This is a genomic window from Bradyrhizobium arachidis (assembly GCF_015291705.1).
GTDB classification, from domain to species: Bacteria; Pseudomonadota; Alphaproteobacteria; order Rhizobiales; family Xanthobacteraceae; genus Bradyrhizobium; species Bradyrhizobium arachidis.
The window spans coordinates 7,146,300-7,202,656 of the sequence record NZ_CP030050.1 but is presented as its reverse complement, the minus strand read 5'-3'; the positions used below and the strand labels follow the sequence as shown (position 1 = coordinate 7,202,656).

General features: G+C 64.6%; 55 protein-coding genes (2 of these 55 cut by a window edge). 27 read left to right on the top strand and 28 right to left on the bottom strand.

Annotated elements, in window-relative coordinates; all coding sequences use genetic code 11:
• Positions 1-474, bottom strand: partial view of a helix-turn-helix transcriptional regulator gene (locus WN72_RS33880; RefSeq protein ID WP_092216056.1) — the start only. Its footprint begins 486 nt before the window's first position; only the first 474 of its 960 coding nucleotides appear in the window; the start codon lies at positions 472-474; its stop codon lies off the left edge, out of view.
• A gap of 404 nt (positions 475-878) precedes the next feature.
• Between WN72_RS33880 and WN72_RS33875 the strand changes: the two genes are divergently transcribed.
• From WN72_RS33875 to WN72_RS33865, 3 genes are all read left to right on the top strand, one after another.
• A complete protein-coding gene (locus tag WN72_RS33875; RefSeq protein ID WP_231164093.1) occupies positions 879-1,136 on the top strand; it encodes a hypothetical protein in 258 nt (85 codons plus the stop codon).
• Between the two features lie 143 nt (positions 1,137-1,279).
• The gene (locus WN72_RS33870) at positions 1,280-1,924 is read left to right on the top strand and encodes a LemA family protein (RefSeq protein ID WP_092216055.1); all 645 of its coding nucleotides are present in this window, start codon (positions 1,280-1,282) and stop codon (positions 1,922-1,924) included.
• A gap of 33 nt (positions 1,925-1,957) precedes the next feature.
• Positions 1,958-3,688, top strand: coding sequence for a M48 family metalloprotease (locus tag WN72_RS33865; RefSeq protein WP_092216054.1), 1,731 nt, complete (start codon positions 1,958-1,960; stop codon positions 3,686-3,688).
• 39 nt (positions 3,689-3,727) lie between these two features.
• On the opposite strand, the gene WN72_RS33860 is transcribed toward WN72_RS33865, so the two are convergent.
• Entirely contained in the window at positions 3,728-4,603 is an 876-nt protein-coding gene (locus tag WN72_RS33860; protein WP_027562399.1) for a LysR family transcriptional regulator, read from the bottom strand.
• A 103-nt stretch (positions 4,604-4,706) separates the two neighbouring features.
• On the opposite strand from WN72_RS33860, the gene WN72_RS33855 reads away from it, so the two are divergent.
• Positions 4,707-5,780, top strand: a complete 1,074-nt coding sequence (locus WN72_RS33855; RefSeq protein WP_092216053.1) for an alkene reductase — start codon at positions 4,707-4,709, stop codon at positions 5,778-5,780.
• Positions 5,781-5,874: 94 nt separating this feature from the next.
• On the opposite strand, the gene WN72_RS33850 is transcribed toward WN72_RS33855, so the two are convergent.
• Positions 5,875-6,573, bottom strand: coding sequence for a GntR family transcriptional regulator (locus WN72_RS33850; RefSeq protein WP_027562401.1), 699 nt, complete (start codon positions 6,571-6,573; stop codon positions 5,875-5,877).
• A gap of 133 nt (positions 6,574-6,706) precedes the next feature.
• Between WN72_RS33850 and WN72_RS33845 the strand changes: the two genes are divergently transcribed.
• From WN72_RS33845 to WN72_RS33810, 8 genes are all read left to right on the top strand, one after another.
• A complete protein-coding gene (locus WN72_RS33845) occupies positions 6,707-7,606 on the top strand; it encodes a VOC family protein (RefSeq protein WP_092216052.1) in 900 nt (299 codons plus the stop codon).
• Positions 7,603-9,228: a bifunctional 3-(3-hydroxy-phenyl)propionate/3-hydroxycinnamic acid hydroxylase gene (locus WN72_RS33840; RefSeq protein ID WP_092216051.1), complete on the top strand. Its 1,626-nt coding sequence runs from the start codon at positions 7,603-7,605 to the stop codon at positions 9,226-9,228. Before WN72_RS33845 ends, WN72_RS33840 begins: the two co-directional genes overlap by 4 nt.
• Positions 9,225-10,070 (top strand): fumarylacetoacetate hydrolase family protein, encoded by an 846-nt coding sequence (locus WN72_RS33835; protein ID WP_092216049.1) that lies wholly within the window; start codon positions 9,225-9,227, stop codon positions 10,068-10,070. The genes WN72_RS33840 and WN72_RS33835 overlap by 4 nt, the downstream gene beginning before the upstream one ends.
• Before the next feature lie 77 nt (positions 10,071-10,147).
• Positions 10,148-11,125: a Bug family tripartite tricarboxylate transporter substrate binding protein gene (locus tag WN72_RS33830; RefSeq protein ID WP_092216047.1), complete on the top strand. Its 978-nt coding sequence runs from the start codon at positions 10,148-10,150 to the stop codon at positions 11,123-11,125.
• Between the two features lie 150 nt (positions 11,126-11,275).
• On the top strand, positions 11,276-11,683 hold the full coding sequence (locus WN72_RS33825; RefSeq protein ID WP_027562406.1) for a hypothetical protein: 408 nt from the start codon (positions 11,276-11,278) through the stop codon (positions 11,681-11,683).
• Positions 11,684-11,843: 160 nt separating this feature from the next.
• Complete coding sequence (locus WN72_RS33820) at positions 11,844-13,307, top strand: GH1 family beta-glucosidase (protein ID WP_092216043.1); 1,464 nt, start codon at positions 11,844-11,846, stop codon at positions 13,305-13,307.
• Between the two features lie 309 nt (positions 13,308-13,616).
• Positions 13,617-14,849, top strand: a complete 1,233-nt coding sequence (locus tag WN72_RS33815) for an acetyl-CoA C-acetyltransferase (RefSeq protein ID WP_092216041.1) — start codon at positions 13,617-13,619, stop codon at positions 14,847-14,849.
• 334 nt (positions 14,850-15,183) lie between these two features.
• Positions 15,184-15,486 (top strand): HU family DNA-binding protein, encoded by a 303-nt coding sequence (locus WN72_RS33810; RefSeq protein ID WP_027528369.1) that lies wholly within the window; start codon positions 15,184-15,186, stop codon positions 15,484-15,486.
• 72 nt (positions 15,487-15,558) lie between these two features.
• Here WN72_RS33810 and WN72_RS33805 read toward each other — a convergent pair whose 3' ends face one another.
• The 4 genes from WN72_RS33805 to WN72_RS33790 all read right to left on the bottom strand — a co-directional run bounded on the left by WN72_RS33805 (position 15,559) and on the right by WN72_RS33790 (position 19,271).
• Positions 15,559-15,714: a hypothetical protein gene (locus tag WN72_RS33805; RefSeq protein WP_167380805.1), complete on the bottom strand. Its 156-nt coding sequence runs from the start codon at positions 15,712-15,714 to the stop codon at positions 15,559-15,561.
• A gap of 4 nt (positions 15,715-15,718) precedes the next feature.
• The gene (gene lon / locus WN72_RS33800; protein WP_092216039.1) at positions 15,719-18,124 is read right to left on the bottom strand and encodes an endopeptidase La; all 2,406 of its coding nucleotides are present in this window, start codon (positions 18,122-18,124) and stop codon (positions 15,719-15,721) included.
• Between the two features lie 8 nt (positions 18,125-18,132).
• Positions 18,133-18,516 (bottom strand): Hsp20/alpha crystallin family protein, encoded by a 384-nt coding sequence (locus WN72_RS33795; protein WP_027562410.1) that lies wholly within the window; start codon positions 18,514-18,516, stop codon positions 18,133-18,135.
• 185 nt (positions 18,517-18,701) lie between these two features.
• Positions 18,702-19,271: a YciE/YciF ferroxidase family protein gene (locus WN72_RS33790; protein WP_092216037.1), complete on the bottom strand. Its 570-nt coding sequence runs from the start codon at positions 19,269-19,271 to the stop codon at positions 18,702-18,704.
• Positions 19,272-19,411: 140 nt separating this feature from the next.
• Here WN72_RS33790 and WN72_RS33785 point away from each other — a divergent pair, with 140 nt between their 5' ends.
• From WN72_RS33785 to WN72_RS33770, 4 genes are all read left to right on the top strand, one after another.
• A complete protein-coding gene (locus WN72_RS33785) occupies positions 19,412-20,038 on the top strand; it encodes a MarC family protein (RefSeq protein WP_092216035.1) in 627 nt (208 codons plus the stop codon).
• Between the two features lie 181 nt (positions 20,039-20,219).
• Positions 20,220-20,873, top strand: coding sequence for an L-fuculose-phosphate aldolase (locus WN72_RS33780; protein ID WP_181411713.1), 654 nt, complete (start codon positions 20,220-20,222; stop codon positions 20,871-20,873).
• Between the two features lie 12 nt (positions 20,874-20,885).
• Positions 20,886-22,673, top strand: coding sequence for a chloride channel protein (locus WN72_RS33775; protein WP_092216033.1), 1,788 nt, complete (start codon positions 20,886-20,888; stop codon positions 22,671-22,673).
• 30 nt (positions 22,674-22,703) lie between these two features.
• On the top strand, positions 22,704-23,708 hold the full coding sequence (locus tag WN72_RS33770; RefSeq protein WP_244553738.1) for a hypothetical protein: 1,005 nt from the start codon (positions 22,704-22,706) through the stop codon (positions 23,706-23,708).
• A gap of 249 nt (positions 23,709-23,957) precedes the next feature.
• On the opposite strand, the gene WN72_RS33765 is transcribed toward WN72_RS33770, so the two are convergent.
• Positions 23,958-24,215, bottom strand: a complete 258-nt coding sequence (locus WN72_RS33765) for a DUF2798 domain-containing protein (protein WP_027562415.1) — start codon at positions 24,213-24,215, stop codon at positions 23,958-23,960.
• Between the two features lie 288 nt (positions 24,216-24,503).
• Between WN72_RS33765 and WN72_RS33760 the strand changes: the two genes are divergently transcribed.
• Positions 24,504-24,893 (top strand): hypothetical protein, encoded by a 390-nt coding sequence (locus WN72_RS33760; protein ID WP_092216031.1) that lies wholly within the window; start codon positions 24,504-24,506, stop codon positions 24,891-24,893.
• A 224-nt stretch (positions 24,894-25,117) separates the two neighbouring features.
• Here the strand turns inward: WN72_RS33760 and WN72_RS33755 are convergent, their stop codons facing one another.
• Complete coding sequence (locus WN72_RS33755) at positions 25,118-25,336, bottom strand: hypothetical protein (protein ID WP_092216029.1); 219 nt, start codon at positions 25,334-25,336, stop codon at positions 25,118-25,120.
• A gap of 223 nt (positions 25,337-25,559) precedes the next feature.
• On the opposite strand from WN72_RS33755, the gene WN72_RS33750 reads away from it, so the two are divergent.
• The 4 genes from WN72_RS33750 to uraD all read left to right on the top strand — a co-directional run bounded on the left by WN72_RS33750 (position 25,560) and on the right by uraD (position 28,168).
• The gene (locus WN72_RS33750; RefSeq protein ID WP_027562418.1) at positions 25,560-25,838 is read left to right on the top strand and encodes a hypothetical protein; all 279 of its coding nucleotides are present in this window, start codon (positions 25,560-25,562) and stop codon (positions 25,836-25,838) included.
• Positions 25,839-25,926: 88 nt separating this feature from the next.
• Positions 25,927-26,340 carry a DUF3830 family protein gene (locus tag WN72_RS33745; RefSeq protein ID WP_027562419.1) on the top strand — a complete coding sequence of 138 codons (414 nt, stop codon included), beginning with the start codon at positions 25,927-25,929 and terminating at the stop codon, positions 26,338-26,340.
• Complete coding sequence (gene puuE / locus WN72_RS33740) at positions 26,341-27,276, top strand: allantoinase PuuE (RefSeq protein WP_092216027.1); 936 nt, start codon at positions 26,341-26,343, stop codon at positions 27,274-27,276.
• Positions 27,277-27,280: 4 nt separating this feature from the next.
• Positions 27,281-28,168, top strand: coding sequence for a 2-oxo-4-hydroxy-4-carboxy-5-ureidoimidazoline decarboxylase (gene uraD, locus WN72_RS33735; protein ID WP_092216025.1), 888 nt, complete (start codon positions 27,281-27,283; stop codon positions 28,166-28,168).
• Here the strand turns inward: uraD and WN72_RS33730 are convergent.
• Positions 28,165-30,888 carry a molybdopterin-dependent oxidoreductase gene (locus WN72_RS33730; RefSeq protein ID WP_092216023.1) on the bottom strand — a complete coding sequence of 908 codons (2,724 nt, stop codon included), beginning with the start codon at positions 30,886-30,888 and terminating at the stop codon, positions 28,165-28,167. The two genes, uraD and WN72_RS33730, sit on opposite strands and share 4 nt — an antisense overlap.
• The gene (locus WN72_RS33725; RefSeq protein ID WP_092216021.1) at positions 30,885-31,712 is read right to left on the bottom strand and encodes an FAD binding domain-containing protein; all 828 of its coding nucleotides are present in this window, start codon (positions 31,710-31,712) and stop codon (positions 30,885-30,887) included. The genes WN72_RS33730 and WN72_RS33725 overlap by 4 nt, the downstream gene beginning before the upstream one ends.
• Before the next feature lie 149 nt (positions 31,713-31,861).
• On the opposite strand from WN72_RS33725, the gene WN72_RS33720 reads away from it, so the two are divergent.
• Positions 31,862-33,211, top strand: coding sequence for an 8-oxoguanine deaminase (locus WN72_RS33720; RefSeq protein ID WP_167380804.1), 1,350 nt, complete (start codon positions 31,862-31,864; stop codon positions 33,209-33,211).
• Positions 33,212-33,320: 109 nt separating this feature from the next.
• Here WN72_RS33720 and WN72_RS33715 read toward each other — a convergent pair whose 3' ends face one another.
• From WN72_RS33715 to WN72_RS33700, 4 genes are all read right to left on the bottom strand, one after another.
• Positions 33,321-34,397: a BMP family ABC transporter substrate-binding protein gene (locus WN72_RS33715; RefSeq protein ID WP_027562425.1), complete on the bottom strand. Its 1,077-nt coding sequence runs from the start codon at positions 34,395-34,397 to the stop codon at positions 33,321-33,323.
• A 76-nt stretch (positions 34,398-34,473) separates the two neighbouring features.
• Complete coding sequence (locus WN72_RS33710) at positions 34,474-35,391, bottom strand: ABC transporter permease (protein WP_092216015.1); 918 nt, start codon at positions 35,389-35,391, stop codon at positions 34,474-34,476.
• Positions 35,378-36,469, bottom strand: coding sequence for an ABC transporter permease (locus WN72_RS33705; protein WP_027562427.1), 1,092 nt, complete (start codon positions 36,467-36,469; stop codon positions 35,378-35,380). Before WN72_RS33705 ends, WN72_RS33710 begins: the two co-directional genes overlap by 14 nt.
• Positions 36,453-38,024: an ABC transporter ATP-binding protein gene (locus WN72_RS33700; RefSeq protein WP_092216013.1), complete on the bottom strand. Its 1,572-nt coding sequence runs from the start codon at positions 38,022-38,024 to the stop codon at positions 36,453-36,455. Before WN72_RS33700 ends, WN72_RS33705 begins: the two co-directional genes overlap by 17 nt.
• 571 nt (positions 38,025-38,595) lie before the next feature.
• On the opposite strand from WN72_RS33700, the gene WN72_RS33695 reads away from it, so the two are divergent.
• Positions 38,596-39,705, top strand: coding sequence for a hypothetical protein (locus WN72_RS33695; protein ID WP_027562429.1), 1,110 nt, complete (start codon positions 38,596-38,598; stop codon positions 39,703-39,705).
• A 193-nt stretch (positions 39,706-39,898) separates the two neighbouring features.
• Here WN72_RS33695 and WN72_RS33690 read toward each other — a convergent pair whose 3' ends face one another.
• From WN72_RS33690 to WN72_RS33665, 6 genes are read right to left on the bottom strand one after another with little or no spacing between them, the layout of a single operon-like run.
• The gene (locus WN72_RS33690) at positions 39,899-40,384 is read right to left on the bottom strand and encodes a nucleoside deaminase (RefSeq protein ID WP_092216011.1); all 486 of its coding nucleotides are present in this window, start codon (positions 40,382-40,384) and stop codon (positions 39,899-39,901) included.
• Between the two features lie 13 nt (positions 40,385-40,397).
• On the bottom strand, positions 40,398-41,930 hold the full coding sequence (locus WN72_RS33685) for an ABC transporter ATP-binding protein (RefSeq protein ID WP_092216009.1): 1,533 nt from the start codon (positions 41,928-41,930) through the stop codon (positions 40,398-40,400).
• Positions 41,927-42,610, bottom strand: a complete 684-nt coding sequence (biuH, locus tag WN72_RS33680; protein WP_092216007.1) for a biuret amidohydrolase — start codon at positions 42,608-42,610, stop codon at positions 41,927-41,929. The genes WN72_RS33685 and biuH overlap by 4 nt, the downstream gene beginning before the upstream one ends.
• A gap of 11 nt (positions 42,611-42,621) precedes the next feature.
• A complete protein-coding gene (locus WN72_RS33675) occupies positions 42,622-43,548 on the bottom strand; it encodes an ABC transporter permease (RefSeq protein WP_027562433.1) in 927 nt (308 codons plus the stop codon).
• Positions 43,548-44,660: an ABC transporter permease gene (locus tag WN72_RS33670; RefSeq protein WP_092216005.1), complete on the bottom strand. Its 1,113-nt coding sequence runs from the start codon at positions 44,658-44,660 to the stop codon at positions 43,548-43,550. The genes WN72_RS33675 and WN72_RS33670 overlap by 1 nt, the downstream gene beginning before the upstream one ends.
• Complete coding sequence (locus tag WN72_RS33665; protein ID WP_092216003.1) at positions 44,657-45,769, bottom strand: BMP family ABC transporter substrate-binding protein; 1,113 nt, start codon at positions 45,767-45,769, stop codon at positions 44,657-44,659. The genes WN72_RS33670 and WN72_RS33665 overlap by 4 nt, the downstream gene beginning before the upstream one ends.
• A 391-nt stretch (positions 45,770-46,160) precedes the next feature.
• Here WN72_RS33665 and WN72_RS33660 point away from each other — a divergent pair, with 391 nt between their 5' ends.
• Together WN72_RS33660 and WN72_RS33655 are read left to right on the top strand one after the other, a co-directional pair.
• Positions 46,161-47,435 carry an allantoate amidohydrolase gene (locus tag WN72_RS33660; protein WP_035730949.1) on the top strand — a complete coding sequence of 425 codons (1,275 nt, stop codon included), beginning with the start codon at positions 46,161-46,163 and terminating at the stop codon, positions 47,433-47,435.
• A 103-nt stretch (positions 47,436-47,538) separates the two neighbouring features.
• Positions 47,539-48,912, top strand: coding sequence for a hypothetical protein (locus WN72_RS33655; RefSeq protein ID WP_092216001.1), 1,374 nt, complete (start codon positions 47,539-47,541; stop codon positions 48,910-48,912).
• A gap of 12 nt (positions 48,913-48,924) precedes the next feature.
• On the opposite strand, the gene WN72_RS33650 is transcribed toward WN72_RS33655, so the two are convergent.
• The 3 genes from WN72_RS33650 to WN72_RS33640 all read right to left on the bottom strand — a co-directional run bounded on the left by WN72_RS33650 (position 48,925) and on the right by WN72_RS33640 (position 51,716).
• On the bottom strand, positions 48,925-50,244 hold the full coding sequence (locus WN72_RS33650; protein WP_092215999.1) for a dicarboxylate/amino acid:cation symporter: 1,320 nt from the start codon (positions 50,242-50,244) through the stop codon (positions 48,925-48,927).
• An 88-nt stretch (positions 50,245-50,332) separates the two neighbouring features.
• Positions 50,333-51,346, bottom strand: a complete 1,014-nt coding sequence (locus WN72_RS33645; RefSeq protein WP_092216154.1) for a formamidase — start codon at positions 51,344-51,346, stop codon at positions 50,333-50,335.
• A gap of 148 nt (positions 51,347-51,494) precedes the next feature.
• The gene (locus WN72_RS33640; protein ID WP_092215997.1) at positions 51,495-51,716 is read right to left on the bottom strand and encodes a hypothetical protein; all 222 of its coding nucleotides are present in this window, start codon (positions 51,714-51,716) and stop codon (positions 51,495-51,497) included.
• 357 nt (positions 51,717-52,073) lie between these two features.
• Here WN72_RS33640 and WN72_RS47670 point away from each other — a divergent pair, with 357 nt between their 5' ends.
• Positions 52,074-52,256, top strand: coding sequence for a hypothetical protein (locus WN72_RS47670; RefSeq protein ID WP_027562441.1), 183 nt, complete (start codon positions 52,074-52,076; stop codon positions 52,254-52,256).
• 21 nt (positions 52,257-52,277) lie between these two features.
• Here the strand turns inward: WN72_RS47670 and WN72_RS33635 are convergent, their stop codons facing one another.
• From WN72_RS33635 to WN72_RS33625, 3 genes are all read right to left on the bottom strand, one after another.
• Complete coding sequence (locus WN72_RS33635) at positions 52,278-53,657, bottom strand: vWA domain-containing protein (RefSeq protein WP_092216153.1); 1,380 nt, start codon at positions 53,655-53,657, stop codon at positions 52,278-52,280.
• Positions 53,658-53,662: 5 nt separating this feature from the next.
• Entirely contained in the window at positions 53,663-54,610 is a 948-nt protein-coding gene (locus WN72_RS33630) for an AAA family ATPase (RefSeq protein ID WP_027562443.1), read from the bottom strand.
• A gap of 149 nt (positions 54,611-54,759) precedes the next feature.
• On the bottom strand, positions 54,760-54,945 hold the full coding sequence (locus tag WN72_RS33625) for a hypothetical protein (RefSeq protein WP_027562444.1): 186 nt from the start codon (positions 54,943-54,945) through the stop codon (positions 54,760-54,762).
• A gap of 224 nt (positions 54,946-55,169) precedes the next feature.
• Here WN72_RS33625 and WN72_RS33620 point away from each other — a divergent pair, with 224 nt between their 5' ends.
• The gene (locus tag WN72_RS33620) at positions 55,170-56,144 is read left to right on the top strand and encodes a quinone oxidoreductase family protein (RefSeq protein ID WP_027562445.1); all 975 of its coding nucleotides are present in this window, start codon (positions 55,170-55,172) and stop codon (positions 56,142-56,144) included.
• 39 nt (positions 56,145-56,183) lie between these two features.
• On the opposite strand, the gene WN72_RS33615 is transcribed toward WN72_RS33620, so the two are convergent.
• Positions 56,184-56,357: the 3' portion of a hypothetical protein gene (locus WN72_RS33615; RefSeq protein ID WP_092215995.1), read on the bottom strand. It continues 102 nt past the right edge of the window; the window shows 174 of its 276 coding nt (coding positions 103-276); the start codon falls outside the window, past its right edge; its stop codon occupies positions 56,184-56,186.

Below are 56,357 nucleotides of genomic sequence, written 5' to 3'. Positions count from 1 at the left end.
AGGATGCCCGGTTCGCTCCAGCAGATCGCCGGGGTTCGTCGTGTTGGCCTCGTCGGCGATCCGCAGCAGCGTCCTCTGCGGAAGATAGAGCTGGACGACATGCATGGGGCGGTGGATGTCCCATCGCGATGTCGAGCCGGCCGGAATGATCGTCACGACGCCGGGACGCGCCGTCGAAATCGCGGCCGTCCTTCCCGTGCGTCGTTCCAGCGCCTGCGAGCCGGCGGGATAGGCCATGACGACATGATCGGCCATGGGCTCGACGGTGTCGTGCAGCGGTTCGTGCCTCCAAAAGGCGATGGCGCCGCTGCTGGAATCGGAGGCCATGCGAAGCGGCTTCGTCTTGAGCACGCGTGCCATCTCGGCATCGGCGGCGCGACGCTCGGACGTCGCGTGATCGTCCGGCCTTGCGCCAGGTATGGGTGGCAAACCCTTGGGGGAGGGATTGCGCATGAGTGTGGTGCTCCCGGTCATTGCGTGGCTCCTCCCGATCGCTTCGAGCTCAGATCAGGTGTCCGTGTTTCTACGGGTCGGGGGCGTTCTAGGCGCTGCCCGGGCCGAGCGTCTTGCCTGAAGCGCCCATGCTTTGCCCGATCCTGCTCCGAGCCGGCGCGCGCTTTCGCAAACGCCCGACGCGCAGCGCCGCGTCGTCGCAGTGCCGATTTCGCGAGAGGAATAAATTCGCTGAAAAGGCCCGGTGCCGGCGGCCGAGGCGGGGCCCTGGCCGGCGCCGCCGCGGGCGGATGGCTTGCACAGAATATCCCGCCTCCGGCATGATAGGCCCGGAGGTTCGCTTCGCCGTGTCATTGAAGAATCCGGACGCAGTCGCAGCCATCGTTGCAGCGCTTCGGCACGTTTACGGTGACGAGGTCGCGCGAATGATGCTCGTCGGCGGCATGAGCCTCGCCACCCTGATCGATGCGATGTTTTCCGCGCCCTTGACGCATCGGCAGGCCGTCCGGGCGATTACCGACGGATTGGACGATTTTGTCGTCTCTCCGGACCTCGGTCTCATGTGGCACCTCAAGTACATCTATGGAGACCAGCCCGGTTCGCTGGATGTCGTGGACATGGAGATCGCCACGATGAACGGCACGCTGGCGAGCAAGGACGTCTGGCTTCGCCTGGCCTCCTAGAGCAGAACTCGGCCCGGTCCCGGATTGAAGCGGAATCGGCAAACCTGAAGTATTGATTAAAATTCTAATCGTGCGCGGTTCATAATCTTAGCGTCGCGCCTGTATGACCTCTCGCAAAAATTTGTTTTTGCAGGAGACGTATTATGGCTGCTGCCGATCAGACTTTCTCTCAGGCCATCGACATTTCAGGCCGCCTCGTGCGCGCCGCCAATTTCGCGCTGGACAATTGGTGGATATGGCTGCTGGCCGCCGCCGCACTCTGGCTGATGCTGAAGATCCGCGCGCAGCATGCGCTGATCGCGCAGCTCGACGAGCGCGCGGATGCGGCCTTCGGCGACGTCGACGCGCTGCTGGTCGAGCGGCACACGCTGATCGGCAATCTCGTCGAGATCGTCCGCGCCTTTGCCGCGAGGGAGCATCAGTTGATCCGCGACGTGCTCGATGCGCGCATCGACGCGCTGGAAGCGATCAGCGGCAGCGGCGGCGTGATCCAGAGCGAGACCCAGATCGCCAGCGTCCTGCAAAATCTCTTCACGGTCAGCGAAAACTATCCCGCGCTTGCCAGCGCCGCCCATTACAGCACGCTGCGCTCCGACCTGATCCGGATCGAGGACCGCATCACCGCGGCGCGCAAGTTCTACAATCTCGCGGTCGAGGAATTGAACTCGGTCCGCCGTGCCTTCCCCGGCAATTTCATCGCGATGATCGGGCACAATCCTCCGCGCGAAAAGTTCGTGCTCGGCGACCGCCGTGCCGAGCTGGCGGAGCCGGTCAAGATCGCGCTTTAGGCCGAAAGGGCTGGCGCCAACAGGGGCTAGGTCATGGCGGTTCACGGCTACGTCACCCACGCCGCGCACAACAGGCGGTTCACGGCGTTGCTGGTGCTGGGCTATGTGCTGGCCTTCGAGATCATCGGGGCCTTCGCCCTGACGATGATCCTGCTCTCCGCCGACCATGAGCATACCATCCTGACCGATCCGGCCGGCTATGCGCTGCGCTACGCACTGCCGATCGCGATCGTGGCCGGATTCGTGTTCTGGTGGATCTACAGCAGTCACGCCAAGGCGGTGACGAAAGTGCTCGGCGTCCGCATTGTCACCCGCGAGGACGAGCCGCGTTTCGTCGCGATCGCCGAGGAGCAGTGCACCGCGCTCGGCGTGCGCCTGCCGCGTTTCGGGATCATCGAGGCGAGCGAGCCCAATGCCGTGACCGCAGGCGAGGGGCCGACCCAAGGTCTGATCGCGGTCACGCGCGGCCTGCTGGACCTGCTCGACGACGACGAGCTTGCCGCGGTCCTTGCCCATGAGGCCTCCCATATTCGCCACGGCGATACGCGGCTGCTCGCCGCCAACCACGCCTTGATGCGCACCGCCATCATCATGCAGATGAACAATCCGCTGCGCTTCGAAGACTGGCGGCAGATGGTCATCGCGGTGCTGATCCCGCCGATGCTGCTGCTGATGCTCGCGAGCAGCGCGATGACGTCGCTCTCCATGCGGCTGTCGCGCGCGGCGCGGCGCGGGTTGAAGCTGAGCCGCGACCACGTCGCCGACGGCGAGGCCATCCGCGTCACGCATTTTCCCGAGGCGCTGCTCAGCGCGATCGCCAAGGTCAGCGACCGGGGCTGCTTCGTCGGCAGCGACCGTGTCGAGGGTCTGCTGTTCGACGGGCGCGCCGATCACGAAGGCGGAAGCCATCCGTCTGCCACGGATCGGATCGAGGCCATCGGCCACCTTGGCGGAGAGCTGATGAATCCGGCGCGGCAGCGCCGCGACACCCGCGTTCCGGCGCGGCCCGTGTTCGGCAGGCGCCCGCGAATAGAAGCTGCAACAGCCTATCCGCTCGATGCGTCGGGACGTCCGCTGGAGCGGCCGCGCCCGCCGTCCCGGCATCCTTTGCTGCTCTACTTCACCGACCACGAGCTCTACATGCAGTGGCACAATGCCTGCGTGGCTTGGACGGAATGGCAGCTGAACGAGCGTCGCAATGTCCTCGGCGTGATGCCGAAACTGATGATCCCGCTCGGCCTTGCGTTTGCAGCGGTGCTCTATCTCTACTGGCCGAAGGACGGAAACCTGTCGAAGCTGGCGAGCCTGATGAACCCGGCGGGGATGGTCGATATCGCCCGGATGACGAATTCGGGACCGTTCTGCAGCGGCCCATCCTATCCCGACGGCAAATGCGCTACCAAAGGCGCGCCGGCGCCGAAGCCGAACAACCAGGTCGCGCAAAGCGCGCCTGCTGCCGCGCCGGCAGGCAAGCCGGGAGCGAACGGCGGAGTCTGGGCTGAAGGCAGCGATCGTCCAACAGCGCCTTCAGCCTTCATGCCGCTCTTGCTGTTCGGCCTCGTGGTGGTCGGGATATTCAAGCCGAAACTGCTCCGCGCGCTGTTCGGCCATCTCGAGCCGCTCGAGATCGATCGTCGCAAGTCGCGTCCGGACATCGTCGAAATCGACGAAGAGATCGTCAGGAACGACCAGCCAAAGTGGAACGCACCGCCGCCGCCGAGTGCCCCGCTTTCGGCGCCGGTGTTTGGCCGGAGGAGGGTGTAAAGTCGCTTCCCGGTCTGTTCGCCAAATGGCGCGGACGATCTAAGCCCGGCTCAGCCGATCGCGCAGGAATTCGATGAAGCGCTGCGTCTTGGCAGGAAGCAGTCTGGTCTCGGTGACGGCATAGATGGTCATGGGCAAGCCCTGCCATTGCGGCATGATGCGGCGTAGCCGGCCGGCTGCGACTTCGTCGGCGACGATTTCCTGCGGCACGAAGGTGATGCCCATGTCGAGGGTCGCGAGACGGCGGAGCATGCCGATGCTGTTGAGGTGGAAACGGCCGCCGACCTCGGCGTCTAACATTTGCATTCCGTTGTGCAGCTTCCAGCTGCTTACCCTCGTCTGGCAGAGGCATTGATGGTGCGCGAGGTCCGCGGGTTCGCGCGGCTCGCCGTTGAGTTCGAGATAGCGCGGCGAGGCGTAGAGATAGCCGTGCAGGCGGGCGAGCGGCCGCGCGATCATGTGGGACGCCTCGGATTCTCCGATGCGGATCGCGAGATCATACGGCTCGGAGACGAGGTCGACGCGCCGCGGCGTCAGGTCGAATTCGAAATCGATACCGGGATAAAGCTGCGCGAATTCGGTGATCAACGGCGCCAGATAGGTGTTCGCGAAATCCACCGGCAGCGAGACGCGCAACAATCCGCTCGGCCGCGCCAGCATTTCGCCGAGCTGCTCGTGCGCGAGGCGTGCTTCGTCGACGATGCGCTTGCAACGCTCGAAATAGAGCTGGCCGGCTTCGGTCAATTCGATCCTGCGCGTCGTGCGGTTCAGGAGGCGAAGCCCGATCTCCTTCTCCAGCAGGCTGATCCGTCGCGACAGGGTGGAGTTCGGCATGTCCAGCGTCGCCGCAGCGCCGCGGAAGCTCCTGGCTTTCACGACCTCGACGAAGAGCGCCATGTCGTTCAACAGCTCCATAAGATTATTCCATATGTGGACCAATCTATTCCATTATACGCCATTTATTCCATGAGATGGAGGGTCCATCTGCCTTCTCGACAGCAACGAGAAGGAACTCGCCATGAAATCGCTATTCAGTCCCGTCCGCGTCGGTGGACTTGAGCTCCCGAACCGCCTCGTCATGGCGCCCATGACGCGGTCGCGCGCCGCCGCCAATGGCACGCCCGGCAGCCTCGCCGCCGACTATTACGCGCAGCGCGCCGGCGTCGGTCTGATCGTCACCGAGGGCACGCAGCCATCTGACGACGGGCAGGGCTACATGACGACGCCAGGTATCTACACGCCGGCGCATGTCGCTGGCTGGCGCAAGGTCACCGATGCCGTGCACGGCAAGGGCGGCCATATCTTCATCCAGCTCATGCATGCCGGGCGCATGTCGCATCCCGACAACACGCCGCATCACCGGCAGGGCGTGGCCCCCTCGGCCATTGCGCCGGATACCCCGATGTTCACGGCGACCGGCATGCAGGATATCCCGCAGCCACGCTCGCTCACCACCGACGAGGTGCGCCGGACCGTCGCCGACTTTCGCGACGCTGCGCGCTGCGCCATCGCGGCGGGAGCGGACGGCGTCGAGATCCACGGCGCCAACGGATATCTGGTCCAGCAATTCATTGCGCCGAGCGCGAACACCCGAACCGATGCCTATGGTGGCTCGATCGAAAATCGTGCGCGTTTCGCCATCGAGGTGGCGGCCGCCATCGCTGGCGAGATCGGCGCGGACAAGACGGCGATCCGTCTGTCGCCCGGCATCACGATGTGGGGCATCGACGAAGGTGTCGAAGGACCTGACCTCTATCGTCATCTGGTCACTGAGCTCGACAAGCTCTCGCTCGCCTATCTGCACATCATGCATCAGGGCGACGACCGCCTTCTTGCCGATCTCCGCAAGCTGTGGCGCGGCAGGCTGATCGTGAACAGACCGGGGCGTCCGCGCGACCTCATCGGCGCCGACGTCGCGGCCGGACTGGCCGACATGGAGGCGTACGGCCAGATGGTCCTGGCCAATCCCGACGTCATGGCGCGCCTGAAATCCGGCGCCCCGCTGAACGAGGCGGATCGCACCACCTTCTTCGGCGGCGACGCCCGCGGCTACACCGACTATCCTGCGTTGGGTGCGACTGCTGCGGTCTGAGCACTCCCGGTCATCGCAATCATCGGCTCTGCACCGCGCCCGCGGTGCGAGCGTGCTCTTCCCGAAGCCGAATCGCCGCTGGCTCGCGGCGACGCTAAGCCAGCATTCCGTCGAGATCGGAATAGATGACGTCGGCCGTGCGTTGATAGTGCTGCTGAAGCAGACGCACGGCCTTTTCGGTGTGCTTGGCGAGAACCGCCTGAAGGATATCGCTGTGCTCGGCACCGACCTTGCGCGCCGGATAGGCCTTTGCGATCGACATCATGCGATAGCGATAGAGACGGTCGGCGAGCTGCTCGCAGAAGCCGAGCAGCGGACGTGAACCGCAAAGGCCGATCAGCGTCGCGTGGAAGGCGCGGTGCACCTTCTCCCAGTCCGGATTGTCCTCGAACGTGTCGGGCTTGAGCGAGCGAGGGGTGCGGTCGAGCCGGTGATGCGCCACCAGCAGAGCCTCTTCCCAGCTCTGCGTCGCATTCTGCATGGACTCGCGGAGCGCCAGGCCTTCGACCCAGCACCGCGTCTTGGTCAGCTCCTGCAGCTCCCCCTTGCTGACCTCCTTCACATAGAAGCCGCGCTGCTCCATCCCGACGACGAACTCCTCGGTCGTCAGCCGGTTGAGCGCCTCGCGCAGCGGGGTCTGCCCGACATTGTACTGCTCCATCAGGAAGCGCGACTGCAGCTTGCGACCGGGCGCGAGCCGGGTGGTCAGGATGTCGGCCTTGAGGCGTGCGTAGATCGTGGTCGCCAGCGTTGCCGGTTGGTCGTCCTTCTGGCTTGGCAGGTCAGGGCTCATGGGCATCCCATTGGAATCTCTGCGTCTGTGTACATTAGCAGGGTTTGGACCTGTTATTTATAAATTTTTGCTTTACTGACGATTTTGTACATATTAATGGACTGACATTCGCGTTTCCTGACAAGGAAGTCCAATGTCCGACTTTCCGGTGACGGCCCTGCGCAGCGTCGAGGTCACGACGCCGCACCTCGCCGGTTCGGTCGAGTTCTACAGCAAGGTCTGGGGCCTCGACGTCGTGGCGGAAGCGGACGGCACCGTGTACCTCGCCGCGACGGGCAGTGACTTCCACGTTCTCGAGCTCACACCCGGTGAGGCGACGTCACTCCGAAAGATCAGCTTCCGTACCCGCTCGCTTGAAGATCTGCACCGCCTGTTCGCGCGTGCGCGGCAAGCCGTCTGTGAGGTGATCAACTCACCCGCGCCGTCGCCTGCGCCCTCGGGCGGGACAAGCTTCGTGGTTCGCGAGCCACAGGGCTGCGCCATGGAGTTCGTCCATGGCGATCATGTAAGGCCGCCGCGCGTGATCGCGGATCGCCCCGAACGGCTGGCGCATGTCAACATCAACAGCGCCGACATCGAAACGCTTTCGACATTCTATCAGGACACCCTGGGGTTTCGGCTGACGGATCGCTCGAAGCTGATGGCGTTCCTGTGCTGCAACAGCGATCACCACGCGATCGTGCTTGCCGAGGCCCCTCGCAACGGCCTCAATCACATTGCCTTCCTGATGCCTGATCTGGAGTCCGTCATGCGCGGCTCCGGTCGCATGGTCGACCATGGCCACCCGATCGGATGGGGCGTCGGTCGTCACGGACCGGGCGACAACGTGTTCGCCTATTTCGTCGATCCGGCCGGCACCGTGATCGAATACACCGCCGAGGTCTTGCAGATCGACGACAGCTACGTCGCGAAAGGCCCGACCGATTGGGTCTGGCCTCCGGGACGAACCGACCAGTGGGGTATCGCCCCGCCCAAGTCCGACACCTGCAAGACGGCGCAGCTCGCCATTCCCTTCACGGCGGCGCGCGCATGACGGATATGGCTGGCGCTACCGACTATGACGTGCTCGTCGTCGGCTTCGGGCCGACCGGCGCCGTTGCCGCGGGCCAGCTCGGCCGGCTCGGTCATCGCACGCTCGTCATCGACCGGCTCACCGATGTCTACGACAAGCCGCGTGCGATCGCGCTCGATCACGAGATATTCCGTCAATTCGACAATATGGGCCTCGCGGATGCAATCTCGCCCTTCATCGAGCCCTTCACCGCATCGGAGCATTTCGGTGTCGACGGCCAGTTGATCCGGCGCATCGACATGGTCGCAAAGCCCTATCCACTCGGCTACACGCCGAGCATGGTGTTCAGCCAGCCCGCGGTCGAGACCGAGCTGCGCCGCCACGCGATGAGTTTTTCCAATGTGCGGGCCGAGCTCGGCGTCGAGCTGCTCGATCTCGTCCAGACCTCCGATCGCGTCGAGGCGCGCCTGAAGGACAGCGACGGACGGCATCGTTCCGTGACGGCGCGCTACGTGCTTGGCTGCGACGGCGCCTCGAGCACCGTGCGGCAGATCGCGGGGCTCGGCCTCGAGGATCTCGTCTTCGACGAACCCTGGCTCGTGGTCGACATGCGCGTGAACGAGAGCGCGCTGGCCCGCCTGCCGCAATGCTCCGCGCAGTTCTGCAATCCGGCGCGCCCCGTGAGCTTCCTGATCGGCCCGAAGAACCACCGCCGCTGGGAGATCATGCTGCTGCCGGGCGAAGACGTGCGGCAGATGGAGCGGCCCGACAATGTCTGGAAGCTGCTCTCGCCCTGGCTCACGCCGCATGACGGGGACTTGTGGCGGGCTGCCTCCTATCGCTTCCACGCGCTCGTTGCCGCCGACTGGCGGAGCGGCAGGATCCTGATCGCCGGCGATGCCGCGCATCAGCAGCCGCCCTTCATCGGCCAGGGCATGTGCCAGGGCCTGCGTGACGCTACCAACCTCGTCTGGAAACTGGATCAGGTGCTCAAGGGCGTGTCCTCCGACAGTCTGCTCGACAGCTACACGGTCGAGAGAAAGCAGCACGTCATCGAGCTAACCGGCAAGATCAAGGCGATCGGCCAGTCGATCTGCGAGCGCGATCCGGCCGCGGCCCGCAAGCGCGATGCGCAAATCCTTAGCGATGGCGGCGGCAAGCCGCTGCTCTTGACGCGGCAGGAAATCATCCCGCCGCTCCGCGCAGGATGCCTGTCGCATCAAGAGACGCCGGCGCGCGGCAGCCTGTTTCCGCAGCCGCGCATCGCAAGCGGCGGTACGGCTCGCCTGCTGGACGAAATGATAGGGGCCGGCTGGCGCGTGTTGATCGACGGCCGCAGCAATGATGCCGCGTCCATGCTCTCGCTCTGTGCCGCGCGCCCGGACGTATCGGCAACGGCCGTCGCGCCTGCTGGGGCAGGTCGGCCGAATGTGCTCGAAGAGACCGAGGGCGTACTCGCGAGCTGGTTCGACCGCCACGGTGTCGTCGCCGCGATCGTGCGGCCCGACCATTACGTTTTCGGCACCGCGCGCAATACTTCTGAGCTCGGCGATCTCCTGCGCGAGATCGGCTTGTATTGTCGCGACGTCCCGGCCGAGCAAGCAAACCTAATTCCCGATCAGACAATGGAGAGAACGCCGTGAAACTGGCCACTGTAGCGATCGACGGCCGCACCACCTGGGGCATCGTCGAGGGCGAGACCTTTTTTGATGTCGGCACCGCGCTCAAGGCGCGCTATGCCGATCTCAAGGCGGCCATCGGCGCCGCCTTCGCCGGTGTTGCGGATGCAAAGTCCTCCGCCGCCACTCTCCCGATCTCGAAAGTCACTTGGCGGCCGGTCATCCCGAACCCGGACAAGATCCTGTGCGTGGGCCTGAATTACGAGACCCACCGCAAGGAGACCGGCCGCGCCGAGGTCGATCACCCCACCATCTTCTCGCGCTACGCCAACAGCCAGACCGGACATTTGAGTCCGATCGTGCGGCCGCGCGTCTCGACCCACCTCGATTTCGAGGGCGAGCTCGCGGTCATCATCGGCAAGGCCGGCCGCTACATCTCCCGCGCCGACGCCATGGATCATGTCGTGGGCTATTCCTGCTACAATGACGGCAGCATCCGCGATTTCCAGCGTCACACCCATCAGTTCACGCCGGGCAAGAACTTTCCGGACACCGGTGCATTCGGGCCCTGGATGATGACGTCGGACGAGCTCGGTCCGCTCGGCGAGCTCAAGCTGCAGACCCGCCTCAACGGACAGGTCATGCAGGAAGCGCTGATCAAGCAGATGATCTTCGATATCCCGCGCCAGATCGAATACTGCTCCACGTTCACGCGGCTCGAGCCCGGCGACGTCATCGTCAGCGGCACCCCGGGTGGCGTCGGCGCGCGGCGCGAGCCGCCGCTCTGGATGAAGCCCGGCGACGTCGTCGAGATCGAGGTCGAACGCCTCGGCGTGCTCAGGAACGTCGTCGCAGACGAAACCTGATCGAACGACGGCCGCCGGCGACGGCGTGCGAACGATCAATAAAACCCGCAAAGCGGAATCTTTCAGGGAGGAACATCATGTCCGCACTATCCCGTCGTCTGCTGCTCGCCGCCGCCGCGCTTTGTTTCTCTCTTCCGGCCTTGGCGCAGCCCTGGCCGCAGAGGCCGGTGACCATCGTCGTGCCGCAGCCGGCGGGCAACAGCCCGGACGTGATGTGCCGCCTCATCACCGAAAAGCTCTCGCGGACCCTCGGGCAGCAATTCGTGGTCGAGAATCGTCCGGGTGCCGCAAACCTCGTCGGCACGCAGTCCGTCGCCCGTGCGGCGCCGGACGGCTACACGTTCCTGTTTGCCACGTCGGCCGCGCTCGTCACCAATCCCTACACGTTCAAGAAACTGCCCTACGACCCCGTGAAGGACTTCGTGCCGGTCGCGATGGCTGCCAAGAGCAACCACGTCCTCCTCGTCAATCCCGAGGTGAAGGCCAATACGCTGCCGGAGTTGATCAAGCTCGAGAAGTCGGCGCCGGGTTCATTGAGTCTGGCCGTCGATGGTGCGCGCAATCTCTCGGGCCTGATCGCTCAAGCCATCAACAAGAGCGCCGGAACCGGCTTTGTGCTCATCCCCTACAACACGACCACGAATGCGGTGCAGGACGCGATCTCGGGCCGCATCCAGGTGACGATCCAGTCGGCGTCCATCGCCGAAGCCTTCATCAAGGCAGGTACGCTGCGACCGGTCGCCGTTGCCGGAGCCAAGCGGATCGACTCCCTGCCGGACGTTCCTGCGATCGCGGAGACGCTGCAAAGCGTCGACCTGCAGGGCTGGTTCATGTTCATGGCGCCAGTCGGCACGCCCGCCGAGATCGTCGAAAAGCTGAGCGCCGAGATTGCAAGCGCCCTGGAATCATCCGATGTGCGCGAGCGAGCTCCAACTCTCGGTTTCGATGTCAGCGTTGGCGATGCCGTGACGACGGCGGGCGCAAAGCGTTTCCTCGATCAACAGCTTGCCTCGTCCGGCAAGATCATTCAGGGACTCGGTATCGAGCCGGAATAGCGGGCAGACGCCTCGCGTTGCGGCTGGCGCATCGTCGCGGGCGCCGCGCCGGGCTCGAGAGGCCGGATTCACACGGGCCGCGTGATTAACGGTTTCTTAGCGCTAGTCATGCGGATGATCTGCATGGGAATACCTGGGGAGACTGCTCCCATGCTGAACGACGGTACCTACGCGGCTTGGTACAAGACGCCGCTCGAGCAGGGCACCGGCATCGTCCATGTCGCAGACGGCCAGATCTGGGGCCGCGACAGCCTGATGACGTATCATGGTTCGTGTCAGGTCGACGGCGATCGCTTCACCGCGACCGTGTCGACGAAGCGTCATACCGAAGGACGTGACACGGTCTTCGGCGTCTATGATGAGCTCACGCTGAACATCGTAGGGACGTGCCCCGGCAAGATCGCGACTTACACCGCGACGGCGGGACAGGCGCCGGGAGTCGTCCTCGAGGGAACGCTGATCCTGACGGAAAAGCCGGCGGCGGCGCCTGAGCGAACGGCTCAGGTCCCCGCGTTCAATCCCGACAAGCTTCCAAAACTGCCGAAGCGCTCCCGCTGATCGCGGCAGCGTGCGCCGGCCGGCGAAATCGCCCGCGCCGACATGTCGCGCCCCCGGCAGCGCAATTCTGCATCCTCAAACTTCCGCTGCGGCGCTTCTCAAATGGCCCGTCACGCGTCATTGTGATGCCGCACCAGCATCACCTTGGGAGCAGCATCACATGTCGGACAAGGTCTCGCGCCGCCAGTTTGCCAAGCTGGCGGGATTGTCCGCAGCCGGAATCGCAGGTCCCGTCGAGCTGGCCGATGCCAAGCCGGTACCGGCGCCGCGGGGCATGGACGGCTTTCCGCCGGGCTTCGTCTGGGGCACGGCGACCTCGTCCTATCAGGTCGAGGGCGCGGTCAATGAGGATGGGCGAGGGGCCTCGATCTGGGACACTTTCGTGCGCATCCCCGGCAAGATCGAGGACGGCACCACCGGCGACCGCGCCAATGAGCATTATCATCGCTATAAGGAAGACATCGCGCTGATCAAGGATCTCGGCTGCAAGGCCTATCGCTTCTCGATCGCCTGGCCGCGGGTGTTTCCGGATGGTGACGGCAAGCCGAACCCGAAAGGACTCGACTTCTACAATCGCCTCGTCGACGAGCTCCTGAAGAACGGCATCGAGCCGTGGGCGACGCTCTATCATTGGGATCTGCCGCAGTCGCTCCAGGACCGCTTTGGCGGCTGGCGCTCGACCGAGACCTGCAAGATCTTCGGCGACTATGCCGGCTATGTCGCCGAGCGCCTGACCGATCGCGTCAAGAACGTGTTCACGCTGAACGAGAGCGGCCGCTTCGTGCAGTTCGGCTATGGCCTGGGCATCGATGCGCCCGGCGCGACGCTGCCGCAAGCCGAGGTCAACCAGGTCAGGCACAACAGCGCGCTCGCGCACGGGCTTGCGGTGCAGGCGGTGCGTGCGCGCGGACGCCGCGGCACCAAAGTGGGGCCGGCCGAGAACATCGACGTCTGCGTTCCCGCGATCGACACGCCCGAGCATGTCCGCGCCGCCGAGATCGCGCTGCGCGAGATGAACGCCGGCTATCTCAACGTCATCATGACGGGCCAGTATACCGACGCCTTCCTGAAATATGCTGGCGCCAATGCGCCGAAATATACCGACGCGGAACTGAAGATCATCTCCTCGCCGGTCGACTTCCTCGGCCTCAACATCTATGCGCCGCAGAACTACGTGGTGCCGTCCGACCAGGGCGCGGGCTTCATGCCGCTGCCGATCCCGAAATCCTTTCCGCACATGAATTCGAACTGGCTCCGCGTCGCGCCGGAGACGATCTACTGGGTGCCGAGGCTCGCGGCAAAGATCTGGAAGACGGATGCGATCTACATCACCGAGAACGGCACCTCCGGCGAGGACGAGATCTCGCCGGACGGCAAGATCTACGACACCGACCGCATCATGTACCTGCGCAACTATCTCGCCCAGCTCCAGCGCGCGACGGCCGAGGGCGTGCCGGTGCGCGGCTATTTCCTCTGGAGCCTGATGGACAATTTCGAATGGGTGTTCGGGCTGAACAAGCGGTTCGGTCTCTACCACGTCAATTTCGACACCCAGGTGCGCACGCCAAAGCTCAGCGCGAGCTTCTACCGCAACGTCATCGCGAAGAACGCCGCGGGAGTGTGATGTCTTCGCCTCTCCTCGCGTGCCGGGAGAGGCCGGATTTTACGCGCAGCGGAAAATCCGGGTGAGGGGGACGCGGCCCGTCTGTCGCGTTTGAGCTGCCCTGACGCAAGATTGCGCAGCAATTGCCGTTTAGCCTGACGGACCAATCGCTTCACAGGTATCGCTGCGCCTCACGCGGAACCGGGGCTTCTACTGTGCATGGGGTTGTTTTTCACTTTTTGCAGAGAGGCCGTCCGGCACCGCCGATTGACTCAACTCTCCCCCTGATTCACAACGCCTCTCAACACTCATAACAAGAGGACAACGCCCATGGCTGACGCGCTGATCATCGATGCATGCCGGACCCCGCGAGGTGTCGGCAAGGCCGGCAAGGGAGCACTCTCGGGCATTCATCCGCAGCAGCTGGGAGCAACCGTGCTGCGCGCGCTTGCCGAGCGCACCGGCATCAATACCGCCGACGTCGACGACATCGTCTGGGGCTGCAGCGCGCAGGTCGCAACGCAAAGCGGCGATCTCGGCCGCATGTCGGCGCTCGACGCCGGCTATGACGTGCGCGCCAGCGCCGTGACGCTGGATCGATTCTGCGGAAGCGGCATCACCAGCGTCAACATGGCCGCATCCTCGATCATGGCGGGCGCCGAAGACCTCGTCATCGCCGGGGGCTGCGAGATGATGTCGATGGAGGGTCGCCGCGGCGGCGGTCCGATGATGATGGACTCTGGCAATCTGCGCCTGCGGGCGAAGCATCCGCAGTCGCACCAGGGCGTCTGCGCCGATGCGATCGCGACACTTGAAGGCATCACGCGACAGGACGTCGACGCGCTCGGTCTCGAAAGCCAGAAGCGCGCGGCGCATGCGATCGCGAACGGCCACTTCAAGAACAGCCTCGTGCCCGTCCATCGCGAGGACGGCAGCCTCGCGCTCGACCATGAAGAGTATCCGCGGCCGCAGACCACGATGGAGGGCCTCAGCAGCCTGAAGCCGGCGTTCCCCGCCGTCGCCGACTATGCGCTCGACGACAAGGGCACGACCTATCGCGGCCTGATCCTGCAGAAATATCCCGATCTCGACATCGACTTCGTGCATCACGCGGGCAATTCGTCGGGCGTCGTCGACGGCGCGGCCGCGATCCTCCTGGCTTCACCCGCCTACGCCAAGGCGCATGGCCTTAAAGCCCGCGCCCGCGTGGTGGCGATGGCCAACATGGGGGACTCGCCGACGTTGATGCTGAACGCACCGGTGCCGGCGACGCGCAAGGTGCTGGCGAAGGCGGGGCTCTCCATCGATGACATTGATCTCTTCGAGATCAACGAGGCCTTCGCGGTGGTGGCGGAGAAATACATCCGCGATCTCAAGCTCGACCGCGCCAAGGTCAACGTCAATGGCGGCTCGATCGCGCTCGGCCATCCCATCGGCGCCACCGGCTCGATCCTGATCGGCACCGTGCTCGACGAGCTCGAACGGCGCGGCCTCAAGCGCGGCCTCGTCACGATGTGCGCCGCCGGCGGCATGGCGCCGGCCATCATCATCGAGCGCGTCTAGCCAACCTCGTCTTCACCGCTCCCCTTAAAAACGGGGAGAAGAGGCGGCTGCAGTGCGATCCAACCCTTATTTTTCAGGGTGAATCGCACGCGGTCGTTCGGTCGTCGCTTGTCGAAAGCCGCGAATCAGCTTTAGCAAGGTTGCGTGCGGGCCTTTGAAACAAGGTAAAATCCGCTGCCTGAGGCTTCCTCCGCTCCGGAAGTAGCTAAAAAGCAGGGTTTTTTGCCACAGGGGGCCAAAAAAGCCCGTAAATTCGCGACAAAACTGTGCAGAAGGCTATAGGCCTTCGCCGGTTGGTCTAATATGCAACCGGCAACGAATCAGAGGAGACACGATGCCGACCCAACTTTCCAAATCGCAGTTGATCGAAAAGATTGCGACCGCCACCGAGCTTTCCAAGCGCGACGTCAAGAACGTCATGGAGACGCTGACCGACGTCGGCCACAAGGAGCTCAAGAAGAACGGCCTGTTCCTGGTGCCGGGCTTCGCCAAGTTCGTGGTCATCAAGAAGCCCGCGACCAAGGCGCGCAAGGGCACCAACCCGTTCACGGGTGAAGAGATGATGTTCAAGGCCAAGCCGGCCCGGAAGATCGTCCGCGCCCGCCCGGTCAAGGCTGCCAAGGACGCCGTGGCCTGATAACGCAAAGGCCCCCTCGATGAGAGGGGGCCTTTTGATTTGGGGCAGTCGCAAGGGCCTGAGACGGAGGGCTCAACCCTTGCGGCGCTTCACCCGGACCGGGATCGGCTGAAGCCGCGGCTCGGGTCCCGCGACCTCATCGCGCACCCGGTCGATGGCGCGATCGAGCAGCTGGCGCAGCCGCTGCGTCTTGCGTGATCTCCTTGCTTTCTCCAGCAGTTTCTTCATCGCATTACTCCGCCGCTTCGATCTTCGGATCGACCTTGGCTTCCGCCGGCTCGAGCGCTGCGGCGATGGCCTCGTCGACGCGCTCCAGCCAGATGAATTCGAGGTTGTCCCGCGCGCTCTTCGGGATGTCGTCATAGTCCCGCTTGTTGCGCGCCGGCAGCATCACCCGCTTCAGGCCGGCGGCGGCCGCGGCCACCACCTTCTCCTTGATGCCGCCGACCGGCAGCACCAGGCCGCGCAGCGAGATCTCGCCGGTCATCGCCGTGTCGCTCCTCACCGTGCGATTGGTGAGCAGCGACGTCAGCGCCGTGAACATCGCAACGCCCGCGCTCGGTCCGTCCTTCGGGGTGGCGCCCGCGGGGACGTGAACGTGGATGTCGCTCTTCTCGAACAGCTGGGGATCGATGCCGAACTGGGAGGCTCTGCTCTTCACCAGTGTCAGCGCAGCCTGCACGCTCTCGCGCATGACCTCGCCGAGCTGGCCGGTCAGGATCATGCCGCCGCGGCCGGGCACGCGCGAGGCCTCGATGAACAGGATGTCGCCGCCAACAGGGGTCCAGGCAAGGCCGGTGGCCACGCCCGGAATGCTGGTGCGCTGCGCGATCTCGCCTTCGAAGCGCGGCTGGCCGAGCACGGTGCCGATGTCCTTTGTCGTCACCACCACCTTGGCAGCCGTGCCTTCGGCGATCTGCACCGCGGCATGGCGGAACACCTTGCCGATCTCGCGCTCGAGGTTACGCACGCCGGCCTCGCGGGTGTAACCCTTGACCACCAGCTTCAGCGCCTCCGGCTCGATCTCCGCCTGCTCGGCCGAGAGGCCATTAGCCTCCAGCTGCCGCCGCACCAGATACCGCCGCGCGATCTCCAGCTTCTCGTCCTCGGTGTAACCGGCGAGGCTGATCAGCTCCATGCGGTCCAGCAGCGGACCGGGAATCTGGTCCAGCATGTTGGCGGTCGCGATGAAGACCACGCGCGACAGGTCGAATGGCACGCCCAGGTAATTGTCCCGGAACGTCCCGTTCTGCTCGGGGTCGAGCACCTCCAGCATGGCGGCGGAGGGATCGCCCTGCACGCCGCGGCCCATCTTGTCGATCTCGTCAAGCATCATGACGCAGTTGCGCGCGCCCGCCTTCTTGATGCCCTGGATGATGTTGCCGGGCAGCGCGCCGATATAGGTGCGCCGGTGACCGCGGATCTCGGCCTCGTCATGCACGCCGCCTAAGCTGACGCGCACGAAGGGGCGATCCATCGCGCGGGCAATGGATTGGCCGAGCGAAGTCTTGCCGACGCCGGGCGGGCCGACGAAGCACAGGATCGGGGCCTTGCCCTGCGGCGCCAGCTTGCGCACCGCCAGATATTCGATGATCCGGCTCTTGATCTTCTCCAGGCCGAAATGATCGGCATCCAGGATGCGCCGCGCCTCCTTGATGTCGATCGGCTTCTCCTCGGGGAGGGCCCAGGGCAGTTCGATCAGCCAGTCGAGATAGGTGCGGACCATGCCGGCTTCGCCGGCAGCCTCCGGCATGCGCTCGTAGCGGCGCAGCTCCTTCTTGGCATGCGCCTCGGCTTCAGGGGGCATGTTGGCCTTGGCGATCGCAGCCGTCAGCTCGGTGACCTCGGCCGCCTTGCCGTCGCCTTCGCCCAGCTGGCGCTGGATGGTCGCCATCTGCTCGCGCAGGATCGCCTCGCGCTGCCGCTCGTCGAAGGAGGCCTTGGTCTTCTGGCCGATTTCATTGCTGATGCGCAGCACCTCCAGCCGCTCGGCCAGGTGCTTCGACACCTTCTCGACGCGCAAAGCGAGGTCGATGGTCTCCAGGACCTCCTGCTTGTCCTGCGGCTTGATGTCCATGAACGAGGTTGCGAGGTCCGCCAGCGCGCCGGGCGCAGTCGTGCCCTGGAACATCGCGATCAGCTCGGGCGGCGCCTGCGGCAGCAGCTCGATCGCCTCGATGGCCTGGCGCTGCAGGTTCAGCGCGCGCGCCTCGATCTCGGGCGAGCTCGTAGCCGGCTCGGGGATCTGCTGGAAGCGCGCGGCCAGGAACGGCGTCCCCGGCAGGAAGTCGAGGATGCGCGCGCGCTGCACGCCCTGGCAGACGATGTGATGGGTGCCATCGGGCGCAGTGATGTAGCGCACGATGTTGGCGATGGTCGCGACCCGGTAGAGATCGTCCGGCCCGGGCTCCTCGATCTCGGGGCTGCGTTGCAGGACGATGCCGACCGGCCGCTGCTCGCGCAGCGCCTGCTGTGCGGCGGCGATGGACTTCGCCCGGCCGATCGCGATCGGCGCGATGGCGCCCGGAAACAGCACCATCTCGCGCACGGGGATGATGATCAGCGCGTCTTCGGGGATCTTCACGTCAGGACCGTTTTGGGAATTGGTCTGTTCGGTATTCATCTGTTCGGTGGCCATGATCGACCTCAGGATTTGGCGAGGCGCAGTGCGACGCAGCCGTCCATTACGAAGCGGCTGATGGCGTAGCGGCCGATGGGAAGCGCGATGCGCCGCTCAAAACGGCCCTGCGGCAGCTCGAGGCGGTGGATGCGGGCGTTGCGAAGCTCCGGCGGCAGCGTGCGCTGGCCGGAGATGATGAGCACGCCGTCATGGATCACCGTCTCGACGTTGTCAGGATTGACGCCGGGGAGCGCGACCAGGATCAAAAGCTCATGCTCGGTCTCGAGCACGTCGATCGGCGGCTCCCAGCAGGCTTCCTGGCGGCCGAACTGCTGGCGCAGCCGTTCGGCGCGGGTCAGCGAGTCCAAAGCTTCGGACAGCATCCAGTCGAGGGGATTTTTGGGTTGCATGGCAAAAACTCGGGGAAGGCGCTGCGGTTGGAAAACGAGGATATGGGGATGGTTCCCGCAAATTCCAGCATCGCGCGTCTGGAGCATGCCTGGCCTCTCGAACCGGAGGCCCTTGCAGTCAGGCGCTTCGACGCCGCAGCCATGTTCTGCGGCGTCGAAGGCAACAGTTGGGCGGGCGGCGCCGATCAGGCGGCTTCGCGGTACCCTTCTTCTGCTTCGAGGTTGATCACGGAGGTGGCGAGCTCCGTCAGCGCGTGGTCGGTGGCCTCTTCCTCGTCGAGCGTCTCCTGGAGCAGCCTCGCTGCGTCATGCATGCCGAGCTCCTCGGCCCAGGTACGCAGTGTGCCGTAACGGGAAATCTCGTAGTGCTCGACGGCCTGTGCCGCGGCGAGCAGGCCGGCATCGAGGGCAGGGGCGTTCTTGAACTCCTTCATGATCTCGGCGCCCTCGTCGGTGATGCCGTTGATCGCCTCACACGGCTTGCCGCGTGCCGGCTTGCCCAGCATCCTGAAGATCTGGTCCAGCCGTTTCACCTGGCCCTGGGTCTCGCGCAGATGCTTGTTGAAGGCCGCCGCAAGGTCCTTCGAATGGGCCGCCTTGGCCATCTTCGGCAATGTCTTGATGATCTTGTTCTCGGCGAAATAGATGTCCTTGAGCGTCTCCAGAAACAGGTCGCTCAGCATCTTGGGCGCCCGACGCGGACGGCGCGCTGCGGTCTTTTTCTTGGTTGCACGTTTCTTTGCTCGTTTAGCCATAGATCCTCCTCATGAGGCGACACGGGAAGGCATGCCCTTCCTCAATCCTCACGCGATCAAGAGCCGGGATCAGCAAATGTTCCTCGCGAAGGCCTTCGCGAGCCGCTATGGCTTGCGCCTCGCCACCCGAGACGCTTTCCATGATCGACTTCGCCCTGTCCGCCTTCGTGACGCTGCTGCTGGTGGTCGATCCTGTCGGTCTGGCGCCGGCGTTCCTGGCTGCGACAGGAGGCATGCCTGACAAGGTCAAGCGCACGGTCGCGGTGCGCGCGCCGCTGATCGCGGCCTCGATACTGGTCGTGATCGCGCTGGCCGGAAACTGGCTGCTGCGCCAGCTCGGGATCGGCATCCCCGCCTTTCAGATCGCTGGCGGACTGCTGCTGTTCGGCGTGTCCTACCAGATGATCTTCGGCGACCGCCCGCATCGCGAGGCCCGCGAGGCCGACAAGGCGACGTCGGAACACGCATCCGATGTCGCGGTGTTCCCGCTGGCCATCCCGATGATGGCCGGCCCCGGCGCGATCGCGACCACGCTGTTGCTTTCGGGCGATGCCGGCTACGGCGCCAAGCTCGCCATCATCATTGCGATCGTTCTGGCGGTGTGCCTGCTCTGCATGCTGTGCTTCGTCTCCGCGGGTCTGATCGCCCGCACGCTGGGGCGGACCGGAAATGCGGTGCTCTCGCGCGTGCTCGGCATGCTGCTTGCGGCCTATTCGGTGCAGTTCGTGATCAACGGAATCGCGGCCGTTAAAGCGAGCTTTTCCTGAGCCTGCGACAATCTGCTAATATACTGATTTTACAATTGGTTTCTCGATGTAACGGTACACCCGGCAAGACGGTACCTCATCCGGTCCGCTTTCTCTTGCACTGCCATATTGCTTTGACGTACTTCGGGTCTAACAAACGCACTTCGCCAAGAAATCGAGAAGAAATCGAGAAGAAACTGAGATGTCGATGACAGCGGACGAGCTCGCCAAGAGACAGGCCATCATCGACGCCTGCCGCCGCATGAATGCGCTCGGCATCAACCAGGGCACATCGGGCAATATCAGCGTCCGGCATGCGGACGGACTCCTGGTCACGCCGACCAGCGTGCCCTATGAGGCCATGACGCCCGACCAGATCGTGTTCATGAGGATGGACGGCGCGCATGCGCCCGATCAGAAGCCATCCAGCGAGTGGCGCTTCCACCGCGACATCCTGAAGTCGCGCGAGGACGTCAACGCCCTTGTCCACGCCCATCCGACCTATTGCACCATCCTGGCGATCATGGGCATGGACATTCCACCTGTGCACTACATGATCGCGGCCGCCGGCGGCGACAGCATCCGCTGCGCGCCCTATGCCACATTCGGAACGGCGGAGCTGTCCGAGCATGCGATGCGGGCGCTCGAGGGCCGGCTCGCCTGCCTGCTCGACCATCACGGCATGATCGCGATCGGCAAGACACTGGACAAGGCGATGTGGCTCGCCGTCGAGGTCGAGACCCTGGCGCGGCAGTATCACGGGTGTCTCCAGATCGGACAACCGCCGCTGCTGTCGAGCGAGGAGATCGAGCGGGTTCGCCAGCGCATGGCCGGCTACGGCCTGTCGGAAGGGTAGGGCGGACAGACAGTGTTCGTGCGGCTCAGACATATCGTCGATCGCAAGGGGACGAACCGCACCATGGTTCGGCTCCGGGCGCTCTTGCGCAGCAACGAGTTCTACCTGATCCCGCTGGCGCTGGTGATCGGCACGCTGGCCGGCGCCATCGTGACGCTGATGGCGGAGATCGCGCAGATCGCGCATGTCGTGATCTACGGCATTCCCGTCGACGTCCGCCTGTCCGCCAATGCGCGGGTCAGTCCCTGGGCGGCGCTGCTCGCGCCGGCGCTCGGCGGATTGGCGCTCGGCATAATGGAATGGTCGCGCCGGCGCATGAAGATTTCGAACGCGGTCGACCCGATCGAGGCCAATGCCCTTCGCGGCGGCAATCTCTCGATGCGCGACAGCGTGGTGGTGTCGAGCCAGACGCTGATCTCCAACGGCTGCGGCGCCTCGGTCGGCCTCGAGGCCGGCTATACCCAGATCGGCTCCGGCATCGCCTCGCTGCTCGGCAAGTTCTTCAACCTGCGCCGCAACGATCTGCGCCTGATGGTCGGTTGCGGCGCTGCCGCGGCGATCGCAGCGGCGTTCGGCGCGCCGATCACCGGCGCCTTCTACGCCTGCGAGCTGATCGTCGGCGTCTATTCGGTCGGCAGCGCAGCGCCGATCCTGGCGGCCTCGCTCGCCGGCGCGCTGACCGCGCAATGGCTCGGCGGCGCGCCGTATTCCATCGAAATCCCGAAGGTCAGCTCGGTCGGCATCGAGCAGTATCTGGCATTGATCGGGCTCGCCCTCGTCACCAGTGGCGTCGGCATCGCCGTGATGCGCTCCTCCTCGATGTTCGAGCGCCTGTTCAAATGGCTGCCGGTCTGGCTGCGCCCGGTGATCGGCGGCCTCATCGTCGGCAGTTTCGCCATCGTCACGCCGCAGGTGCTGGCGGCGGGCCACGGCGCCATGGTGCTTGATCTCTTCCACGACATGACCATCGGCCTGATCGCCGTGATCATCGGCCTGAAGGTGACGGCCTGCCTGATCTCGCTCGCGTCGGGCTTCCGCGGCGGCCTGTTCTTCGCCTCGCTGTTCGTCGGAAGCCTGATCGGCAAATTCTTCGCCGCGGTGCTGCTGCTGGTCAGCCCGAACTTCGTGATCGATCCGCTGGTGGCGATGCTGACGGGCATGGCGACGCTCGGCGTCGCCATCGTCGGCGGTCCGCTCACCATGTCGTTCCTCGTGCTCGAGATGACCCGCAATGTCGACGTTACCGCCGTGGTGCTGGCCGGCTGCATCGTCACCTCGATCTGTGTCCGCTTCATGTTTGGACATTCGTTCTCGACCTGGCGCCTGCATCTGCGCGGCGAGACCATCCGCAGCGCCAACGATGTCGGCTGGCTGCGCAACCTCACCGTCGAGCGGCTGATGCGCTCCGACGTCGGCAAGGTGCCGTCGACCACGACGATCGCCGCCGTCCGCCGCGAATTCGCGCTGGGCTCGCGGCCGGGTATCGTCATCGTCAACAATGCTGACGAATATGTTGGCCTCGTGCTGTTGCCCGACCTGTTCTCCAGCGACCTCGACACCATCGCCGACGATATCCAGGTGATCGAGCTCGCCCGCCTGATCGACATCGTGCTGATTCCGGAAATGAACGTGAAGTCGGCGATGGCGGTGTTCGATGAGGCGGAAGCCGAGATGCTGGCGGTGGTCGATTCCACCGACAGCCGCAAGGTGGTTGGTTTCCTCACCGAGACCTTCGCCCGCCGCCGCTACGTCGAGGAGATCGACAAGGCCACGCGCGGCGTGCTGGGGGCGCTGTCGTAAGGGTCTGCGGCCTCGGGGTCGAGAGAGGTATTGGGGGAGGGGCCATGGCACCCGCAGTCGCCTTCGAATTTCCTTGAAGGCGTCTTGCTTTGGACAAACCGCGTCAGCGATGATCAGGGCAAGCAAATGCGACGGACGCCTTCGGGCGACATTGGGCTGGGAAGGGGAGCGCCAATGAACTCCGTAACGACACCGATCGAGCCGCCTTATGCGCTGTCTGCGCGCATAGACGCACAGCTCACGCATACCTTCGCGAAAATCAAGAGCGTGGATGAAGAGATCGCGCGCGCCAACGAGCAGCTTGCCCGGCTGGAGCGCGATGCCGTGCGCAGTCGCCCGCGGCGTGGCGGAACAGCGCTGCGCGGCCTCGCCGGTCTCGGGCTGGCTGCAGGGATCGGCATCGCTGCCTTCGTCTCGCAATCATCCCACGGTGATACGGTCAGGCAGATGTTCGCAGGTTGGGCGCCGGTGCACGCTGCGACGTCGTCGCAGTTGCAAGCAGAGCCGGTGCGCGAAGCCGAGACGAGCCCGACTGCTCAATTGGCCGAGGCATCGCCGCAACCGGCATCTGCGGCCGAGACCGTACCGGAGGTCGTCGCGCCAACCGGCGGCACACTCCCGCCGGAGTTGACCGAATTGCTGCAGAAGCTGGCGAGCGATCTCGCAAACGTGCAGCAAGGCATCGATGAGCTCAAGGCGAGCCACGCGCAACTGAGAGCGAACCAGGAGCAAATGTCGGTCGACAATCTCAGGCTTGCCGATGAGTTGAAAGCAGGCCAGGAACAAATGACGCGGCTCGTCGCCAAGACCCCTGAAGATAAGGCGTCTGAAAGCAAGGCGTCGGATAACAAGAGGCCCGAGATCGCCGGCAAAACGACCGACCGGTCGAACGCGGGGCAGAAGACGAGCGCAGCACCAGTGCCTGCGTCACGTCCGGCTGCGGCTCATACGCCCAAGCCGGCGGCGGCAACCTCGTCACCGCATGCCGCGGTGCGACGGACTGCTCCGGTCCAGCTGCAATCGGCGCGACAATAGTCGCGATCGATACGGACCCGTAGTCGCGGCCACATTCACGGCAACGATCGCTCCACATCGATGGTGCCGACGCCGCCGAGAATGACCGCCGGCATCGCGCCGAGACGGCGGTCATGCCGCTTTCGAATTCGCCAAGCCGCACCGGCGCGACGCGGGCCACGCCGCCGATCGTATGGCGCCCATCGATCCAAGGTGTCGAGTAATCATGGAAGCGGGACGGCGGGCTTCATGAGCGCCGCCCGCGTCCGGCTATCGGCTTGGTTGAGATGGCGCTGCCACGAGGCAGGCCACGATCCGGCGGACCAGTGGCAGCACCATCAGCAACGTAGGAAAGGCGACGAGCCACGACAGCGCCCATGCGCCCGGCCAGGTCGCCAGGAACGCCGGCGTCGCGCCGAGGCTCCGCAGGGTCGAAATGACCGACACCACGGCCGTCATGAGGACGGACAGCACGAATGGCATCACGATCGGCGCATAGCGCGCCGGCAGTTTGCGAACCGCAATCATCTGATTTCTCTTCGAGAAAGGACGCGTCAGTCACGTTGAACCCATTAAAATGGCATCGATCCCGACGGCGTCGGTTGATGCGTTGGTTCACGTGAACGCTTACGGCGACCGCAAAACGGCGCGGCTGTTCATTATCCGCTCAGGTTGAGTGGTGCAAGCTGGATCGGCTGGTTCGGTTTACAATCGTTCAAAGCGTGGCGGATTGCCGCGATCCTGAAACCATTTCAGTGGTTTGCGCGTTAGGTCACGTTTGAATATGTTTTTTTGGCGAGAACAGAGGACGTCAAGATGAGCAATCGACCCGTCACTTCCAGGTTTGGCCGCACCGGTGCGCTGGCCGCGTTCGCGGGCCTTGCCCTGACTGCGGCTTCGGTATCGCCGTCGGTTGCGGCGTCCCCCGTCGCGGCCAAGACCTTGCCCACCACCGCGGCAGGTCCGGCTTCGTCCAATGCCACCGATTTCAGTGCAGCCCGACGCCATCGTTATTATCGACGCGGGCCGAACGCCGCGGGTCTCGCCTTCATGGGCGTCGCGGCAGGTCTGATCGGAGGCGCGATCGCCGAGAGCCGGCGCCAGGAGTACTACGACAACTATTACTATGCTCCGCGTCCGTACTACGGCGGCCCGGGCTATTATGGCGGCGGTCCTTATTACGGCCCGCGCTACTATCCCTATTAGGCGACCGGTTTCGCAAAAAGGGGCGGTGCCTTGCACCGCCCCTTTTTTGCGTCCGGCATCGCGAGATGCCGCGGTCGATGATGCTGTGTCCCTCGTCTGTCAAGCGGCGCAGAGGACGTAGGATGGGTAGAGCTCTTGCGAAACCCATCATGCTTCGGCGCAACGAAGACGTGATGGGTTTCGCTGCGCTCTACCCATCCTACGAGAGCTACACGTCCGGCAAGTCACCGTCCCGCCGGCGCCGACATCGCGCCGTTGGCGTAGCGCGACCAGTCGGGTTCGGTCGGCTGCGAGGGCCACATTGCCGCGTTGGAGTTACGCACCGATTGGGTGACGGGGGCGGGATGCGCCTTGCGGACGTGGTGGCGGTCACTTGCCGCGGCGGTCTGGATGGTGACCGCGGCAATCAAGGTAGCGCCGAGAATGGCGAAAGATTTCTGCATGTCGTTTCTCCCGTGACGACGCTCCGGCTGTGGCGTCTTGTGTGTTCGTCGTCGCCGCTGACATGGCGATGGGCCTTTCCGAATATCAGCGGCGCCGCCTTCACGTTGGAGCGAGCAAACTTTTTGGTCCCGGCTAAATATTCGGCAATCACACCCGTGACGCGGTGGACTTGCCCGCCGCAATCCGGTTCAATGCTGCGAATTGGCTTTCCAGGCGACAACGATGTCGAAATATCTGCTGGTCCTGTTGTTGATGGCCTCACCGGCGGCCGCGCAGGTCAAATTGACCCCGAAGGCCACGGCGGCGCATCCGGACCCCTGCGCTCCGATCGGGCGCACCGCGGACGGCAAGCTGGTCTACTCCATGAAATGCGAGAACCTTCCGGCACCGCCCGCGCCACCGCCGCAGGCCGAACTGAAGGAGGCGCCGCAGCCCGCCACTGAGGCGGAGCCGGAGGTGCGGCGGAGCGGCATCTTCGGTTGGTCCTACGACCGCCGGTGACGGCCCGCGCCACTTGCGCGAACGCCCATGGAATGCTCTTTGCTTGGAAGTTCCCGTGGGGCCATCGCCCCCGACCCAGAGAGATGAGATGAGCAAACTCGTTATCCGCGCCGGCGATTTCACCTTCGATGCCCGCTTCGAGGAGCAAGCCGCGCCCAAGACCGTCGCCGCATTTCGCAAGGCGCTGCCGTTCGAAAGCCACATCATCCATGTGCGCTGGAGCGGCGAGGCGGTATGGATGCCGCTCGGCGACCTCGATTTCGGCGTCGGCTACGAGAACCACACCAGCTATCCCGCGCCCGGCCAGATCATCCTCTATCCCGGCGGCATTAGCGAGACCGAGATCCTGATGGCCTATGGCGGCGTGAGCTTCGCCAGCAAGATGGGCCAGCTCGCCGGCAATCACTTCATCACCGTGACCTCGGGCCTGGAGAATCTGGCGACTCTCGGCAAGGCTGTGCTCTGGAAGGGCGCACTGCCGATCCGCTTCGAGGAAGTCTGAGTGACTGACGCCCGCTACCCGCGCGATCTCCGCGGCTACGGCCGCAACCCGCCGCATCCGGAGTGGCCGGGCAACGCGCGGGTCGCGGTGCAGTTCGTCGTCAATTTCGAGGAAGGCGGCGAGAACAACATTTTGCACGGCGACCGTGCCTCGGAAGCGTTCCTGTCGGACGTGCTTGGCGCGCAGCCCTGGCCGGGCCAGCGCCACGCCAACATCGAATCCATGTTCGAGTACGGCTCGCGCGCCGGCTTCTGGCGGCTGTGGCGGATGTTCAATGAGCGAAAGTGGCCGACCACCGTGTTCGGCGTCGCCACGGCGCTGAAGCGCAATCCGGTAATCGTCGCGGCGATGAAGGAGTCAGGCTGGGACATCGCCAGCCACAGCCTGAAATGGATCGAGCACAAGGACATGACCGAGGCGCAGGAGCGCGCCGAGATCGCCGAGTCCATTCGCGTCCATACCGAGGCCACCGGTTCGCGGCCGCTCGGCTGGTACACCGGCCGCTCCTCGACCAACACCAACCGCCTGCTGATGGAGGAGGGCGGCTTCCTCTATCTCTGCGACTCCTATGCCGACGATCTGCCCTATTGGGTCAAGGGCGCCAAGGGCAAGCAGCTCATCATTCCCTATACGCTTGACGCCAACGACATGCGGTTCATCAACCCGCAGGGCTTTGCCGAGGGCGAGCAGTTCTTCACCTATTTGAAGGACGCCTTCGACGTGCTCTATGCCGAGGGTGAAACCGCGCCGAAGATGATGTCGGTGGGGCTGCATTGCCGTCTTGCCGGACGTCCCGGTCGCGCCGCGGGCTTGATCCGCTTCCTCGACTATATCGGCAAGCATGATCGCGTCTGGGTGCCGACGCGGCTCCAGATCGCGCAGCACTGGCACGACAAGCACGCGCATCTCGCCGCCGACGCGTTCGAGATCGAGTAAGGCGATGCCGCAGATCTCGCTCGCCGATCTCAACGCTGCAGGCAAGGCCGATTTCGTCGCCGCACTCGCCAACGTGGTCGAGTATTCGCCATGGATTGCGGAGAAGCTTGCCGAGCAGCGGCCGTTCGCCGGCATCAACCAGTTGCACACGGCATTGATGGCGGCGATCCAGAGTGCCGAGCCTGACGTGCAGCTCGTACTGATCCGTGCTCATCCCGATCTCGCCAACAAGACCCAGCGCGCCGCGGGCCTGACAGCGGAATCGACCGACGAGCAGAACAGCGCCGGCCTCGACCGGCTGTCGGATGCCGAATACGCGGCGTTCGAGCGCGTCAACAGCGCCTATCGCGACAAATTCGGCTTCCCCTACATCGTCTGCGTGCGCCGTCACACCAAGGATTCCGTGCTGCGCGACTTCGAGACGCGGTTGCGCAACATTGCCAAGACCGAGACGCGGCGTGCGATCGAGGAGATCGGCCGCATCTCCGCGCTGCGGCTGGATCAGCTCGTGATTGCCGACGACAAGTTGAAAGTGCACGGTCGTCTGTCGACGCATGTGCTCGACAATCACGCCGGCAAGCCTGCGTCCGGTATTGCAGTCGAGCTCATTGAGCTAGCGAACCTCGGCGCGAGCCGCGTGATTGCACGCACGGTGACCAACGCGGATGGCCGCACCGACCAGCCGCTGATCGGCGGCCGGCCGCTGCCGATCGGTCGCTACGAACTCAGATTCAGTATCGGAAAATATTACGCCGAGCGCGGCGTGCAGACGCCCGATCCGCCCTTCCTCGACGAGATCCCGCTGCGCTTTGCGATCAGCGAGCCGGAGGGCCATTACCACGTGCCGCTGCTGGTCACGCCCTGGAGCTATTCGACCTATCGCGGCAGCTAGCTGCCGAATTTCTCGAGCAGCGCCGGAAACAGCCGGTCCGGCTTGAACGGCGGCGCGGTGAAGCGTATGCCGGTGGCATCGGCAATGGCGTTGCCGAGCGCGGCGGCAACCGGATTGTACGGACTCTCGCTCATCGACTTGGCACCGAGGGGCCCGATGGTGTCGGAGGTGTCGGCGAAGAAGACCTCCGTGCGCGGAACGTCGGCGAAGGACGGCAGGTGATAGTCGCGGAATTTCGGGTTGGTGACGCGCCCCTCGGCATCGATCACCATCTCCTCATAGAGCGCAGCGCCAAGCGCCTGCGCCACGCCTCCTTCGACCTGGCCGCGGCACTGCATGGGATTGGCGACGACGCCCGCGTCCGCCGCCTGCACGCTGCGGAGAATCCTGAGCTCGCCGGTGCCCTTGTTCACGGCGACGCGAAAGCCCTGCACGTTGAAGCCGACCGAGCGCGGCGTGCCGCCGGAATTGCCGGCAGCGGCAAACGGTTGGCCGCGTTCGCGCGCGAACGTCGCGAGCTCTGTGAAGGGCATCCGCCGCACGCCGCTGACGACCGCCTCGTCGTCGAGCGTGCAGTCCGCAGTGTCGCTCAGCCACGCGCTGGCGGCCGCGGCCTTCAGCTCGGTCGCAAGCTGCATCGCAGCCGCATGCGTGGCCTTGCCCGCGACGAAGGTGCCGGCGCTGCCATAGGCGCCGGTGTCGTGGCCGCCATGGGCGGTGTCGGACTGGCGCAGGCGGATGCGGTCGACTGTGGTCGCAAGGATCGTCGCGGCGATCTGCCGGTGCACGGTGCTGGTGCCGTTGCCGAACTCGGCGGTGCCGACAGTGAGGTCGAAGCTGCCATCGTCGTTGAGCGCGATCATGGCATCGGCGATGTGGCCGGCCGGCGGCACGGTATCGATCATGGTCAGCGCCACGCCGTCGCCGATCAGCCATTCCGGCGACAGCTCCGGCTGCGGACCACCCGCCTGCATCGCGCGCTCGACGAGGTCGATGCACTGATCGAGCCCGTAGGAACCATAGAGCACGTCGTGGAACTCGGACGGCGGGGGCGACAACATGGGATCGCCCAGCTTGACGTTGCGCCGACGCATGTCGTAGGGGCTGACGCCGAGCTGCCTGGCCAATTCATCGATCGCGGCTTCGATCGCGATCTGTGTCTGCGGCAGCCCATAGCCGCGAAACGCGCCTGCTGGCACCGTGTTGGTGTAGACGGCGTAGCCGTCGACCCGCTTGTTCGGGCAGTTGTAGACCGCGATGGACTCGGACAGCGAGTGGAACATCACGGGACCGGCGTGATTGCCGTAGGCGCCGGTGTTGGAGAGCACGTCGAGCTGGAGCGCGGTCAGCCTGCCATCGGCATCGGCGCCGGCCTTGATGTGGACGCGCATCGGGTGCCGGGTCGAGGTCGCGATGAACTGCTCCTCGCGGGTCAGCTCCAGCTTCACCGGACGTCCCGTCCTGAGCGCGGCGAGTGCCAGGATGTCCTCGACGAACATCTCCTGCTTGCCGCCGAAGCCGCCGCCGACGCGCTCGCAGAACACGCGGACCTTGTCCATGGGACGCTGGAAGATATCGGACAGCGCGCGGCGAGTCAGGAACGGCACCTGCGTCGAGGTGCGGACATTGAGCACGCCTGCGGCATCAAGCCAGGCGAGGCCGCCATGCGTCTCCAGTGCCGCGTGCTGCACGCGATGACTGTGGAAGGTGGCCTCATAGGTGACGGCGGAGGAGGCGAGTGCTGCGGCGACGTCGCCGAACTCGCCATGCGTCTCCGCCGCGAGGTTGCGCTGGGGATCGGCGATGCGGTTCGCCGTGGTGCGATCAGGATGAAGGACGGGCGCGCCCGGTGCCATCGCCTGCTCGGGATCGATCAGCGCCGGCAGGATGTCGTAATCGACCTTGATCCGGCGACACGCCTCCTCGGCGGCGGCTTCGCTCTCGGCGACGATCGCAGCAACCCTCTGCCCGATGAAGCGGACGACGTCGTCGAGGATGCGGGTGTCCTCGGGATCCATCCAGTCCTTCTCATGCCGGGCGGTCGAGATCAGCACCGATGGCGCATCCTCATGCGTCAGCACCGCGTGCACGCCGGGGATGCGCAGCGCCTCCGACTTGTCGATCGCGACAATCCTGGCATGCGCATGCGGCGAGCGCAGCAGCTTGACGTGCAGCAGGCCGTCGATGGCGGTGTCGAAGGTATAGCGCGCCTTGCCGCGGACCACGTCGGGGCCTGCGGGGGCCGGGAGGCTGCGGCCGAACGCGGCGCCGGCCTCGACGCTGTCCTCGACATTGGTCTTGCCGAGCAGCGCGTCCTCGATGGATCGATAACCGGTGCAGCGACAGATATTGCCCTTGAGCGCCGATCCGAGATCGGTGCGTTGCGCCTGGTTCAGCGAGGCGCAGGTCAGGATCATACCGGCGGTGCAGAAGCCGCATTGAAAGCCCTGCGCGTCGAGGAAGGCCTGCTGCATCGGATGCGTGCCGCGCTCGCCGCCGAGACCTTCGATCGTGGTGACGACGTGGCCGTCGGCGCGGAAAGCCGGGATCAGGCAGCTATGCACCGGCTCGCCGTCGAGCAGCACGGTGCAGGCGCCGCAATCGCCGGCATCGCAGCCCTTTTTCACGCCGAAATGGCCGAGCTCGCGCAGGAACGTCCGAAGGCACTGGCCCGCGCGCGGCTCATCCGAAAACACCTTGCCGTTGACCTCGAAACTCACGATGGCGTTGCCCCCAAGAGTTCGGCGCGGATCTCCTCGGCAAGCCGTAGCGTCATGTGCTTGCGCCAGAGCGGTTTGCCGTGGATGTCGGTGTGGTACAAATCATCCGTGATCTGCTGCGCGATCACCTCGCGAAGGACGCTTGCGTCCGGGGCCTTGCGAAACGACAGCTGGATCGGTCGCACCGTCGATGCCGTCACCGTCAGCGTCAGCGTGCCGTCGGCATCGAGGCTGCCGATCAGAAGCGCCGCCGAACGGCCGACCGGCGCCAGCGAGATCTGGCGAAACGCCGTTCGGCGCCTCAGAGCGGCAATCGGAATGTCGATCTGCCGGATGAGGTCGCCCGGCGTCAGCCGATTGCGCTGGTTGCCGGTGACGAAGTCGGCGACGGGAATCTTTTGCTCGCCACCGCCGGCCTTCCAGATGGTGCAGACGCCGTCGAGCGCCGCGGTGAGCGAGATCATCGGTCCGGCCGGCAGCGACATGCAGAGATTGCCGCCGACCGTCGCCGTCTTCCAGATCTTGAACGAGGCGAGGAAGGCGCGGCAGCACTGGCCGATCAGCGGAGCAGCGAGCCAATCCGGCGGACAGGCGAAACCATCGAGCTGCGCCACGGTGCAGGTGGCGGCGATGGAGAGATGGCTGTCCGTGATCGTCAGCGCCGGCCATTTCAGGTCGGTGAGATCGATCAGCCGCGTCAGATGGACCTGTGGCTCCGAGAACAGCCAGGTGCCGCCCGCGAGCCACGCATCGCCAGCCGTCCAGCCCGGCAGCTCCGCGCGCGTTTGCGGATGGGCGACCGTCGTGATGGTATTCAAATCCATGGCTGCGCCAGCGCTTTCGCGCGGTGAATCGTGGGATGAGTCTTGCAAGACCGGAGCCAAGTCGCAACAAACAAGTCGCAGCCGAAACGGCGTTTGGGCACTTGGCCGCATTGGGTGCCTGTCGCGCGAATGTGAGGAGAAGCGGGATCATGAGCGACGCAAAGCCGGTCTGGATCAAGGATCCGCTCGCCATTCTCGGAGACGGTGCCGAGCGCGGTGTCGTGGTGAAGGATGGCCGGATCGTCGAGCTGGTGCCGGCCGGCGGCACGCCGGCGACGGCGGATGTCGCGGCGTTCGAGGCGGGCGAGCACGTCGTGCTGCCGGGCTTGATCAACACCCATCATCATTTCTATCAGACGCTGACGCGAGCGGTGCCGGCGGCGATGGACCGCGAGCTGTTTCCCTGGCTCCAGGCGCTCTATCCGGTGTGGGCGAAGCTGACGCCGGAGCGACTCAAACTCGGCGTCACCGTGGCGATGTCCGAATTGCTGCTGTCGGGTTGCACCACGACGACAGATCATCACTACGTGTTCCCGGCCGGCCTCGAAGAGGCCATCGATATCGAAGTCGGCGTCGCAAAGCGGCTCGGGATGCGCGTGCTGCTGACGCGCGGCTCGATGAACCTGTCGCAGCGCGACGGCGGCCTGCCACCTGACAGCGTCGTGCAGGACGAGGACGCGATCTTGGCCGACAGCGCGCGCGTAATCGCAAAATATCATCAGCGGGGCGCGGATGCGATGGTGCAGATCGCGCTGGCGCCGTGCTCGCCGTTCTCGGTGACGACCTCGCTGATGCGCGCGACCGCCCACCTCGCCGACAAGCTCGACGTGCGCTTGCACACCCATCTCGCCGAGACCGAGGACGAGAACAGATTCTGCCAGCAGATGTATGGCTGCCGTCCGCTCGATTATCTCGAGCAATGCGGCTGGCTCAATGCGCGAACCTGGCTCGCCCATGGCATCTTTTTCAACGCTGACGAAATGGCGCGCCTCGGCAAGGCGAAGACCTCCATCAGTCACTGCGCGTGCAGCAATCAGATCCTCGCGTCCGGCTGCTGCCCGGTGTGCGAGATGGAGGAGGCTGGCGTCGGCATTGGGCTCGGCGTAGACGGCTCGGCCTCGAACGACGGATCGAACCTGATGCAGGAAGTGCGCGCGGCGTTCCTGCTGCAACGCGCCCGCTGTGGCGTGAGCAAGGTCAGCCACAAGGATGCGGTACGCTGGGCCACAAAGGGCTCGGCGGCCTGCGTCGGCCGGCCGGAACTCGGCGAGATCGCCGTCGGCAGGGCCGCCGACCTGGCGCTGTTCAAGCTCGACGAATTGCGCTTCTCTGGCCACGGTGATCCCCTGGCCGCACTGGTGCTGTGCGGAGCGCATCGCGCCGATCGGGTGATGGTGGCGGGGAACTGGACCGTGGTCGACGGGGCGATCCCGGGCCTTGATGTCGCCGATCTCATCCGCCGCCACAGCGCAGCGGCGCGGGCCATGCAGGCGGGATGATCGAGGCAGAATAGATGGAGGGGGCGACCACAAGTGCCGGGTGCTTCTGGCCACCCCCTCCAAACCTCCTCCGGGAGGAGCAGGTGATTTAGTCAATGCAAGAAGCGTGCTACTTGCCCGGCAGCTTGTCGTCGATGCCCTTCACGTAGAAATTCATGCCGAGGATCTGGCCGTTGTCGAGGTGATCGCCGCCTTTGCACTCGATCGGCTTGCCGTCCTGCCCAACGACCGGGCACTTGAAGGGGTGCAGCTTGCCCGCGGTGATCGCGGCCTGGGCATCCTCCGCCATTTTCTTCACGTCGTCAGGCATGTTGGTGTAAGGCGCCATCGCGAACATGTGGCTGTCGAGGCCGCCCCAGCTGTCCTCGGACTTCCAGGTGCCGGCGAGCTCGGCCTTGACGCGCTCGATGTAGTAGGGGCCCCAGGTGTCCAGGATCGAGGTCAGCTGGGTCTTCGGACCGAACTTGATCATCTCGGAGTCCTGGCCGAAGGCGAGCTTGCCGCGTTCGCTGGCAATCTGCATCGCCGCTGGCGAATCCGTGTGCTGCATGATCACGTCGGCGCCCTGGTCGATCAGCGCCTTGGCGGCATCGGCCTCCTTGCCCGGATCGAACCAGGTGTTGGCCCAGATGATCTTGACCTTGATGTTCGGGTTGATGGTCTGCGCCGCCAGGATCGTCGCGTTGATGCCGGAGACGACCTCCGGAATCGGGAACGAGCCGATATAGCCGAGCACGCCGGACTTCGACATCTTGGCCGCGATCAGGCCCTGGATGTAGCGGCCCTGATACCATTTGGCCGAGTAGGTCGACATGTTCGGGTTGCGCTTGTAGCCAGTGGCGTGCTCGAAATGCACGTTCGGATATTTCTTGGCGACCTTCAGCGTCGGGTCCATGTAGCCGAACGACGTCGTGAAGATCAGCTTGTTGCCGGCGCGGACGAGCTGCTCGATGGCGCGCTCGGCATCGGGCCCTTCGGGCACGTTCTCCAGATAAGTGGTCTCGATCTTGTCGCCGAGCTCCTTCACCAGCGCCTGGCGTGCCAGCTCGTGCTGGTAGGTCCACCCCAAGTCACCGATCGGACCCAGATAGATGAAGCCGACTTTCAGCTTGTCGGCGGCGGAGGCTGCACTAACGCTTCCGGCAAGCAACAGCCCGGCAGCCAGCGCAAGAAGTGATTTCCTCATCATCGATCTCCAAAACATCAGGGGAAAGCCACGATCCGCAAGGCGCGCGCCCCATCGCGCGCCCCGCGGAAAATCATCAGCGGTCAGGCACGAACACGGTGCCGAGCGTGGCCGGCGCGGTCGAGCCGCCGGTGCGCGCGCGGGACAACAGAACCAGCACGATGACGGTCGCAAGGTATGGCAGCGCCGACATGAATTGTGAGGGAATGCCGACGCCCCAGCCCTGCGCATGCAGTTGCAGGATCGTCACCGCGCCGAACAGATAGGCGCCGACCACGAGCCGCCCCGGCCGCCACGACGAGAACACGACCAGCGCCAGCGCGATCCAGCCACGGCCGGCAGTCATGCCGGGAATGAAGAACGGCGTGTAGGCGAGCGGCAGATAGGCGCCGGCAAGACCTGCGCAGGCGCCGCCGAACATCACGGCGAAGGTACGAATGCGCAGCACGGGATAGCCGAGCGCATGTGCCGAAGCATGATTGTCGCCGCAGGCGCGCAGGATCAATCCTGCCCGCGTGCGGTACAGGAACCACCAGACGCCGATGATGAGCGCGATGGAGAAATAGACGAAGGCGTCCTCGCCGAACAGCACGCGGCCGACCAGCGGAATGTCGGTGAGGCCGGGAATGGCGAGGTGCGCCGCCGGCGTGATGCGCTCGCCGACGAAGCCGGCGCCGATCAGGCCGGAGATGCCGACGCCAAGGATGGTCAGCGCAAGGCCCGTCGCGACCTGGTTGACCGCGAGCCCGAGCGCCATCAGCGCGAAGATCAGCGACATCAGCGTGCCCGCGATGATGCCGAACAGCGCACCAACCAGAGTCGAGCCGGTCAGCCACGCGCCGGCAAAACCACAGGCTGCGCCGACGATCATCATGCCCTCGACGCCGAGATTGAGCACGCCGGAGCGCTCGGTCACGAGCTCGCCGGTCGCCGCGATCAGGAGCGGTGTCGATGCGGCGAGCACCGAGAGGATGATGGCTTCAACCAGCTCCACGGGCCACCTGTCGGTTCGGGAAGACCAGCTTGAAGCGGTAGAGGATGAGGGAATCGCAGGCGAGCACGTAGAACAGCAAAATGCCCTGGAAAACCTTGGTGACGTCCAACGGGATCTTCATCGCGATCTGTGCCTGCTCGCCGCCGATAAAGGTCAGCGCGAGGAAAAGGCCTGCAATTAATATTCCAAGCGGGTTCAGTCGGCCGAGGAAGGCGACGATGATCGCGGTAAAGCCGTAGCCGGGCGAGATGCCGGGCTGGAGATGCCCGACCGGGCCGGCGACCTCGATGATGCCGGCAAGGCCCGCCAGCGCGCCCGAGATCGCGAAGGTCAGGATGACCAGCTGGTTGGCATTGAAGCCGCCGAAGCGTGCAGCGCGGGGCGCGGCACCGACGACGCGGATCTCGAAGCCCTTGATGGTGCGCCCGAGCAGGATCGCGGCTGCCGCGACGACGAGCAGGGCGATGATCGAGCCGAGATGCAGGCGGCCACCTTCGATCAGCAGCGGCACGGTGGCGACCGGATCGAACTCGGCGGTGGTCGGGAAATTGAAACCGTGCGGATCGCGCCAGGGGCCGCGGACGAGATAATCGAGGAAGAGATCGGCGACATAGACCAGCATCAGGCTGGTCAGGATTTCACTGGCGCCGAACTTCACCTTGCAGATCGCCGGGATCAGCGCGTACAGCGCACCAGCGGCGGTCGCGAGCACCAGCATCGCCGGCAGCACCCAGGCGCCGGCGTCAGTGCCCTGCGTCTTCACCGCGATCCAGCTTCCCGCGACCGCACCGATCAGGAATTGGCCTTCGGCGCCGATATTCCAGGCATTGGCGAGATAGCAGAGCGACAGGCCGATCGCGATCATCACCAGCGGCGTCGCCTTCACCGCGATCTCCTGCAGCGAGTAGCCGTCGGTGAGCGGCGCGATGAAATAGGCGTGCAGGGCGAGCAGCGGATTCTTGCCGAGGATCGCGAACAGGATGACCATGGTGGCGATCGTCAGCCCGATCGCGATCAATGGCGAGACCAGCGCGATCGTGTTGGAGCGCTCGGCGCGCTTCTCAAGCACCAATTGCATGCGCAGCCTCCTTCGGCTCGAGGCTGCTGCCGCCCATGAGGAGGCCGAGCTTTTCGCGGCTCGCCTCGCTTGTCGCGAGCGGTGCAGAGAGCCGGCCATGGAACATCACGGCGATGCGGTCGGCGAACTCCGCGAGCTCGTCGAGGTCCTGGCTGGTCACCAGCACGGCGGCGCCTGCGGTTGCCAAATCAAGCAGCGCCTGGCGGATCACGGCGGCAGCGCCCGCATCGACGCCCCAGGTCGGCTGGCTCACCACCAGCACCGCCGGGTTGCGCAGGATCTCGCGTCCGACGATGAACTTCTGCAGATTTCCGCCGGAAAGGGACGCGGCCTCCGGATCGCGCTTGGCCTTGCGGACGTCGAACGTCTCCGTCGCGCGGTCGACGGTGTTTAGCGTGGCCGCGGTGTCGATGAAGCCGTGATGGACCATGCCGCTGGCGGCATGCCCGGTGAGCAGCGCGTTCTCCGACAGTTTCATGCGTGGCGCGGTGCCGTGGCCGAGCCGTTCCTCGGGCACAAAGGCGGCGCCGAGCTTACGCCGCTGCGTGATCGAGAGATGGCCGGCGGCGATGCCTTCGATCACGACCGTCCCCGGGTCCTTCGACAAGCGCTCGCCGGAGAGCGCTGCGAACAGCTCATCCTGGCCGTTGCCGGCGACGCCGGCGATGCCGAGGATCTCGCCGCCCTTCAGCTCGAACGAGATGTGCTCGAGCCGCACACCGTGCGCCTCGCCTGGCGCAAGCGAGAGATCGTTGACGACCAGCCGCGGCACGGTGGTCTTCCGGCCCGCGGGCGCCTTCACCTGCTTGATCTCGCCGCCAACCATCATGCGCGCGAGCGAGGCGGCGGTCTCGAGCCTGGGATTGCAGGTCTCGACCTTCCTGCCGCCGCGCAGGATCGTGGCGGTGTCGCAGAGCCGCTTCACCTCCTCCAGCTTGTGGCTGATGTAGAGGACGGCGCGGCCTTCGGCCTTGAGCCGCTCCAGCACGATGAAGAGCTGGTCGGCCTCCTGCGGCGTCAGCACCGCGGTGGGCTCGTCCAGGATCAGGAATTTCGGATCCTGCATCAGCGCACGGACGATCTCGATGCGCTGGCGTTCACCGACCGACAACTGCCAGACCTCGCGTTTGGGATCGAGCGGCAGGCCGTACGTCTTCGACACCTGCTCCAATCGCGCTGACATGTCCTTGAAGGATTCCTTGCCGTCGAGGCCGAGCGCGACGTTCTCGGCGACGGTGAGATTGTCGAACAGCGAGAAGTGCTGGAACACCATGCCGATGCCGCGGCTGCGGGCTTCCGAGGGACCGGACAGCACGATGCGTTCGCCCTGCCAGCGAATCTCGCCGGCGCTGGGCTGGATCAGCCCGTAGATCGCCTTGACCAGCGTCGATTTGCCGGCGCCGTTCTCTCCCAGCAGGGCGTGGATCTGCTTCGGCCAGATATCGATATCGATGGAATCGTTGGCGAGGAAATCCCCATAGCGCTTGGTGAGCCCGATTGTCTGGAGCAGAGGGGGCTTGCCGGAATGCGGGCTAGTAGGCGTCGGATCCAACATTCGCTGATGCGCTGGCATGGGGATGGAGTGCCTCAATTGTGGGCTAGTTTGCGCCGCTGCGTAAGATGCGAAAAAGCGTCATCCCTTGCTCAACGCTTCGGCAGGCGGTTCGGCCTCGCGAGTCGCCGCCTCGCCGGGCCCCATCATCTCCGATCGACCTCCAGATCGGCGACGTGCGCAGGGAGCCTGTTGCAAATTTGTGACGGTCTACGTCAAATCGGAACCCGCTGTGCAGGGGCGAGGTGAAGTTGCGCAAATTCGCGCCAGCACGCGTATGCAATTCCCGACTGGCCCGCCAGCTGCTGCGGGCGGTCATATTCAATTTTTCCGAAATTCGCTAAAGCCTAACAATATCAGGCAGGAATGTGTGGCGCAGGCTGGACGTCGCGCTGCTGCCCGCCATCAGCGGCGAAGCACTAAAGCCTCCAGAACTCGTAGCGAACTTGCTGTCCGCTGCCGAAACAAGCGGCATGCGCTGGAAAAAGTTGAGGCTTCTCACTCCGAAAGATCGGCGCAAGTGTCGCACCCAAGGGCGTTCATTTTTACGTGCACAAACTTGGGGGTATTCAGGATGTCGTTTCGTTCTAGGGCAATTGCAGCAATGGCGCTGTCACTTGCTATGCTGGCCACCGGTGGCCGGACTCTCGCGGCGGATCTGCCGGTCAAGGCGGCCAAGAAGGCGGCCGACCTGCCGTTCTTCCTGGTGATCGACGACCGCGTCACCTTCTCCTACATCTTCAATGCCTCGCAGCCTGGTGCATTCACCAACACCAACGGTGTGATCAACGCCAAGACTACCAAGCAGGTCTACTCCTTCACCCACTTCGACCTCTGGGCTTACGGCACCAACTTCTTCACCATCTCGATGTTCAAGTCGGACCACAACGATCCGGCCGGTCCCTGCACGCAAACCGGCGGCATCGTTTCACCGGCGGCGGGCTTCGCGTTCACACCGGCGAACTGCGCCGGCGCGACCGAGATCTACGGCCTGTTCCGTTCCACCTTCGGCTGGAACGAGCTCTTCAACACCAAGGCATTCACGCAAGGCCCGCTGCATAACATCTCGTTCGAGGTTGGCATGGATGCCAACACGGAGAACCGGTACTTCGGCGCTGCCAAGCGCGACGTCGTCGGCGGTCTGCAGTTTGCCTTCGACCTGCCCTACAAGGGCTACTTCAACGTCGCGCCGCTGGTTTATTGGGAGTTCGCCAACCACAACTCCTTCTCGCAGTGCGGCGCTGGCTGGTCCGCCCCGTGTCTCGCCGACGGCAACACGTCGTTCAAGCCGACCTGGGCGATCGAAACCAACTATTATATGGACCTCGGCTTCCTGCCGCCGAACATGCAGTATTTCTCGATCAGCGGCCGCGCCGCCTGGTACGGCAAGAAGGGAACGGACACCGAGCCGCTTCCGGCTAGCGTCGCCAACGGTGTCTATCCCACCAAAGTCGAGTTCAACTCGGAGCCGATCCGCCTGACCATGGATGCGTCGAAGGCGATCTGGGGTGACAAGTATTCGCACTTCGTCGACGTCTGGGTCGCCTATCGCTACTGGCAGAACAAGTTCGGCCTCGACCACAACAACGCGGTTGCCTGTACCACCCTGGTCGGCGGGGCGAGGGTGAGCACCGGATCCTGCACGGAGTCCTCGCTCTACTCCGGCATTACCGTGAAGTTCTGATCGATCGCGGGATTTGGAGATCGGATGACGCCGCGCGGGAGTGCGCGGCGTCATTCGTGTTCGTGAAGAGCAGCGCTGCCGTAGGGTGGGCAAAGCGTAAGCGTGCCCACCGCTTCGGCTTCCATTGCATGCTGATCGTGGGCACGGCGCGAGCGCGCCTTTGCCCACCCCACGGTACCGGTTGCTGGAATAGCTACTTCGTCCAGACGCCGTCGTGCAGCGCTGCGGCTTCATCCTCGAGCAGCGGGCCGACGACCTCCGTCGCCCGCTGACCGCTGGCAAAGACCTCGCGGCAGGGCAGATCGAGCGTGGGGTTCTCCGGATGGTTGCCGGTGATACCGCGCAGGCGGTGCTCGCTGAGGCCGTAGACGACGCGGCCGATGCCGGCCCAGTAGATCGCGCCGGCGCACATCGCGCAGGGCTCGGCGGAGGAATACAGCGTCGCAGTCGCCAGCACGTCGCGGCTGACCGTGCGGCAGGCTTGCGTCGCCGCCAGGCGCTCGGCATGCGCGGTGCCGTCGTGGTCCGGCATGTAGCCGTTCTCGGCTTGGATCAGCACCTTGCCGTCGGCATCGACGACCACGCAGCCGAAGGGATGGTTGCCATGGGTGAAGGATCGGCGGGCGACCGCGAAGGACAGGCGTAAAAATTGTTCGTCGCGTTCGGCTGCGCCGCTCATCGCTGTTCCGTGCTCAGTGCCCTGCCATGTGCCGGCCGACTTCCGTGAGGTCGGCCTCGCTGGTCCGTGCTTCATACACGAATTCGCCGTGGAACATCACCACCAGCCGGTCGGAGAGTTCGAGCAGTTCGTCGAGATCCTCGCTGACCAGCAGCACCGCCGCGCCGCGGTTGCGTGCGGCCATGATCTCGGCGTGGATCTGTGCGACCGCCGCGAAGTCGAGGCCGAAGCAGGGATTGGCCGCGATCAGCACCTCGACGTCGCCGGCAAGCTCGCGGGCGAGCACGGCGCGCTGGACGTTACCGCCTGATAGCGCCGAGATCGGCGTTTCGGGCGTGCGAGTCTTGATCTTGTACTGGCCGATCTTCTTCGTCGCATCGTCGTGGAAGGCACCGCGGTTGAGCCACCAGCCGCCACTGGCAAAGGGCGCGCGGTCGAACTCGCGGAAAGCGATGTTGTCGGCGACGCTCATGCCGCCGACGCAAGCGTTCTTCAGCGGCTCCTCAGGGAGGAGCGACATCTTGTGGCGCCGCATCTCCTCGCGGCTGGCATGATAGGAATCGCCGGCGACGCGGATCTCCCCGCTCTCGGCTTCACGCTGACCGGCGAGCACCTCGACCAGCTGCCGCTGGCCGTTGCCGGAGACCCCGGCGATACCCACGATTTCGCCGGCGCGCACGGTGAGGGAGACGTCGTGTACAGCCATGGCGCCGGCATCGTCAAGCGCGCGGAGCTTGGCAAGTTCGAGCCGCGCTTTGCCGGCTTCGCCGGTGCGCGGCGGCTGCACCGTCAGTTCCTCGGCGCCGATCATGGTGCGCGCCATCGCGTCAGGCGTTAGCTCTGAAACCTTGCCGGCGCCGGCCAGCTTGCCGCGCCGCAGGATGGTGACATCGTCGGCGAAGGCCATGACCTCGCGGAACTTGTGCGTGATCATCAAAATGGTCAGCTCGCCCTTGACGACCATGTCGCGAAGCATGCCGAGCACTTCGTCGGCTTCAGCCGGCGTCAGCACCGAGGTCGGCTCGTCCAGGATCAGGAAGCGGCGCTTCAAATAGAGCTGCTTGAGGATCTCGCACTTCTGCCGCTCGCCGGCGGAGATATCCGAGACCTTTGCGGAGAGCGGCACCTTGAAGGGCATTCGTGCCAGGAACGCCTCGAGCTGTTTCATCTCCTTCGGCCAGTTCACCACGGCCGGCACATCGTCTCGCGCCAGCACGAGGTTTTCCGCGACCGTCATCGCCGGCACCAGCGTGAAGTGTTGGTAGACCATGCCGAGGCCGAGCGCGTGGGCGTCCTTCGGGTTGGCGATCGCCTGCTCGCGGCCGCCGACGAGGATGTCGCCTTCGGTCGCGTGGTAATAGCCCATGATGCATTTGACGAGCGTGGACTTGCCCGCGCCGTTCTCGCCGAGCAGCGCGTGGAACGAGCCAGGCCGCACCTTCAGCTCGACATTGTCCAGCGCCAGGAAATCGCCGAAGCGCATGGTCATGGCGATGGCGTCGACGCCGAAGGCGCCCGCCGGCGGTGGCGTTTCGCCGATGATCACGAAAGCGCTCCGATGAAGGCGTCGGAGGTCGAAACCGCGCCGAACACGCCGCCCTGCATCTTGATCATCTTCAGCGCGTGATCGTGGTTGCTCTTGTCGGTCGCGCCGCAGCAGTCGTGCAGCAGGACGCATTCGAAGCCGCGGTCATTGGCCTCGCGCATGGTGGTGTGAACGCAGACGTCGGTGGTGATGCCTGTGAGCACGATGTTCTCGATGCCGCGGACGCGCAGGATCAATTCGAGGTCGGTGGCGCAGAACGAGCCCTTGCCGGGCTTGTCGATGATGGGCTCGCCCGGCAGCGGCGCCAGCTCCTCGATGATGTCCCAGCCGGGCTCGCCGCGCACCAGGATGCGGCCGCAGGGGCCGGGATCGCCGATGCCGGCGCCGATCTGGCGCGAGCGCCAGCGCTTGTTGGCGGGCAAGTCGGAGAGATCAGGGCGGTGGCCTTCGCGGGTATGGATGATGTGGAAGCCCTGCTTGCGCATGACGGTGAGCAGCTTCTTGATCGGCTCGATCGGCGCCCGCGTCAGCGAGAGGTCGTAGCCCATCTTGTCGACATAGCCGCCAACGCCGCAGAAATCGGTCTGCATGTCGATGATGATGAGCGCGGTATTCTCAGGACGGAGATCGCCGTTGTAGGGCCAGGTATAGGGCTCGGACTTGATGTAGCGCTCGGGCATGATTTCGCTTCCTAGCGAGTGATCGACAATTCGGCCGGGGCTCCGGTCAGCGTGCGTTTCGGCGAACAGGTGATGATCATGATCGCCAGAGTCAGGATGTAGGGCGCGGCGTTGAAGAGGTGATAGCCGGAGGTGACGCCGACCGATTGCAATGCCGGTCCGAGCGCTGCGGCGCCGCCGAAGGCGAGCGAGGCCCACAGGCAGAGCAGGGGATCCCAGCGCGCGAAGATCACCAGCGCGACGGCGGTGATGCCTTGGCCCGAGGAGAGGCCCTCGTTCCAGCTTCCGGGATAGAACAGCGACAGGAAGGAGCCGCCGATGCCGGCAAGGAATCCGCCGACCATGGTTGCCCGCAGCCGGATCAAGAGCACGGAATGGCCCATCGCACGAGCGGCATCCGAGCTTTCGCCGGCGGTGCGGATGAGCAAGCCCCAGCGCGTGGTGCGGAAGGCCAAATAGAGGATTGGCGCGAGCGCAACGCCGATCAGGAACAGGACGTTGACGCGCAGCGCTGCGCGGACCTGCGGGATGTCACTCCACCAGCCGAAATCGATCGCGGGGAGGCGCGGCGCGGTCGGCTCGATCAGCGGTTTGCCGAGATAGAAGGCAAGGCCGGTACCGAACAGCATCAAGGCGATGCCGACCGCGACATCGTTGACGCGCGGCAGCGAGCAGATGCCGGCGTGCAGCGCGCCGAGAAGCGCGCCCGTGATGCCGGCGGCGAGCACCCCGAGCCACGGCGATCCCGAGAGGTAGGAGATGCCATAGGCGCTCATCGCGCCCATCACGAGCGTGCCCTCCAGGCCGAGATTGATGCGGCCGGATCGCTCGGTGATGCACTCGCCGAGGCTCACGAACAGGAAGGGCGTCGAGACGCGAATGGCGCCGCCGAGCACGGCGAGCGGGACCGTCCAGAGTCCGATCGATCCGTCTGCCATCAGGACTTGCCTTTCAGGAATCCGATGCGGCCGTAGAGCGCATCACTGGCGAGCACGAAGACGAAGATGATGCCCTGGAGCACCAGCACGGACGCGTCGGGCAAGCCGAGCCGGCGCTGCAGCAGGCCGCCGCTGGCGCTGATGCCGCCGAGCAGGATCGCGACGGGAATGATCGCGAGTGGATTTTGTCGCGCCAGGAAGGCGACGAGGATGCCGGTGAAGCCGTAGCCCGCGGCGAGGTTGGCGTTGGTGCGCCCCTGCACGGCTGCGACCTCGACCATGCCGGCCAGGCCAGCCGCGCCGCCGGCGAGGAAGCAGATGGTCAAGATCAGCTTGCTGACGCCGAGGCCGACGATCTTGGCAGCGCGGATGTTGCCGCCGGCGACGCGCGCGGCGAAGCCGAACACGGTGTGATAGATCAGGATATAGGCGCCGATCGCGGCGATCAGGCCGAAGACGAGACCCCAATGCACGTCGGTGCCGGGGATGGTGCCGATCATGTTGGCGGCGCCGATCTCGCGGGTCGATGGCTTGTTGAGGCTGGCGGGATCGCGCATCACGCCTTCGACGAGATGATTGAGGATCGCGAGCGCGATGTAGACCAGCAGCAGGCTCGAGATGGTTTCGTTGACGCCGCGATACTGGCGCAGCGCGCCCGACAGCGTGATCCAGAGGCCACCGCCGATCACGCCGGCGATGACCATGGCGACCTGCACGACGAGCGGCGGCATGCCCTGAAGCGCGAGCGCGGCACTTGTTGCCGACAGCGCGCCGATCAGAAGCGCGCCTTCACCGCCGATGATGACCATGCCGAGCTGCGCGGGCAGCGCGGTGCAGAGCGCGGTGAGGATCAGGGGCGCTGCGCGCGTCAGCGTGTTCTGCCAGGAGAACCAGGTGCCGAACGCGCCGTAGTACATGTAGAAATAGAGATCGAGCGGGTTCTTGCCGAACATCGCGACGAAGATGCCGAACACCACGAGCGCGCCGGCCAGCGCTGCCCCCGGGATCACGACGTATTCGATGCTCGCGCCGTAGCGCTGGAGAAAGCCGGGATCGGCGGCCGGGGCGATTGCCCCGACCGCTTCAGTGGAATCCGCGGCTTCCGTGGTCACGAAGTCGCTCCGATCACGCCCTCGACCAGATAGTCCATCTTCTCCAGTTCAGGATCCTTCTGGCCACGATCGGTGCCAGCAGGGATGACGGTCTTGCCCTTGTTGTCGACGAGGCCGCCCTTGAAGATGGCAAAGCCGTCGGCAGACAGGAATTTTGCCTTGGCCTCGTCGGCCGCCTTGCGCGCTTCGGCCGACACCGCTTCGCCATAGGGCGAGACCTTCACGATCTCTTCCTTCAGGCCCCCGCGGTAGAAATTCGGGATGCCTTCGCCGGAGGCGATCATCTTGACGAACTTCGGATAGAGCGCCTCCCAGTTCCACTCGGCGCCGGTGAGATAGGCCTTGGGTGCCAGCGCCGACTGGTTGGTGTGATAACCGCAGACGGAGGCGCCGCGGCGCGCGGCGTTCTCGACCATGGTCTTGGGGCCATCGACGTGACAGGTGAGCACGTCCACGCCCTGGTCGGTCAGGCTGTTGGTGGCTTCGGCCTCCTTGACCGGCATCGACCAGTCGCCGGTGAAGATCACCTGCGTCGTCGCCTTTGGATTGACGGACTTGGCGCCAAGCGTGAAGGCGTTGATGTTGCGCAGCACTTGCGGGATCGGCTTGGCCGCGACGAAGCCGAGCTTGCCGCTCTTCGAGGTCAGGCCGGCGACGATGCCCGAGATGTACTGGGCTTCGTCGATATAGCCGAAATAGCTGCCGGCGTTCTTGGGATCCTTGTCACTCCAGAGGCCGCCGCAGTGCTCGAAGCGCAGCTTCGGGTACTTGGCGGCCATCTTGATCATGTGAGGATTGTAGTAACCGAACGAGGTCGGGAAGAGGAGGGTGGCGCCGTCGAGATTGATCATGGATTCAATCGTCTTCTCGACTGCGTCGGTCTCCGGCACCTTCTCTTCTTCGATGACCTTGAGGCCGGGGATCTTCTTCAGCGCCGCGGCACCCTGCGCGTGCGCCTGGTTGTAGCCGTAGTCGTCGCGCGAGCCGACATAGATGAAGCCGATGGTGGTCTCGGCCGCGAAGGCCGGACGGAGGCCCGCTGCAGCGCCGAGGGTGAGGGCCGCGCCGCCCTGCAACACATGACGTCGTGAAATCCTGCCAGAATCCATTGCTCACTCCCCTTGGCGGCTGCCCCGCCTTCAATCTCGCGGCCGCGCCGGACTGGCGGAGCCCGGGAGAAGGTGTCGCAAGCTTCGTGCCAGAGGTCAGGAAATGAGCATTTTAGATTAAGCTATTGATCAAACTAAATTATCCTGCCGACCGCAATCCTGGCGAGGAAATCGGCAGATTAATTTGTGAGCAACATAGGCTCATTGTATGCAAGGGAGTTAAGCAGCATTAACCCGCTCACGACGTGCGGATGTGAGCCGGACCGTCTGCCGGTCGGCCGCATTCATGCTAACCACGGCGTCGGCCGAGCGGTTTTCGCTGGCACCGAATTTGTATCGATTGTCGTTACGATCGCCGCGCGCGGTCTTCAGGATGGAAAGCTCGGCCGAGATGGGTGCTGCTACCGCTGCTCAAGACGCATCGCTCGGAAATGAGATCGTCCGCCGCATCAACGCGCTCGCCGCGATCTCGGAAGACGGCGACAAGCTTACCCGGATTTATCTCAGCAAGGAGCTGCGCAAGGCCGCGGACCTCATCCTGAGCTGGATGCGTGAGGCCGGCATGAGCGCGCATCTCGATGCGATCGGCAATGTCTGCGGCCGCTACGAAGGCGAGCGGCCGGGCGCGCCCTGCCTGATGCTGGGCTCGCATTACGACACAGTGCGCGATGCCGGAAAATGGGACGGCCCGCTCGGCGTTATCACCGCGATCGCCTGCGTCGCCGACCTCAACCGCCGCGGCAAGCGTCTGCCGTTTGCGATCGAGGTGGTCGGATTTGCCGATGAAGAGGGGGTGCGCTTTGCCTCGACGCTGCTCGGCAGCCGCGCGGTGGCCGGCACGTTTGACGAGAGCGTCTTGAACACGCGCGACCGCGATGGCATCTCGATGCGCGATGCGCTGGTTCAGTTCAGGCTCGATCCGGAGCACATTGGCAAGGCGGCGCGGACGCGGCGCGAGCTGCTGGCCTACCTCGAATTGCACATCGAGCAGGGGCCGGTTCTGGAAGCACAGAACCTGCCCGTCGGTGTGGTCACGGCAATCGCAGGCGCAACACGGCTAGCCGCGCGGTTGACCGGCATGGCCGGACACGCCGGCACGGTGCCGATGGCGCTGCGGCGCGATGCGCTGGCAGGCGCCGCCGAATGTATCGGCGCGATTGAAGAGTTTTGCCGAACCGATGAGAGTGGGCTGGTTGGCACCGTCGGCTACATCCAGGCGCGGCCCGGCGCCACCAACGTCATTCCGGGTGAGGTGTCGTTCACCATCGACATGCGCGCGCCGACCGACATGCATCGCAAGCGTGCGGTAGCCGATGTCGTCAGGCAGATCGAGGCGATCGCAAAGCGCCGGCAATTGACGCTTCAGCTCGACGTCACCCACGAGAATCGCACCGCGCCTTGCGCGCCATGGCTCAAGGACCAGATCGCGAAGGCGATCGCCACGGAAGGCTTTGCCGTGTTCGAGCTGCCGAGCGGGGCCGGGCACGACGGCATGGCGATGATCGACATCGCCGACGTCGGCATGATCTTCGTTCGCTGCCGTGGCGGCATCAGCCATCATCCGGACGAGCACGTCGAGCTTGCCGACGCCGATGCCGGCGCGCGGGTGCTGCTCGGGGTGATCGAGAATTTCAGGCCGCGCCAGGACGGCGCCGGCGCGAGCTGACCGTCATGAAGCCCGCAAGTCACCGGGTAGAGACACGAATCAGACATGTGTAAAATGGGTGACCGCCGTCACCGGGATCACGAGACATCACCGACTTGCACAGATGAACAGCGATATTTCCTATCCATCACCTCGTGAGAACCGATTCTACCAAGGCATGGCTGCGACCTTCGTCGCCAACGCTCTTCAGGCGGTCAATTTTCTCGGTGATCGATTCCTGAGACAATCGCCTCATTCGTTGTCGGCCATCGAGGACCTTTACCGGCACTCGATGGACAGCGCCTTTTCGGTGACCGAGGTCTTCCTCGTCACAGGCGCACCGCACGCTTCGGCCTATTACCCGCGCGACTTCGCCTGGTTCTATCCTGACGTCCTCGACCCCGAGACCATCATGGATGCGCAGGACGCGGTGCGGCGGGTGCGTCTGCTCGAGAAGAGCGTTCGCCTGCTGCTTGAAGCGGTTCGCGCCGACGTCGTTACGACGACCATCGTTCCGGCGGGACGCAGCCGCTACCTCGGCGTGAACTATTTCTCGCGCCCCTCGGATACGCTGCTTGGTGTTCTCGCCGGTCTCCAGCAGATGATCTCCGCGGAGGAGCGGGCTTCGGCCTATCTGGCGATGTCGCAGTGCGCCCATGCCGGCCGCTTGCTATTGGCCGAGTACGGCAGCGATTTGAAGCGCGCGATCCTGAAGCTTGCGAGCGAGCTCGAACCGTTCGACGCCGACGGCACCAGATATTTGCTCTGCGACGCCAGCGGGCCGCGCTCCGCGGCGACGGATACCCGCGCCGAGCGCCGGCGTTTCGTCACCAATGCCTGCGTTTACACGACGTTCGTGTGGGGCGTGCAGCTCGGCATCGTCGAGGAGAACGAGCTGAAGCGGCTGCTCGGCCGCGATCTCACAGAGTACAAGAGCGGCCTGCTCGGTCTGTTCGGCAAGAATGGCTATATCAGGCATTCCCTCGACGGCCCGGCGGGCCCGCCGGTGTCTCAGGTCGCACTGGATTTCGTCAGCGTGCATCGCGGCTTCTGGAATATGAACGATGCGAGCGAGCGCGCGCTGTTCGCGGCGACGACGGATCTGATCATCGCCGAGCCTCGCTTCCGCATCCCCAGCACGTTCCACTTCCTGGTATCGGCGGATAATCCGCGCAACAAGATGATCCACAAGATCGCGGCGCCCGCCTACCAGGGGCGCTCGTCCTGGCCGACGTTCAACGTCGAGTTCGCCGATCGCATGCTGGACTTCGATGAATTCTCAGGGAGCGACACCTATCGCGCCTGCGCCCAGGGGATATTGAAGGACATCTGCACCGCGACCGAGGTTCACGGTGGCTATCAGGAGCTGATCTCGGAGCAGGGACTGAAGTATCGCACCTGGGCCTACAAGGGCGCAGTGGCGCACTCCTGGTTTCCGCGCTTCCTGTCGGTGTGGAGGAGGGCGCATGGAACGCCGCTCCTCCAGTGGAATGACTGAGCCTCCAGGGCGCTATCCCGCGGTCACGTCCACAAGCTCGCCGCCCTCGAGCACCTTGGCCGCCTTGGCGCGGTCGAGGTCGCCTTCCCAGGCGGCCACGACGACCGTTGCCACGCAATTGCCGACGAGGTTGCCGAGCGCGCGGGCCATGCCGATGAACCAGTCGACCGACAGCACCAGCACGAGGCCGATCGCAGGAATGCTCGGCACCGCGTTCAGCGTCGCGGCCAGGATCACAATCGCCGAGCCCGGCACGCCATGCGCGCCTTTCGAGGTGATCAGCGAGACGCCGAGCACGAGGAGGAGATCGCCGAACGACAGCGGCGTGTTGGTCGCCTGCGCGATGAAAACGACGGCGAGCGTGAGGTAGATCGAGAAGGCGTCGAGGTTGAAGGAATAGCCGGTCGGGATCACGAGACCGACCACGGAATCCTTCACGCCCATGCGTTCCAGCTTCTTCATGATCTGCGGCAGCACCGCGTCCGAGGAGGCGGTCGCGAGCACGATGGTGAGCTCCTCGCGCAGGTAGGCGAGGAATTTGAGAATGTTGAGTCCGGCGAGCGCCATCACGCCGCCGAGCACGCCCAGCACGAAGATGCCGACCGAGACGTAGAACAGCATCACCAGGGAGACGAGCTGCTTCAGCGAGCCGACGCCGTATTTGCCGACGGTGTAGGCGACTGCGCCGAGCACGCCGAGTGGCGCGACGCGAACGATCAGCCCCATGACACGGAACAGCACGGTGGACGCTGCGTCGATCATGCTGGTGACCAGTGCGCCCTTCTCGCCGCCGACCAGCGCGAGACCGACGCCGAACAGAACGGCGAAGAACAGGACCTGGAGCACGTCGTTCCGCGACAGCGCATCGAAGGAGGTGGTCGGAATCACGTTCATCAGGAAGGCACCGATGCCGCCGCCGGACAGCTTGTGGGCGTTGTCCGCGTAGGTGTTGAGCGCCTTGGCGTCGAGCGTCGAGGGATCGATGTTCATGCCGTGGCCGGGGCCGAAGATGTAAGCGAGCAGCAGGCCGACGACGAGCGCGACGGTCGTCATGACCTCGAAATAGACCAGCGCCTTGACGCCGACCCGGCCGACCTTCTTGAGATCGCCGGCGCCGGCAATGCCGTGCACGACGACGCAGAATACGATCGGCGCCACGATCATCGAGATCAGCTTCAGGAAGGCGTCGCTGAGGATCTTGAGGCTGACTGCGAAGTCCGGGGCGGCCATCCCCAGGATGACGCCGAGCACCAGCGCGGCCAGGACCTGGACGAACAGCGAGGTGTAGAGCGGCTTTGGTTCGGCGGTGGGTGCCGCGGTGATGGTCGACATGGTGAAACTCCCCCGGTTTGACGCGACTTGGACGTCACAAAGGAGCAACAACCGTGCCAGAATGTCGCGGATCGCCGGTGAAAACGGTCTATTCTGCGGCCTTCGCCGTCCTGCCGAACATCCGCGTCGGCGCGGGGAAGCCGCAGGAGGTGCCGTCGGTGACCTTCACTTGGTCTTCCCACGGAAGCCGGTATGTACCCGCGACCATGTCCTGCATGAAGGTGTAGGGGCAGTCCATCGCGCCGCCCTTCACCGCGACGTAGCCGCGGTGCCAGAGCTGGTAGATGTTGTTCTCCACACCCCAATTGATGCGGGCTTCGCGCACGAGATCGGGCCGCACCTCGGCGGTGATGATCTCATCGGCGCGTCCCGTGGTGCCGTGCGCCAGTACGGTGCCGTCGAAATTGATGATCATGCCTTCGCCCATGGAGTCGAACGAGCCGTCCGAGCCGCACATGCAGACATTCGCCGTCACCATCAGATTCTGGAACGAATTGGCCTGGTTGGTGAAGCGCCAGGCATCGCGGATCGGCGCGGTGTAGCCGGCGGTGCGGATCATGATCTCCGCGCCCTTGTAGGCACATTCTCGCGCCATCTCCGGGAACATGCCGTCGTGGCAGATGATCAACGCGATCTTGGCGCCCTTCGGCCCCTCGATCACGGGAATGCCGATGTCCCCTGGCTCCCACGGCTCGACCGGAATCCAGGGATGAAGTTTTCGGTAGTAGAGCTTGATCTCGCCGTGATCGTCGATGATCAGTCCGGAGTTGTAGGGATTGCCATGGGGGTTGAACTCCATGATGGAGAAGCAGCCCCAGATCTTGTTGTCGACGCAGGCCTTCTTGAAGGCCGCGACTTCCGGTCCATCGAGCCGGCACATGATCTCGGGATTGGTGTCCATCGAGAGGCCGTGCAGCGAATATTCGGGGAAGACCACCAGATCCATGGTGGAGAGATTGCGACGCGCCTTGCCGACCATCCAGACGATGCGCTCGGTTTGCTTGGCCAGATCGGCCCTGGTCACGACATTTGGCAGTTGCAACTGCACCAGCCCGATGACCACGCCCTCAGGCGATTTGTTCAGCCCGCCCAGTCCGTTCATGATCAGCTCCCTCATCGGCTTCGTTGCCGTCCTCGCACCGCGTCGTAGCGCGCGCGATACCGTGGCGGAAAGAAAATCCGATTTTGGCAGGGAGCAAAAGATTATTTTTCAGGCGGTCGTGCAGCTCCGCTGCACACGGGCTGTCTCGTCACGCGACGAGATCCAGCAGTCGGCACGATCCGCGCACCAGCACCTTGCGTCCTATGGGCGTCATCGCAGGCACGCCGTCATTCAGGACAACGAGGCCGAGCTTGACGAGGCTTTCGACGAGATAGGCCTTGGAGAGGCGACTGTTCGACGGCGGGTTGCGAAGGGTGCGCAGGGCTTCCCATTGTTCCGGCGAAAGTTCGAAATCGAAGTCGTCGTTCATATTGCCTCAAGTGGTAGTCGGTAGTGCAGTTCGCGCGCCTCTGTTAGCGGCGCTGCATGAAGACCATGCGACGACAATGAGTCGGGAATTCGGTGAATTGTTTAGAACGTCTCTTCACGAATTGCGGCACTTCGTTGCGCCACAAAAGTTAAGATCGCGCGGGTGCAATTATCGTCCTTCAACGCGATCACATATTGATGATCCGGACTTGATGTTGCGCCGCGAATTACCGCGCTGCAGGGAAACGTTGCTGTCCCATTCTGCGTCGCAATATGCACAGAAATTACGAGACGATGAGTTCGAGACTCTGTTAGCTTGATTCCAGGGAAATGGCTTCACACAGCAGGAGTGGAGTGCATGAACAGGCTAGTGGCAATTCGCAGTCAGGAATCCCTGTGCCGGGAACGTGCCGCGCTCGATTCGGCGCGTCGGATTTTCTGGCTCGCGCAGGCCCAGGAATGGGAGCAGCGCGCGCTCGACGAAATTGCCTATCACTTCCGAGAGTGCAATGCCTCTCACGCGGAGCTTGCGCGAGGCTGATCTGTGCCGCGCCCTCGCGGCTTACTGATAAGTGGCCACGATATCGGACACCGCGCGCTCGAGCTGCTGCGCGGTGGCGCATTGACGCACGACCGTACAAAAGGTCGCGTAACGCGGCATCTCTGAATCGCCAAAGCCCCAGGCGAGCCTTCCTTCCGGATTGAGCCAGACCAGCCGCTTCGAGCGTTCGGAGATGCGGCGCAGGATGTCGGCGCGCGGATCGAGATTGTTGCTGCGGGCGTCGCCCAGCACGATCACCGTGGTCTGCGGCGTCAGCGTGCTCATGAAATCGTGCTCGAAGTCGACCAGCGAAGAGCCGTAGTCAGACGAGCCGAAGCCGACCTTGGACATGATCTCGGCCATCGCCTCTTCCGGCGACTTCTTTTCGAGAATTTCGCTGACTTCGATCAGGTGTGAGGAGAAGGCGAAAGAGCGGACGTCGTCCACGGCCTCGTGCAGCGAGTGGATCAGAAGCAAGAAGAAATCTGAGACCTGCGCGACCGAGCCGGAGACATCGCACAGCGCGACGATCTTCGGCCGGTCGCGATGCTTGCGCTTCCAGGCGGTGAGGAAGGGCACGCCGCCCCAGGCGGCGTTGCGGCGCAGCGTGCGGCGGACGTCGAGATGGCCGCGGCGCTGGCGCTTGCGCGGCTTCGAATAGCGCTCGCGCAGGCGGCGGGCGATCTGGCGAATGAGGGCGCGCATCTCCGCGACCTGGCGCCGCTCGATCCGGGCGAGCGGCGCGTTGCGCAGGATCTCGTTGCGGAGGTTTTCGGCCTCCTCGCGGGCATAGAGTGCAAGGCCCTGCGAGACCGTGTCGCGCACGGCCTCGCGCAAGCCGTCGAGCGCGGCGCGAAGACGCTCGGCCAGCGACGGATTGGTCGCGGTCAGCTCGTCGAGATCGTCGCGCAGGCGCTGGAGGCCCATGGCGTCGAGGATGCGGCTGGAGAAAATGCCGCGCTGGGTGGAATAGCGGATGTCGGAGAGCGACGCCGCGCCGGATGCGCTGGCGATGGCGGCTTGGATCGCATTGCGATCCTGCGACAGCAGCATCTGGGCCAGCGGACCCAGTCCTTCCGGGGGCTGGCCTTCGCCCGCTTCGCTGGCCGAGCCTGACGAGGGAGACTGGTCCGCCCCTTGCGAGGCTTCGTCATTAGTGTTGGCCTCAGGCTGATCCTGCCGCGGCTCCGGCTGGCTGAAGAACAGATCAAAGCAGTCGGCGAGCGCCAGCTTCTCGTCCTGCGATTTGGCAAGCGTCAGCAGCAGCGCGTCGCGCAGGATCGCCCGATCGGAAAAGCCGACCTGCGACACCGCGCGCATCGCATCGATGCTTTCGGCAGGCGAGACATGGACGCCGACGCCGCGCGCCGCTCGAAAGAAACGATGGAGGTTCTCGCGCATCGGCGTCAACCGAAGACGTTGGACCGGGCCGCCTTGGCAATGAAGGTCGTCACCTGCGGCGATGCGGCCTCGATGTCGGCCTCATACTTCAGGAGCACGTTGAGCGTATCCTTGACGATATCGGTGTCGAGCTCGGTCGCCTGAAGCAGCACCAGCACGCGCGCCCAGTCGATGGTCTCGCTGACCGAGGGCAGCTTCTTCAGGTCGAGCGAGCGGATCTCGTGGATGAAGCCGACCATCTGCCGGCGCAGCGCCTGCGAGATGCCGGGCACGCGGCTTTCGACGATACGTTCCTCGAGCCGCTGCTCCGGGAAGCCGATATGCAGATGCAGGCAGCGCCGCTTCAGCGCGTCGCCGAGATCGCGCTCGCTGTTGGAGGTGAGGATTACCGTCGGCGGCGTGATCGCGGAGACGGTGCCGAGTTCGGGGATCGTGACCTGGAAGTCGGAGAGGATCTCCAGCAGCAGGGACTCGAACTCGGCGTCCGACTTGTCGATCTCGTCGATCAGCAGCACGCAGCCGCCCGGCTGCTCCAGCGCCTGGAGCAGGGGGCGCGGCTCGACGAACTCCTTGGAAAAGAACACGTCGCCGAAATCGTGCAGCTGGTCGAGCGCGGCGTGCAGCGTCTGCGCGCCGCCGAGCACCTCGCCGAGCTTGTCCTTGAGGATCTGGGTGTAGAGCAGCTGCTTGGCGTATTTCCACTCGTAGAGCGCCTTGGCCTCGTCGAGGCCCTCGTAGCATTGCAGGCGGATCATCTTCATGCCGCGCCAGGCGGCAATGGCCTTGGCGAGCTCGGTCTTGCCGACGCCCGCGGGGCCCTCGACCAGGATTGGCTTCTCGATCTGCTGCGATAAATAGACGGCGGTCGCGATCTGCCGGCTCGCGATGTAGCCCTGCGCGGCGAGGCCGCTCTCCACTGCCTCGATCGAGGTCGAGGCCTTCTGATCAGCCACGAAATGGCGCTCCCAAAGGTCCTATTTGAGGCTTGTTCTGCCTGCGTTCCCGGCAAAGAACAAGCCTCGTTTGGGAGACATCAGACCCGCGTGAACGGCGTTTTTTCCGCGAAACGCAAATACTTGCGCAGGTCGCGCCGTTCGCGCGATCAGTGCTTGCGGATGGTTTGTCTGACCTCGGCGCCGCAATCGGCGCATTCATAGACGAAGTCGATCTTGGCAAGGCTCCAATGCGGTTCGACCTCGCGGACATACATCGGCAGGAACCCCATGCACGTCGGGCAAATCACAGGCGCGATTTCGATATCCTGATGATGCTGTACATAAGCTGGCATCTCGGTTCTCCTTCGCAGGCGACCCATCAAACCCCGCGCGAAGGCTACTGCCGGTTGCCCGAAGGCTGCCATCAACTCTTTCGAACAGAGACGGAACGGCCGACGTTTGTGGTTCGCTGTGACATTCTTGTTACGGCTCTGTACTGTAACGGGCGGACTAAATGCCTATTTCACAGGCCGATCCGGTGTTCGGACTTCACCTCAACAATAAGGGAGCAACGCCCATGACGCATGCCATTCGCTTTCACAAGACCGGCGGTCCGGAAGTCCTGGTCTGGGAGGAGGTCAATGTCGGCAAGCCCGGACCGGGCGAAGCGCGCATTCGCCACACCGCGGTCGGTCTCAACTTCGTCGACATCTACAACCGTTCGGGTCTCTATCCCGCGCAATTGCCGAGCGGGCTCGGCAGCGAGGCAGCCGGCGTGATCGAGGAAGTCGGACCCGGCGTCACCGATTTGAAGCCGGGTGATCGTGTCGCCTATGGCGCTTCGCCGCTCGGCGCCTATTCCGAAGCTCGGCTGATCCCTGCCGACCGCTTGTTGAAGTTGCCTGACGGCGTCGACGACAAGACCGCGGCGGCGATGATGCTGAAGGGGTTGACGACGCAATATCTGATCCGCCAGACCTATCGGGTGAAGGCGGGCGACACGATCCTGCTGCATGCCGCCGCCGGCGGCGTCGGGCTGATCCTGAGCCAATGGGCCAAGCATCTCGGCGCGACCGTGATCGGCACCGTCAGCAATGACGAGAAGGCGAAGCTCGCCAAGGCGCATGGCTGTGACCACGTGATCATCTATACGCGCGAGGATTTCGTGAAGCGCGTCGACGAGATCACCGGTGGCAAGAAGGTGCCGGTGGTGTACGATTCCGTAGGCAAGGATACGTTTCTGAAGTCGCTGGACTGTCTCGCGCCGCTCGGCGTCGTCGCGCTGTTCGGTCAGTCGTCCGGCGCGGTCGAGCCGCTCAATCTCGGCCTGCTGGCCCAGAAGGGCTCGCTCTACGTCACCCGGCCAACGCTGTTCACCTACGCCGCCAAACGCGAGAACCTCGTGGCGATGGCGAACGAGCTGTTCGATGTCGTGAAGTCCGGCGCGGTCAAGATCGAGGTGCACCAGACCTATCCGTTGAAGGACGCGGCCAAGGCGCATGCCGATCTCGCCGCGCGCAAGACCACGGGATCGACCGTGCTGACGGTGTGATCTCCCGTTGGGCGTTGGCGCAGGCTCGCTATTCCTGCGTCACGCCCGCTCGTGCTTGCGCAGGTCGCGGGCGTGATCGAGCAGGATCGCCTGGAGATCGACATCTTCGGGCGCGATCTGGGGGAGGGTGGCCTCGGTCAGGATGGCCTCGGTGACGTCCTCGACCGAGTTCTCTGCGATCTCGTGGATGAACGAGATGTTCTGGTATTCACC

Bases quoted from the DNA above. Each gene is read 5' to 3' on its own strand.
- WN72_RS33875 (WP_231164093.1), top strand. From the start codon at position 879: ATGATGCTCGTCGGCGGCATGAGCCTCGCCACCCTGATCGATGCGATG.
- WN72_RS33870 (WP_092216055.1), top strand. From the start codon at position 1,280: ATGGCTGCTGCCGATCAGACTTTCTCTCAGGCCATCGACATTTCAGGC.
- WN72_RS33865 (WP_092216054.1), top strand. From the start codon at position 1,958: ATGGCGGTTCACGGCTACGTCACCCACGCCGCGCACAACAGGCGGTTC.
- WN72_RS33860 (WP_027562399.1), bottom strand. From the start codon at position 4,603: ATGGAGCTGTTGAACGACATGGCGCTCTTCGTCGAGGTCGTGAAAGCC.
- WN72_RS33855 (WP_092216053.1), top strand. From the start codon at position 4,707: ATGAAATCGCTATTCAGTCCCGTCCGCGTCGGTGGACTTGAGCTCCCG.
- WN72_RS33850 (WP_027562401.1), bottom strand. From the start codon at position 6,573: ATGAGCCCTGACCTGCCAAGCCAGAAGGACGACCAACCGGCAACGCTG.
- WN72_RS33845 (WP_092216052.1), top strand. From the start codon at position 6,707: ATGTCCGACTTTCCGGTGACGGCCCTGCGCAGCGTCGAGGTCACGACG.
- WN72_RS33840 (WP_092216051.1), top strand. From the start codon at position 7,603: ATGACGGATATGGCTGGCGCTACCGACTATGACGTGCTCGTCGTCGGC.
- WN72_RS33830 (WP_092216047.1), top strand. From the start codon at position 10,148: ATGTCCGCACTATCCCGTCGTCTGCTGCTCGCCGCCGCCGCGCTTTGT.
- WN72_RS33825 (WP_027562406.1), top strand. From the start codon at position 11,276: ATGCTGAACGACGGTACCTACGCGGCTTGGTACAAGACGCCGCTCGAG.
- WN72_RS33820 (WP_092216043.1), top strand. From the start codon at position 11,844: ATGTCGGACAAGGTCTCGCGCCGCCAGTTTGCCAAGCTGGCGGGATTG.
- WN72_RS33815 (WP_092216041.1), top strand. From the start codon at position 13,617: ATGGCTGACGCGCTGATCATCGATGCATGCCGGACCCCGCGAGGTGTC.
- WN72_RS33810 (WP_027528369.1), top strand. From the start codon at position 15,184: ATGCCGACCCAACTTTCCAAATCGCAGTTGATCGAAAAGATTGCGACC.
- WN72_RS33805 (WP_167380805.1), bottom strand. From the start codon at position 15,714: ATGAAGAAACTGCTGGAGAAAGCAAGGAGATCACGCAAGACGCAGCGG.
- lon (WP_092216039.1), bottom strand. From the start codon at position 18,124: ATGGCCACCGAACAGATGAATACCGAACAGACCAATTCCCAAAACGGT.
- WN72_RS33795 (WP_027562410.1), bottom strand. From the start codon at position 18,516: ATGCAACCCAAAAATCCCCTCGACTGGATGCTGTCCGAAGCTTTGGAC.
- WN72_RS33790 (WP_092216037.1), bottom strand. From the start codon at position 19,271: ATGGCTAAACGAGCAAAGAAACGTGCAACCAAGAAAAAGACCGCAGCG.
- WN72_RS33785 (WP_092216035.1), top strand. From the start codon at position 19,412: ATGATCGACTTCGCCCTGTCCGCCTTCGTGACGCTGCTGCTGGTGGTC.
- WN72_RS33780 (WP_181411713.1), top strand. From the start codon at position 20,220: ATGTCGATGACAGCGGACGAGCTCGCCAAGAGACAGGCCATCATCGAC.
- WN72_RS33765 (WP_027562415.1), bottom strand. From the start codon at position 24,215: ATGATTGCGGTTCGCAAACTGCCGGCGCGCTATGCGCCGATCGTGATG.
- WN72_RS33760 (WP_092216031.1), top strand. From the start codon at position 24,504: ATGAGCAATCGACCCGTCACTTCCAGGTTTGGCCGCACCGGTGCGCTG.
- WN72_RS33755 (WP_092216029.1), bottom strand. From the start codon at position 25,336: ATGCAGAAATCTTTCGCCATTCTCGGCGCTACCTTGATTGCCGCGGTC.
- WN72_RS33750 (WP_027562418.1), top strand. From the start codon at position 25,560: ATGTCGAAATATCTGCTGGTCCTGTTGTTGATGGCCTCACCGGCGGCC.
- WN72_RS33745 (WP_027562419.1), top strand. From the start codon at position 25,927: ATGAGCAAACTCGTTATCCGCGCCGGCGATTTCACCTTCGATGCCCGC.
- uraD (WP_092216025.1), top strand. From the start codon at position 27,281: ATGCCGCAGATCTCGCTCGCCGATCTCAACGCTGCAGGCAAGGCCGAT.
- WN72_RS33725 (WP_092216021.1), bottom strand. From the start codon at position 31,712: ATGGATTTGAATACCATCACGACGGTCGCCCATCCGCAAACGCGCGCG.
- WN72_RS33720 (WP_167380804.1), top strand. From the start codon at position 31,862: ATGAGCGACGCAAAGCCGGTCTGGATCAAGGATCCGCTCGCCATTCTC.
- WN72_RS33715 (WP_027562425.1), bottom strand. From the start codon at position 34,397: ATGAGGAAATCACTTCTTGCGCTGGCTGCCGGGCTGTTGCTTGCCGGA.
- WN72_RS33705 (WP_027562427.1), bottom strand. From the start codon at position 36,469: ATGCAATTGGTGCTTGAGAAGCGCGCCGAGCGCTCCAACACGATCGCG.
- WN72_RS33700 (WP_092216013.1), bottom strand. From the start codon at position 38,024: ATGTTGGATCCGACGCCTACTAGCCCGCATTCCGGCAAGCCCCCTCTG.
- WN72_RS33695 (WP_027562429.1), top strand. From the start codon at position 38,596: ATGTCGTTTCGTTCTAGGGCAATTGCAGCAATGGCGCTGTCACTTGCT.
- WN72_RS33690 (WP_092216011.1), bottom strand. From the start codon at position 40,384: ATGAGCGGCGCAGCCGAACGCGACGAACAATTTTTACGCCTGTCCTTC.
- biuH (WP_092216007.1), bottom strand. From the start codon at position 42,610: ATGCCCGAGCGCTACATCAAGTCCGAGCCCTATACCTGGCCCTACAAC.
- WN72_RS33675 (WP_027562433.1), bottom strand. From the start codon at position 43,548: ATGGCAGACGGATCGATCGGACTCTGGACGGTCCCGCTCGCCGTGCTC.
- WN72_RS33665 (WP_092216003.1), bottom strand. From the start codon at position 45,769: ATGGATTCTGGCAGGATTTCACGACGTCATGTGTTGCAGGGCGGCGCG.
- WN72_RS33660 (WP_035730949.1), top strand. From the start codon at position 46,161: ATGGGTGCTGCTACCGCTGCTCAAGACGCATCGCTCGGAAATGAGATC.
- WN72_RS33655 (WP_092216001.1), top strand. From the start codon at position 47,539: ATGAACAGCGATATTTCCTATCCATCACCTCGTGAGAACCGATTCTAC.
- WN72_RS33650 (WP_092215999.1), bottom strand. From the start codon at position 50,244: ATGTCGACCATCACCGCGGCACCCACCGCCGAACCAAAGCCGCTCTAC.
- WN72_RS33645 (WP_092216154.1), bottom strand. From the start codon at position 51,346: ATGAACGGACTGGGCGGGCTGAACAAATCGCCTGAGGGCGTGGTCATC.
- WN72_RS33640 (WP_092215997.1), bottom strand. From the start codon at position 51,716: ATGAACGACGACTTCGATTTCGAACTTTCGCCGGAACAATGGGAAGCC.
- WN72_RS47670 (WP_027562441.1), top strand. From the start codon at position 52,074: ATGAACAGGCTAGTGGCAATTCGCAGTCAGGAATCCCTGTGCCGGGAA.
- WN72_RS33635 (WP_092216153.1), bottom strand. From the start codon at position 53,657: ATGCGCGAGAACCTCCATCGTTTCTTTCGAGCGGCGCGCGGCGTCGGC.
- WN72_RS33625 (WP_027562444.1), bottom strand. From the start codon at position 54,945: ATGCCAGCTTATGTACAGCATCATCAGGATATCGAAATCGCGCCTGTG.
- WN72_RS33620 (WP_027562445.1), top strand. From the start codon at position 55,170: ATGACGCATGCCATTCGCTTTCACAAGACCGGCGGTCCGGAAGTCCTG.